The sequence below is a fragment of the Streptomyces sp. NPDC006294 genome (genome assembly GCF_042870895.1).
GTDB lineage: Bacteria > Actinomycetota > Actinomycetes > Streptomycetales > Streptomycetaceae > Streptomyces.
In genome coordinates this window covers 115344-173014 of sequence record NZ_JBIAHV010000011.1, presented here as the reverse complement: position 1 = coordinate 173014, position 57671 = coordinate 115344, and the positions used below count along the sequence as shown (strand labels likewise).

Genomic DNA, 57671 nt, shown 5'->3' with positions numbered 1-57671 from the left:
CCAGGGGGTCCAGCGCCGACGGCAACAGCGGGAACCGCAGGTCCTCCACCCACAGCACCACAGAGCCCGAGTCCGTCGCGTGCACCTCGATCTCGGCCCAGCCGGTGATCACCCTGCCGCGCTTCTCCAGGCGGCAGCGGCCCGGCCGGCCGGGCGACGGCGGCCGCCAGTCGACGACCTCCATCGGGTCGTCGAAACCGAAGCGGCCGAGCGCGCTGCGCACGACGAACACGGCGCCCACACCGGTGGCCGGCCCGCTCACCGCCTCGACGGCAGTCAACGGAACCTGCGCGGCGTGCGCCGGCCAGTCGGTGACCCGCAGCCAGCACTCGCGGGCGGTCAGCCGCGTCGTCCGGCCGAGACGGAACACGGTCACGGCCGGCTCAGCCTTTCCGACCGTCGTACCGCGGGGCGTCGTCCCCGTCCGGCTCGCCCGCCACCACGAGCCCGGGCAGATGCTCCGCGATCTCCTCCCGTGCCGCCGCCGGCAGACCGGCGTCGGTCACCAGGGTGTCCACCTCCGCGAGGCCGGCGAACGAACTCAGGCCCACCGTCCCCCACTTGGTGTGGTCCGCGACCACCACCACCCGGCGCGCCGCCCGCACCAGACGGCGGTTCGTCTCCGCCTCCGCCAGATTCGGTGTGGACAGGCCCGCCTCCACCGAGATGCCGTGCACCCCCAGGAAGAGCATGTCGAAGTGGAGCGAGCGGATCGCCTGGTCCGCCACCGGCCCCACCAGCGAGTCCGACGGCGTCCGCACACCGCCCGTGAGCACCACCGTCGCGGCCCCGGGACGCCGGCCGCCCGCCGTGCCGGACTGCTGCGCCGAGTGGAACACGTCGGCCACCCGCACCGAGTTGGTGACGACCGTCAGCTCCGGCACCTCCAGCAGATGGTGCGCCAGCGCGTACGTCGTGGTGCCGCCCGACAGGGCGATCGCGCTGCCCGGCGCCACCAGCCGCGCCGCGGCCCGCGCGATGTCCTCCTTCGCGCGCAGCTCGAGCGCCGACTTCGCCTCGAACCCCGGCTCGTGCGTGCTCGGCTCGGCCACCGGCACGGCACCGCCGTGCACCTTCTCGACGACGCCCTGCCGCGCCAGGGCGTCCAGGTCGCGGCGGACCGTCATGTCGGAGACGCTGAGCCTGCGGGTGAGTTCGTTGACCCGCACCCCGCCGCGCCTGCGCACCTCGTCGAGGATCAGAGCACGCCGCTGCTCCGCGAGGAGGTTCTGGTTGTCGCTCACCGCCGGGGCCGGTCCTTCCCGTTCGTCGGATGCCGGCCACGCCGTCTGCCGGGGGCGTGACCAAGGCTTCTCATCCTCGCACGCGTATTGCCCGCCGGGCTCGGGGAGATTCCGTGAGAGCGGTGCGGCGAGCTGCCTCGATCCGCGATTCTGTCGCCATCGTTGCCGAGAGAGGAAGTCACCGCAGTGTCCCCTGCGACCCGGGCGCCGCACAGCGGCGGACCCGCACTCGAGCTGCTCGTCCACGGCGTCGGCGGCGCCACCCCGCAGGACATGCTCGGCGATCCCCGTACGGTGCGGATGACCGGCGACGACAAGGCCGCCGTGTACCGCCGCACCGACGACGCGCAGGCGGAGGACGACCCCGCCGCCTACCGCGACCGGCCCATCCCCGAGGCGTACTGCTGGTCCAACCTCACCTCCGGCAACGGCGCCCGCGCGCTGTGGCTGCTGCTGCTCCCGTTCATGGTCGTCAACCTCGCGCACTGGATGAGGCCCCGGGCCGCCGGGATGCGGCGGACCACCCGGCTCTACGGGGTGCTGGTGCGCCTGGTCGCCCTCAGCCTGACCGTGCTGCTGACGGCCGCCGCCTGCGAGGTCGCGCTCGACCTGCTGGCCTGGCAGTGCGCCGGGTCGGCCGCGTGCAGCGGCGACCGGTCCTGGCTGGGCTTCATGTCCGCCGCGCAGGGCGGCTGGTGGTCGCAGCCGGGACGCCGGCTGGCGCTCGCCGCCGCGGTGCCCGCCGCGCTGGTGGGGCTGCTCTGGTACCTGTCCAACCGCACCTGGAGCGCGTACGAGTCGCAGCGCCCGCCGACCGGGGACGTATCGAGCGACCCCGAGACGGACGAGGACGACGCCGAGCATGAAGAGGCGGCGGCGCCGGCCGTACGGCCCGCGCTGGGCCGGCCCGGATTCTGGTACGGCCGGCGGCTCGTCGCCCGGCTGCGTGCCGCCCACACGGCCGCCGGGCTGCTCACCGTCGCCGCCGCGGTCGCCGGGGCCGCCGCCCGCTATGACCGCGCCGCGCAGCACACGCTGCTGAAGATCTGCGGCGTGCTGCTGGAGGGGGCGCTCGTCGCGGGCGCGCTCGCCGTGCTGTGGGTGGTCTGCCACCGGGGACGCAGCGAGCGGCGCGTCGACGCCCGCCTGGACCGGGCCGCGGTCCGCGGCCTGCCCGGCGCGGGCCTGGTGCTGCTCGCCCTGTCGCTGCTCTACGCCTCCTGGTCGCGCCCCGGCTGGGCGTCGAGCGCCACCCTGCCCGGCGAAGTCGCCTTCCGCGTCATCGTCCTGGCCCAGGGCGGGCTCGTCGTCGCCCTCGCCGTCGCCGCCTGGCTCCTGCACCGCCGGGCGCGCCATCCGCGGACCGTGCTGCACGGGCTCGGCGGGCCGGCCGTCGCCATGCTCGCCTGCGCACTCGGCGGGGTGATGACCGGCGGAGTGGCGCAGCGGGTCGCGGACTGGATCGACGGGCCGGGCACCCCGGGGATGGACGGCGAGGGCGCCATCCCCGGGCCGCCGGTGCTGCTGAGCTGGCAGGCGTCCGTCATCCCCGTGCTGCTGGCGGTGCTGCTGGTCCCCGCGCTGCTGCTCCTCGTCCGCACGTGGCTCGCCGCCCGCCGGCTCGCGCCGCTGGTCGAGGCGGAGTACTTCGACGGCACCCCCGGCGAGGGCCGCCGCGACGCGGTACGCACCCGCCGGATCGCGAGCACCCGCGCCCGCGCCGCACTCACCGACGTCGCACCCCTGATGGTCGGCGTGGTCTCCGGCGCGACCCTGCTGCTGGGCGCCGGGGCCCTCTGCGGCGCCTGGCTCACCGGTGAGGTGCCCGGCCGCTCCTTCGCGGACGGCGGCCCCGCCGAACCGGCGGCCCGGGCCGCGCAGGCGCTCGGGTCATGGCTGGTCGGCTTCGGCTTCATACTGTTCGTCACCATGGGCCGCCGCGCCTACCGCGACGCCTCCGCCCGGCGCACCATCGGCATCCTGTGGGACGTGGGCACCTTCTGGCCGCGCGCCGCACACCCCTTCGCGCCGCCCTGCTACGCCGAGCGGGCCGTACCCGATCTGACCTGGCGGATGTGCACCTGGACCGCGCGGACCGGCGGCCGGCTGGTGATCTCCGGCCACTCGCAGGGCAGTGTGCTGGCCGCCGCCGCCGTGTGGCAGCTTCCCGTGGCCACCCGACGGCGGGTGGCGCTCCTGACGTACGGATCGCCGCTGGAGCGGCTCTACGGGCGGTGGTTCCCCGCGTACTTCGGGCCGAAGGCGCTCCTCGGACTCAGCACGGAGCTCGACTGCTGGCGCAATCTGTGGCGGCACACCGATCCGATCGGCGGACCGATGCTGATCGCCGGCGAGCGGACCCGAACCGCTGCGGGCCGTGAGGGCCCGCACCCGGGCGCCGCCTGCGAGCAGGCGCACCCCGGCGCCGCCTGCGAGGACCCGACGGACGTCGACCGGGCGGCACTCAACGACCCTGTCGTCTACGGGCGTTCGGAGCGCCATCCGCTGCCCGAGCCGATCCTCGGCCACTCCGACTACCGGGCCGACCCGATGTTCGCCGAGGAGCGGGCGGCGCTGCTCGACCGGCTCGTGCCGGTCGTGCCCCGGCAGGCTCAGGGCAGTTCGGGCAGATCGTCGGCGTAGAGCAGGGTCAGGTCGTCGGTGCTCATCTCCGCGAGCGCGGCGACCCGCCCCGCGTGCCGCTCCACCATCGACTCGAACGTCTGGCGCGCGGTGCGGCCGTTGCCGAAGGCGGGCCCCTTGGGCAGGGCCGTGAAGTACTTCAGCAGCGCCTCGCCGGTGCCCGGGGCGAGCCGGTACTCATGGTCCTCCGCCTGCTGCTCGACGATCCGCAGCAGCTCCTCGGGGTCGTAGTCGCTGAAGGTGATGGTCCGTGAGAAGCGGGAGGCGACACCGGGATTGACGGCGAGGAAGCGCTCCATCTCCGCCGTGTAGCCGGCGACGATGACCACCACGGACTCGCGGTGGTCCTCCATCAGCTTCACCAGGGTGTCGATGGCCTCCTTGCCGAAGTCCCGGCCCGAGTCCTCGGGTGACAGGGCGTACGCCTCGTCGATGAAGAGCACACCGCCGCGCGCCCGGTCGAACGCCTCCTGGGTGCGGATCGCGGTGGAGCCGATGTGCTCGCCGACCAGGTCCACCCGGGAGACCTCGACCAGGTGCCCGCGCTCCAGCACGCCGAGGGAGGCGAGGATCTCGCCGTACAGCCTGGCGACCGTCGTCTTGCCGGTGCCGGGGGAGCCGGTGAAGACCAGGTGGCGGCGGACGGAGGCTGCCTTCAGCCCGGCCTCCTGGCGGCGCCGGCCGACCTCGATCATGTTGGTGAGGGTGCGGACCTCGCGCTTGACGCTGTCCAGGCCCACCAGGGCGTCGAGTTCACCGAGGACCGCCGCGGAGTCGCGGGCCGGCTCGCTCCCGGGGACGGGGTCCGCGGCCGGGGTCTGCACGGGGATGGCGGTCAGCAGCCCGGGGGTGGTGGTCCTGGTCGCCGTCAAGGTGGCCGTGGCCGGCTCCGTCCCCGGGCGCGGGACCCCGCTCTCGTCGCTGGTGCAGTCCTCCACGACCGGGCCGTCCTCCTCGCCCAGCTCGTAACCGCCGCGGGCGCACCGCTCGGTGCGGCAGTGGCTCAGCGCCGTGCGGCAGCCGTCCATCACATGGAAGCCGTAGCCGCCGCTGCCCGTGACCCGGCAGCCGCGGAAGGTGCCACGGCCCTCGGCCGACACGTAGAAACCGGCCTCGGCGGGCGAGGTGACCGTGCAGCGCTCGATCAGCGGGTCGGCGCCCTTGGTGACGATCACACCGGTCTGCGCACCGTCCACGGTGCAGCCGCCCAGGGTGCCGCCGCTGCCGTGGTCGCGGAACCAGGCGCCGGTGGAGACCTCGCGGATACGGCAGTCGTCGAGCTGCGCCGTGGCGCCGTCGCTCACCGAGACGGCGGTGTTGCGGACCTGCGAGAGGTCGCTGTCGACGACGTCGACGCGCGAACCGCGGTCCAGGACGAAGAGCGCGTCGGGCACGTCGTGGACCCGGCAGGAGTCGAGAACGGCCGTCGCGCCGTCGCTGACCCACACCGCCGGGTAGTCGCCCGTACTGTCGTGGATCTCGCACTGGTTGGCGTCCACCCGGGTACCCGGGTCCCACACCGACAGGCCGTTGCGGCCGAAGCGGCGCACGGTGGACCGGGTGAGGGTCAGGACGGAGCGGGACCGCAGATCGATCGCGTTCTCCGGGATGTCGTGGATGTCGCAGTCGGAGAGCGTGAGGACCGCGTCGGTGTCGAGCGTGACACCGTCGGCCGTGGTGCGGTGCACGGAGGAGTCGGTCAGATGGGCGCCGGCGCGGGACGCGATCTGGACGCCCGTGCCCTTGATCTCGTACACCTCGCAGCCGATCGCCTCCAGGCCGCTGCCCTCGCCGGTCACGCTCAGGCCCGCGCCGGAGGCGTGGTGCACCCGGCAGCGCTCGAGCCGTGGATGCGCCCCCGAGTGCACCGACACACCGGACTGACCGGCGCACACCACCTCGCACTCCTCGAACACACCGCCCGCGCCGTCCAGTACGCCGATGCCGACGCCCGCCGGATTGTCGATCGTGCAGCGGCGGACCGTGGGCCGCGCGGCGCCGCGCACCTCGAGGCCGACCGCGGAGCGGGTGACGATCCGCAGGTCCATCAGCTCAGGGGTGCCGTCCTCGACGAGCAGGGCCGGGGCGGCCGTGTCCTGGCCCTCCACATGGAGGTCCCGCACGGTGGCGGAGGCGCGCACGGTCAGGGGCACTCCGTCGGCGGGCGCGATGCGCACCGAGCCGGCCGAGCCCTCGGGGCCGCGCAGCGTGACGGCGCGCCGGACGACGAGATTCTCGCGGTAGGTGCCGGGGGCCACGGTGAGGACGTCGCCGTCACCGGCGGCCTCCAGAGCAGCGGCGAGAGAGGGGTACTCGCCTGTGCGGCGCCGCCACCGCGAGGTACCGGTGTGCGTCACCTGGACCGTGCCCTGTGCCATCGTGCTGCTCTGCCCCCACCTCGTGATCCGTACAACGCCGCGCCTCTGCGGGGGACGCGTCCCGAACCCCGAACGGGGTCGCACCACCGTAGCGCGCGAGGCGTGCGCGAGTTGACGGGACGTGGCAGGTCAGTTTCCGGCCCCGGCCCGCCCCCAGTCCGGACCCACGGCGGCCCAGGCCCGGTCCAGGTCCGCGTGTCTGCGGCGCACGAGCCGCCACAGGGCCAGCCTCCTGGCGCATTCGAGAAGCAGACCCCAGACCAGTGCGGCCCCGACGCCGGCGAGCGCGGCATGCACCTTGGCGGTGGCGGGGTCCATCGGGCGGGGCACACTTCGGCCGGAACCGTCCGTCCACACGCGGAAGGTGTCGCCGGGGCGCGGCGCGGGCAGGGGGGCCGGGAGGTGGCCGGTGTGCCGACTGCCGTCGGGGGCGGTCCACTTCGCCCTGACCACGGTGCGCCGCTCGTCCGCCGCGACGGTCTCGGGGTCGAAGGCGGCGGGCCGCGGCCGTGTCACCGGGCCGAGGACCGTGGCGGTCGTGACATGGCGCTGCATCCGCTGGACCCGGATCGCCTGGCGCAGCGACTCCTCGGCCAGCGCGCCGGCGACCCAGCCGGCGACCGGGGCGGTCAGGACGATGAGCAGGGCGGCCGCGAGCGCGAGCCATGCCTCGTAGAGATCCGTCGCACGCCGCAGGGGGTTGCGGCGCCAGCGCCAGATGCCGACCGCTGCCCGCACGTGACCGGACCCCCTTCCCGTTCTGCGGCTGCCCGGTTCGGGACGCACAGCCGCGAATGCCGCGAAGAGGGAGGAGTGTCGCCCCTGCGAGCCCTCTTCGCGCACTGACCAACGAGCCTGCCACCACGGTGGGTTCCCCGGTCGGGGAAACATTCTCCGACAAGTGGGCAGGCCGCCGGGCGCGTACGGGACGGTCGGAAGCGTTCAGTCGCGGGCGCTCAAGCAGGCGCGCGGCCGGAAAGGTGTACGGGTGGGGCGGCGGCCGGTCCGTACCTCCGCGCCGGAGCACTCTCCGGACGGGCCGCCGTCATCGGTGGTCGTCGCGACTCAGTACCCCCGCCCCTGGTACGGGCGGTTGTACGGGTCCTCGTAGGGAGCCGGAGCCGGGGCGGGGCGCGCCGCCGCCGGCCGCATGGCCTCGTACCCGGCGGGCGCGGGGCGCGGCGGCTGGGACTGGTACTGCTGCGGTCCGGGGTAGCCCCGGGGAGGGGCCGGCTGCTGCGGGATGTACGGCGCGGGCGCCTGCTGCAGCGGTACCGGCTGATGCTGCATCGGCTGCGGATAGCCGTACGACTGGGCGGACGGAGCCGCCGGGAGGGCGGGGAGGGCCGCGGGGAGCGCCGGCAGATAGCTGCTGCCGGTGTCGTATGCGGCGGGCACTCGGATCGGGGCGATCTGAGGCGTGCCCCGCTCCGCGACCAGGGAGTCGTAGATCGGGGTGTCGGGAAACGCCGGCGCGGAGTAGTAACCGCCGCCGTAAGTGGCGCGGGGGGAGGTCATGGCACATAAGTTAAGCCCACGATGTGCTGGTTGGGGAGTCCGACAAGAGGGTTGTTTCAGCAGCTGTGAGTGGCCACGGTTCACTAATGTGAGCGAACTTGATGAAATCGGGCCTCGCGGCATCTCATGATCGTGTAAAGGGCAAGCTAGGAGGGGGTTACCCACGGGTCGGCCCCTCCGCGGGGATGAATGCGGAATAGGTTGACGATGAATGAACTTCCGGGCGCACCGAACCTCGATGGGGGCGAGCATGTCCATGCTTAAGGGAGCGAACACTCCGGTATCCGCGCGGAGCGTCCGTGTGGAGCTCGGCTGGCGCTCCGGACCGGGGGTGCCGGACGTCGACGCGTCGGCGCTCCTGCTGGCGGCGGGGAAGGTCCGCTCCGACAGCGACTTCGTTTTCTACAACCAGCCGTCGCACGCCTCCGGAGCGGTCCGGCACGAAGGCAAGCGGACGGCGGACGGCGCCGTGACCGACGTCGTCGCGGTCGACCTCGAGCGGGTCGAGAGCGCCATCGAGCGGATCGTGCTGGCGGCCTCCGTCGACGCGCGCACCTTCGGGCAGGTGCCCGGACTGCACATCAGGGTGCTCGATGCCGGCTCCGGGGTCGAGATCGCCCGGTACGACAGCCAGGACGCCACGGTCGAGACGGCCTTCGTGCTCGGCGAGCTCTACCGGCGGCAGGGTGCCTGGAAGTTCCGCGCCGTCGGCCAGGGCTACGGGACCGGACTCGAGGGCCTCGCCACCGACTTCGGCATCTCGGTGGACGAACCGCAGCAGGCGCCCGCGGCCCCCGCCCCGGCAGCGGCCCCGGTGGCTCCGGCCGCCGCCCCGCCCCCGCCGGCGGCACCGCCCGCCGCGCCGCCGACGCCGGTCCGCCTCACCAAGGTGACGCTGACCAAAGAGGCGCCCACCGTCTCCCTGGCCAAGCAGGGCGGCACGTCCGGCGCCCTGCGGGTCAACCTCAGCTGGCAGGTGCGCAAGCAGTTCCAGGGCTGGGGCGCCAAACTGGGCCGCGCGGTGGCCATGCACGGCGACCTCGACCTCGACCTGTGCGCGCTGTACGAACTCTCCGACGGGCGCAAGGGCGTGGTGCAGGCCCTCGGCAACGCCTTCGGCGCGCTGAACCAGCCCCCGTTCATCCACCTCGACGGGGACGACCGCACGGGCGGCACCCCGGGCGAGAACCTCACCGTCAACCTCGACCATCTGCAGCACATCCGCCGCGTCGTCATCTTCGTGACCATCTACGAAGGCGCCCGCAGCTTCGCCGACCTCGACGCGACCGTGACCCTGCAGCCTCAGCACGGCGCGGCGATCGACTTCTCCCTCGGCGAGTGCACCGTCCCCTCCACGGTCTGCGCCCTGGCGCTGATCACCAACACCGGCTCCGACCTCGTCGTGCAGCGCGAGGCCCGCTTCCTCGTCCCGCAGCGCGGTGTGAGCCCGCAGCGCACCGTCGACCAGGCCTACGGCTGGGGCATGAACTGGACCCCCGGGCGTAAATGACGCCCGGGCGGTCACGCTCGCGGTGGCCCGCGCCTTCAGCCGCGCCGGCGGCCCCGCCGCCCTCGCACGGCGCGGGCCGCCGGCGCGTCAGGCGTCGCCGGCGACCTCCGGCGCCCCATACGTCCGGCCCTTCCACGCCGCGCCCCGCCCCCGGTGGTGCCGCACCGCGGAGTCGACCGTCATCAGCAGATACAGCACCGCCGTGAAGGGCAGGGTGAGGGCCAGCAGCGGGGACTGCCGGTAGTACCGCAGCATCGGCAGGTACGTGCCCGCCATCACCGCCCACGCCACCGCCCCGGCCCAGGCGGCCGCCTGGTCGTGCGTGAACAGCCCGGCCACGAGTGCCGCCGGCGGCACGAGATACACCAGTGCCAGCCCCGCGACGGTGGCCACGAGCAGCGGCGGGCTGTGGCGCAGTTGGGCGTAGGCGCTGCGCGACACCATCTGCCACAGGTCCGCCAGCCTCGGATACGGACGCACGCTGTCGACCCGGTCGGCGAGCCCGAGCCAGATCCTGCCCCCGGTCCGGCGCACCGCGCGCGCCAGCGAGACGTCGTCGATCACCGCCTGGCGGATCGCGTCCGGGATCCGGGCCCGTGCCGCGGCCTCGGTGCGCAGCAGCACACAGCCGCCGGCCGCCGCGGCGGTCCTGGAACCGGCCTTGTTGATCCGGCGGAACGGATAGAGCTGGGAGAAGAAGTAGACGAAGGCCGGCACGACCAGCCGTTCCCAGCCGCTCGCCACCCGCAGCCGGGCCATCTGGGACACGAGATCGAGGCCGCCGGTCCGCGCGGCGGCCACGAGCTCCCGCAGGCTGTCGGGCGCGTGCGCGATGTCGGCGTCGGTCAGCAGCAGGTACTCGGGATCGCGTTCCCGTGCGGCGGCGATGCCGTGCCGCAGGGCCCACAGCTTCCCCGTCCAGCCCGGCTCCGGCTCCCCGGGGGCCACCAGCCGCAGCGGCAGACCCCCGTGGCGCGCGGCGAGCGACCGGGCGAGCTCCCCGGTCCCGTCGCCGCTGCCGTCGTCGACGAGGACGATCTCCGCCCGCCCCGGATAGTCCTGGGCGAGCAGGGTCGGCAGGCTCAGCGGCAGCACCTCCGCCTCGTCCCGCGCGGGGACGACGACGGACACATCCGGCCAGCGGTCCGGGCTCTCCCGATGCGGCAGCCGCTGGTCCGTCCGCCAGAAGAAGCCCTGGCCGAGCAGCAGCCATCCCCAGGCGGTCAGTGATCCCACGGCGATCCAGGCAAGGGCGCTCATCCGCCGCAGTCTGCCGCACGGAAGCCGGGTCGCGGCGGCGGTCGACTATGGTGACCGGGTGAAGATCGCGCTCATGGATTCCGGTATCGGCCTGCTTCCGGCGGCCGCCGCTGTGCGCACGCTGCGCCCCGACGCGGATCTGGTCCTGTCCTGCGACCCCGACGGAATGCCCTGGGGCCCGCGGACGCCGGACGACCTGGCCCAGCGCGCCCTCACAGTGGCACGCGCGGCCGCCGGCCACCGTCCCGACGCGCTGATCGTCGCCTGCAACACCGCCTCCGTGCACGCCCTGCCCGCGATCAGGGCGGCACTGGAACCGGCGCTCCCCGTGATCGGCACGGTGCCGGCGATCAAGCCCGCCGCGGCCGGCGGCGGCCGGGTGGCGATCTGGGCGACCCCGGCGACCACCGGCAGCCCGTACCAGCGCGGCCTCATCGAGGAGTTCGGCGGGGCGGCCGACGTGACCGAGGTGCCCTGCCCGGGCCTCGCCGACGCCGTGGAGCAGGCGGACGAGGGCGCCATCGACCGGGCCGTGACCGCGGCGGCCGCGCTCACCCCCCGCGACGTACGGGCCGTCGTCCTGGGCTGCACCCATTACGAACTGGTCTCCGAGCGCATCCGGGCCGCCGTCCAGCAGCCGGACCGGCCGCCCCTGGTGCTGCACGGCTCCGCCGGCGCGGTCGCCGCGCAGGCACTGCGTCGGATGGGAGCGCGGCCCGCGCCCGACGCGACGCCCAGCAGCCTGCTCACGGTGCTGCTCAGCGGGACGGAATCGACCCTGCCGGCCGAGGCGCTGAACTACGCGGAAGGCCGTCTGCTGCCGTCCGTCACCCCCGCGCGCTGACGTCGGACACGAGGGCTGCCGGCCGTTTCGCCCGCTTTCGCCGCTGCAGTACTCGTTGTCCGGTTGGTGGGTAGTGTCCTAGTCATGAGGCACCACTTCGGCCACGAGGAGCGCGGCTCGGAACCCCCTCCGGAGGTCTGGACCGGCCGGGCGACCAACCGCATGCAGTGGCTGCTCGCGGTCGCGGGCGCCGGTTGTCTGGCCCTCGGCGCCCAGCTGGCGGCCGACGCCGACTGGACCACGGGCATCGCCGCGCTGCTCATGGCCGTCATCGGCTGCTTCGCGGCCGGCATCATGATCCTTTACGGCACGCTCGCCTTCGTGCACGTGGCGGTCAGGATCGACAGGTACGCGCTGGACGTGCGCTGCGGCCACGTCGGCGTGCCGCGCCGGCACATCCCCCTCTCCCATGTGATGAGCGCCGACTTCACGTCCAAGGTGACACCGCGCCAGTGGGGCGGCTGGGGCTGCCGCTGGCGACCCGAGCGGGGCACCGCGGTGGTCGTGCGGCGCGGGGAGGGCCTGGTCGTCACCCTGAACGACGGCGGCACGTTCACGGTGACCGTCGACGACGCGGCGACCGCGGTGCGCGTCCTCCGCGCCCGGCTGGCCCAGACGGAGCGGAAGACGGGACAGGCGGACGGGGCCACCCAGCTCTGAGAACGGCCGGGCCCGGCTATGCGCCGCTCCTGCCCGTCCCCGGGCTCGCCGTGGCCAGACCCGCGAGCAGCCCCGCCCCGGCCGTCACCGGCGCGAAACTCAGCGCGTTGCCGACGCAGGCGAGCACCGCCAGTGCCGTCAGCGCGCCCGCCGCGCTCAGCACCACGGACGCCGGGCGGGGCGAGCGCCACATCCCGTAGAGGATCCAGGTGAAGGCCGCCGCGAGGAGCGCGACGCCGACCGCGCCCTGTTCCGACGCCTGCTGGAGCAGGGCCGAGTGCGGCTTGCCGTGCGAGTGCGCCGACCGGGCGGACGTGGGGCTCAGCCGGCCGAAGCGCGCCGGACCGACGCCCCGTACCGGGTCCTGTGCCGCCAGCGTGGCCGCGTCCCGCCACAGGGCCACCCTGTCGGGCGTGAGCGGCGCCTCCACAGAGGCGGCGAGCCCGGTGGGCAGGGCGTCCTCGGCCACGGCCCACGAGGCGCCCGCCACGACGCCCGTGGCGAGCGCCAGCGTCACGAGGCACGCGGTGCGCCGGTGCGTCCGGACCGTTGCGAGCGACCAGAGGAGCACCGCCAGGCACGCGACGAAGGCGGGCACGGAGCCGAGAGCGAGGGCCGCGCAGGTCACGGCGAGCGCGAGCAGCCGGGCCGCCGACCGCGCGGACGCGGAACGGGCGGCGGCCGCCGCGCAGCACGCGGCACCGGCGGCGAGCACCAGGAGCGCGGCCACGGCGCCCGCGTGACCCGGCGGTGTGCCCGCGCCGGCGAAGGTCCCCGGCACGCCGTCGCGGGACGCGACCGCCAGGGCGAGGGCGCCCAGCGCGGCGGCCGCGAACGCGCCCGCCGGGAGGACGGACCCGCACAGCCGCCCGCAGGCATACCCCGCCGTGACGGCGAACACGGCGAGCAGCACACCCTCCGGCCTGCCGTCCCGGCCGGCAGCGCTGACCAGTGACCAGACGGCACAGCCGGCCAGGACGACGACACCCATCGCGTCGGGACCGCTTCCGCGTTGCCCGCCCGTGGGCGGTCCGCCCGCTGGATCCATCCCGTGGCCCCCCGACCGTGACGGGCCCCGCGCGTGGACACGGCGGGCACAAGCCGACCGCCGACCGCTCCGCGGCAGCCGGAACCGACCTGAAACAGCTCCGGGCGCGCAGGACTGGCGCACACGTTAACGGTCGCTCCGCGGGTGTGCGGGGGAATCACGAAGAAACGTTGCTGCTCGGCGGGCCCGGCGCGGCCGTGCCCCTCGGCCGACGCGACTGCGCCCTCCACAGATCCCCGCCGTAGACTCCGCCAGGTGAGCGCCACCATGACCTCCGCCGACACCCCAGGGCCCGCGGCCGCCCCGGGCCGACCGCTGCTGCGCCGGCTCGTACGTCCCGGCGCGGCCGCGCTCAGCGGCCTGCTCCTCTTCGCGAGCTTCCCGCCGCGCCCGCTGTGGTGGCTGGCCTTCCCGGCGTTCGCCCTGCTCGGCTGGACGCTGCGCGGCGGCCGGCCGCGGTCCGCGTTCGGGCTCGGCTACCTCGCCGGACTCGGATTCCTGCTCCCGTTGCTGATCTGGACGGGCGAGGAGGTCGGCCCCGTGCCGTGGCTGGCCCTGGTCGCGGCCGAGGCCCTGTTCGTCGCGCTCGCCTGCACGGGCATCGCAGCCGTCTCCCGGCTGCCCGCCTGGCCGGTGTGGGGCGCCGCCGTCTGGATCGCCGGAGAGGCGGCCCGCGCCCGGGTGCCGTTCGGCGGGTTCCCCTGGGGCAAGATCGCGTTCGGACAGGCGGACGGGTTCTTCCTGCCGCTCGCGGCCCTGGGCGGCACCCCCGTGCTCAGCTTCGCGGTCGTGCTCTGCGGCTTCGGCCTCTACGAGACCGCACGCCAGGCGGTCGCCCACCGCGGCGCCGCCGTCCGCCGCACCGCCGCCACGGCCGCGCTGCTCTCCCTGCTCGTCCCCGTCGCCGCCGCCCTGGCCTCCCGGCCGCTGGTCGACGCCTCCGCGCAGGACGGCACGGCGACGGTCGCCGCCATCCAGGGCAACGTGCCCCGGCTCGGCCTCGACTTCAACGCCCAGCGCCGCGCCGTCCTCGACAACCACGCCGCGCGGACCGAGCAGCTTGCCGCGGACATCGAGGCGGGCAAGGAGCCCCGGCCCGACTTCGTGCTGTGGCCGGAGAACTCCTCCGACCTCGACCCGTACCGCAACACGGACGCCCGGCGGGTCATCGACGAGGCGGTGCAGGCCATCGGCGTGCCGACCGTCGTCGGCGCCGTGCTCACGCCCGAGACCGGCAAGCTCCGCAACACCCTGATCGAGTGGGACCCGCAGCGCGGGCCGGTCGACACCTACGACAAGCGGCACGTCCAGCCGTTCGGCGAGTACATCCCGATGCGTTCCGTCGTACGGATCTTCAACGACGACGTCGACCGGGTCCGCCGCGACTTCGGGCCCGGCCACGAGGTCGGCGTCTTCGACCTGGCCGGTACGAAGGTCGGACTCGTCACCTGCTTCGAGGCCGCCTTCGACGACGCCGCGCGCGACACCGTCACGCACGGCGCGCAGCTCATCTCGGTGCCGAGCAACAACGCCACGTTCGGGCGGAGCGAGATGACCTACCAGCAGCTGGCGATGTCCCGGGTGCGGGCCGTGGAACACAGCCGCTCCGTGGTCGTGCCGGTCACCAGCGGCGTCAGCGCCGTCATCCTGCCCGACGGCGAGATCGTCGAGCGGACGGGGATGTTCACGCCCGGCGCCCTGGTCGCCGAGGTGCCGCTGCGCTCCTCGCTGACCCCCGCGACCCGGCTCGGCGCCGCGCCCGAGCTGGCGCTCGTGCTGCTCGCCGCGGGCGGCCTGGGGGCGGTGGCGCTCGGCGCCGTACGGGAGCGGCGGCGGCGTACGGCGGACGCGGAGCCGGCGGGCGACGCGGCGTAGGCCCGGCCCCGGCGCACCCTGCGGTGGGCCCCACACCTCTTTCCGGGGTGCCGCTCTGGCTCCGATCCGGTTCCGGGCGGCCATCGCCGCCTGAGCCCACCCTCCCGCCGCACAGGAGACCGCTCCGGGCACCGAGCAGCCGAGGCGGCTTCTGCGTCCAGGGAGAGCGACGGAGACCCCACGACGGCCTACGCGGCCCTGGGCGGCTCCTGGTCGTCCGCCCGGGGCGGCTGCTCGGGGCTCTTGAAGCGCTGCCACGAGTCGCGGGCACGCCCGGCCGACTCGATCACGTCCGGGACCTGGTCCAGCAGGCCCTTCAGAGCGAAGAGCAGCACGGAAGCCACGCCAGCGATGGCGAGAATGACGATGATGGCGGTGCCGTCCACCGATCCTGACCTTCCCTGTCATGGGTCGGATCGGGTGCGCAGGCAGCCTCGATCCGAACCCTACGGTTCGGACCGAGACACCCGCGCGAGATGCGGCGCGCAAATGTTCTCGGGTGGGCCGATGTTCCTGGCCCGGGTCGTGCGGTCGTGCGGTCGTGCCCTACCCATCAGCCCGGGATCTTGACTGACATCGTCGGCGCGGCGGCTGCGAATAGCACCGTGCCCAGTCACTTAGGCTGACGCTGTCCTGCCCTCCCGTTTCACCGGGGCGCACAGGTGCGCGGGGCTGGTTCACCCTCTGCTGCGGATGCTACCTCAAGTCGGCAAACAACTGTGCCCCATCCCGGTCGAGTTGGGATGGGGCACAGCGGCTGGGTGAGGAGGCGTCACCCGGTGGGGGTGCAGCGGTGGTGGGGACAACTGCAACAGCGCACGAGCAGAATTCCCCCACCGTGCGGTAACGGCACGTCCTTGGTCCGGCGGCATTCGTCGTGCAGGTCCTTGTACTCCGGACGCTGGGCCAGGGCACATTCGGCAGACATGGTCGAGGTGTCCGGGCTCATCAGAAGATGCCGCCGCTGCTGGCCGAGTTCAGAGCGCGCGTTCGCTCCTGAGCGCCCACTCAGTCGCTCCTCATCTGTGGCACGACGGACGTGAGCGGGGTCGGCGTCCCACTCACGTCCGCCCGTCACCGGCCGAAGCTGCACCGCCGGACCGACGTGGCCCATGACGTAGCCGAGCTTGTTGCTCTCGGTGTCGACGACCAGCGCGCCCTCCGGCGGGTTCACTCCCTGCCTCCTCGCTGGAGGGCTTCGGCCAGGTGAGCGGCCACGTCGGGGCGCACCCGCCCCAGTTCAACCAGCCGCAGTTGCGGGGAAGCGGCGTCAACCGCGAGCGAGTGAAGGACGATCCCGACTCCGCTCAGCGCTTCCCTCACGGACTCCACCGCCGCGAACGGGTCGATGTCCTGCTGTTTCTTGGTCGCCATGAACCGGACGCTAGAAGTGGGCAGTTGCCCGGCGATATGCTGTTTTCTCGAATTTGCTCGACGTGCTACCGAGATTGCTCGGGCTTTCTCCTGGACCCTGCCTGATCCCGTAGAACCGAGCCGGAGGCCCGGCCATGCTGATGGATCAAGACCCCTGGAAGGAGAGCGTCCATGGCTCGTCAGTTGCGCTTCGCCGGCACAGACAGCAAGGTCGATGGTTGCCCCGCCCTGCACACAGACGAGGGCACCGGAGAGATCATCGTTCAGGGCACGCCCGTCACCGACCCCGAAGACCTCGCGCAGCTCCATCACTTCGGGCCGGGCGATGCAGCGGTGGTCGTGCCGCGCGAACTGCTCGTGAACTGGGGACCGAAGGAGATGACCCGCGTGCCGGAGCTTGTCGACCGGGCCACCTTCCGGCGTCTCTTCGAGACGTTCAAGCACAGCGCTTGGCGGCTGGAGACGCGACGCGGCTATGCGTCCGACCGACAGGACCCCGATTTTGAGGCGTTCTTGGTCACGGGCTCCTCGCCTTGTGACCCCAGTGAGCCCTGGTTCGTCAACATCAAGGCGCAGGCCGAGGCTGGCAAGACGGTCGGTCGGGTGCGCGTCGCTGACAACCCGATGACCACCGAACAGCGGTTCCTGCTCGACTACGCCCGGCATAACGCGGCGGTCGGCGAGGACATCCGCTACCTGTGGCGCGACGACGCGGCCGACCTGCCCGCCGAAGACTTCTGGATCTTCGACTCGCGATTGGTTGCGTTGCTGCACTTCGACGACGCCGACAATCTGCTGAGCATCGAGCTGATCACCGAACCGGCTGAGGTGGTGCGGTACGCCATGGTCCGTGACGCCGCGATGCACCACGCGGTGCCGTTCGACCTGTTCGCCACGACCGAATGACGCGTGACCGGTGAGCACTGACTATCAGCAAGCCAGGGTGGCCCTGGGGGTGCGGCTGCGCGAGCTCCGGTTCACCTGCCCTGGCGGTCGGCTCACCGGTCAGCAGCTCGCCCAGCGGCTCGGGTGGCAGAGCTCGAAAGTCAGCAAGCTCGAGAACGGCAAGCAGACGGCCACCCCCGAAGACCTCCAGGCGTGGGCCGAGGCCACCGAGCAGCCGGGCGTGCACGCCGAGCTCGCCGCCCGGCTGGCCGGGTTCGAGTCCCACATCAGGTCATGGCGCAGAGCCCTGGCGAACGGCTTCAAGCCGCTGCACGAGGGGCTGAGTGCGGAGATCGACCGCACTTCGGAAATTTGGGTCTGGGAGGAGTCTGTGATCGCCGGTCTCTTGCAGACCCCGGAGTACGCGCGCCACGTCGTCCAGCGGTACGCCGAACTGCTCGGGGGAGCCAGCGACATTGAGGCCGCCGTGCGCTCCAGGGCGCAGCGGCAGGAGTGGCTGTACCAGCCAGGCCGCAAGCTTCATGTCCTGATGTGGGAAGCGGCGTTGCGCTCGCTGATCTGCCCGCCCTCCGTGCTCGTCGCCCAGCTCGACCGCCTCACTGGAATGATCGGGATGGACACGGTGGAGCTGGGCATCGTCCCGTTCACGGCCTCGGTCAAGATCGTGCCCGCCAACGGCTTCTGGGTCCTTGATGACCGCCTGGTGGTCGCCGAGGACTGGCACGCCGAGATGTGGTTGGACGACGCCGAGAACGTCACCCTTTACGCGAAGGTCTGGAAGACCCTTAGCGAGTCGGCGGTGTACGGAGCCGACGCCCACAACGTCATCAACGCGGCCCGCCGTGCGCTGAACGCCCGTGGATGACGTTGTGGGTGCACGGCGGAGTCAGAGCACCCCCACCGAACTCATCACGAGCAGGCACAGGGCCAGCGAGTCCCCGAACGCACCTCCGCCGAAGAGAATGGCCGACGATGACTGAGATCAAGGTGCAGATCTTGACAATCAGCACTTGGCCCCAAGGGAGAGGTGCAACGGGCCGAGTGACTTTCCGGTGATCAGACGCTTCACATACAGCCTCATTTCGACCATCACGTGACAAAAGTGTGCTTTCACTGAGGCCACCGACGTTGCGGCTCGACTCAAGAGACCGAGGCCGCCGAGCGTTGTGCCAAGGACCTTGCTGCCCCGGCCACCGTCGCCCCGTGAACGGCTGGCCGGCATGGAACCCGCGCCGGGCTCGGGGCGCGGACGCGCTGGCGGGCGGTTCGGCCGCCGGGCCGGGGCCGGTTAAGGTCCGGGGCATGGCAACTCCCGAATTCATCCGCGCCATCCGGGCGAGCGCCGGCCATCAGCTGCTGTTCCTGCCCGGTGTCAGTGCCGTCGTCTTCGACGACCGGGGGCGCGTGCTGCTCGGCATGCGCGCCGACACCGGCAACTGGTCGGTCATCGGCGGCATCCCGGAACCGGGGGAGGAGCCCGCGGCGACCGCGGAACGCGAGGTGTACGAGGAGACCGCCGTGCGCTGCGTCGCCGAGCGGGTCGTCCTCGTCCAGGCGCTGCCGAGGCCCGTGACCTACCCCAACGGCGACGTCTGCCAGTACATGGACATCACCATGCGGTGCCGCGCCGTGAGCGGCGCCGCCGAGGCGCGGGTCAACGACGACGAGTCCCTCGAGGTGGGCTGGTTCCCCGTCGACGCGCTGCCCGAGCTCCAGGACTTCGCGATCTTCCGGATCAAACATGCGCTCTCCGAGGGACCAGCATGGTTCCAACCCACCATCAGGTAGCGAAGTATGGGTCGGGACCACATCGGTCGTCGGATGATCGCTGCCTAGGGTGCCCAGTATGACCGCGCCCACCACACCCCCCGGCATCGCAGCTCCCGCACTCGCGGCCTCGTCCGTGTCCGTCGACCTCTGCGGCCGCACCGCACTCGTCACCGGTGCCGCGGGCGGCATCGGCCGCGCCTGCGCGCTCCGGCTCGCGGCCGCCGGAGCCAAGGTCAGAGCTGTCGACCGGGACGCGGAAGGGCTGGCCGCACTCGCCGGTCTCTGCGACGGCCTCGCCGGAGCCCTGGAGCCGCGGCTGCTCGACCTCACCGACCTGGACGCCGCGGAGGCGGCCGCCGCCGGCACGGACATCCTCGTCAACAACGCCGGACTCCAGCTCGTACGCCCCATCGAGGACTTTCCGCCCGACGTCTTCCACACCGTCCTCACCGTGATGCTGGAGGCGCCGTTCCGGCTGATCAGGGGCGCGCTGCCGCACATGTACGCCCAGGGCTGGGGCCGGATCGTCAACATCTCGTCGGTGCACGGACTGCGCGCCTCCCCCTACAAGTCCGCCTATGTGGCCGCCAAACACGGCCTCGAAGGGCTCTCCAAGACGGCCGCGCTCGAAGGCGCGCCGCACGGGGTGACCTCCGTGTGCGTCAACCCCGGATACGTCCGCACCCCGCTCGTCGAGAAGCAGATCGCCGACCAGGCCGCCGCGCACGTGCTGCCCGAGGAGCGCGTCCTCACCGACGTACTGCTCAAGGACTCGGCGATCAAGCGGCTCGTCGAGCCGGAGGAGGTGGCCGACGCCGCCCTGTACCTGTGCTCGCCGCAGGCATCGTTCATCACCGGCACCTCGCTGGTCCTCGACGGCGGCTGGACCGCTCACTGACGCCCGCCGCCGGACCGGTTCGTCCACAGGGCTGGTGCGACCACCCGTACGGCAGGTAATCCTGTGTCCATGTCCCACGATCAAGCCCCCTACCTGGAGCTCCTCGCCAGAGGCGCCGCCGCGGAGGCGTACGACAGGCCGCTGCTCCTCGCCCGCGCGGACGGCGCGGGGCCCGAGGAGCTGGCCTCGCTCGAGCACGCCAAGCAGCTGGCGCTGCGGGTTCGCGCCGAACTGGAGGGCCGCCGGCGCCGGGAGGCGGAACTCTCCGCACTCTTCGAGACCGCGCACGACCTCGCCGGACTGCGCGACCTCGACGCGGTGCTCCGGGCGATCGTGCAGCGCGCCCGCTCGCTGCTCGGCACCGAGGTCGCCTACCTCAGCCTGAACGACCCGGCGGCCGGCGACACCTACATGCGGGTCACCGAAGGGTCCGTCTCGGCGCGCTTCCAGCAGGTCAGGCTCGGCATGGGGGAAGGGCTCGGCGGGCTCGTCGCCCAGACCGCCCGGCCGTACGTGACCGACAGCTACTTCGACGACGCCCGCTTCGAGCACACCGGGACCATCGACGCCGCCGTCAGGGACGAAGGGCTCGTCGCCATCCTCGGTGTACCGCTCATGCTCGGCAGCCAGGTCATCGGCGTGCTGTTCGCCGCCGACCGCCGCGCCAGGGTCTTCGGACGGGAGCAGGTCGCGCTGCTCGCCTCCTTCGCCGCGCACGCCGCCGTGGCCATCGACACCGCGAACCTCCTCGCGGAGACCCGCTCGGCGCTCGCCGACCTGGAGCGGGCCAACGCGATCATCCAGGACCACAGCGGCGTCCTGGAACGCGCCTCCGACGTCCACGACCGCCTGACCGAGCTGGTCCTGCGCGGCGGGGGCGTCGACGACGTGGCCGCGGCGCTCTCCGAAGTCCTCGACGGTACGGTCGAGTTCACCGGAAGCGGCCCGGACGCCACCGGCGCGGGCGGGCACGCCACACGGTACGGCGACGACTGGGTCGCCGCCGTCGCCGCCGGCGGCGAGGTCTTCGGCTCCCTGGTCCTGCACGGACACCCCGACCTCGACCCCGTCGACCGCCGCACCCTGGAGCGTGCCGCGATGGTCACCTCCCTGCTGCTGCTCGCCGAACGGTCCGCCCACGACGCGGAACAGCGGGTGCGCGGCGAACTGCTCGACGACCTGCTCGACGCCCCGGACCGCGACCCCCGGCTGCTGCGGGAGCGGGCCGCCCGCCTGCGGGCCGACCTCGACGCACCCCATGTGGTGCTCGCCGCCCGCATCGACGCTCCGGCAGGCGCCGCCGCCCACGCCGACGCGGCAGGAGGCGCCGACTCCGCGGCCCGGCGCAGAGCGCCGGTCCGCGCCGACGCCCCCTCGCGCCCAGGCGTTTCGGCACGCCACGAGCCGCCCGCGCGCCGTGACACCGCCCTGCGCCGGGACACTTCGATGCATCGTGACAGCGCCGGGAGCGGTGATGCGTCCGCCCGCGAGACCGCCGACCGGCGGCGGTTGTGGTCCGCCGCCTCCCACCTGGCCGCGACCCGCTCCGGCCTCGCCGCCGCCCGCGACGGCGGCGCCGTCCTGCTGCTGCCCCTCGGTCCCGGCGAGACCGCCGCCGACCTGGCCCGTCAGACCGCCCGTCAACTGGGCGGCGCGCTGCGCGAACCGGTGACCGTCGGCGCCTCCTCCCCGGTCGCCTCCCCGGCCGGGAACCCGGGCCCGGTGGGCGACGCGTACGCCCAGGCGTGCCGCTGTCTCGACGCGCTGCGGCTCCTCGGCCGCACCGGGGAGGGCGCAGCGGCACAGGACCTCGGCTTCCTCGGGATGCTGCTCGCCGACCCCGGCGACATCGACGGCTTCGTACACCGCACCATCGGCGAGATCGTCGAGTACGACCGGCGGCGCGGCACCGACCTCGTCGGCACCCTGAGCGCCTACTTCGCGAGCGGCATGAGCCCGGCCCGCACCAAGGACGACCTGCACGTCCATGTGAACACGGTGGCCCAACGGCTCGAGCGCATCAGCCGGTTGCTGGGGGCCGACTGGCAGTCCCCGGCCAGGTCGCTCGAGATCCAGCTCGCGCTGCGGCTCTACGCCATGGCGGATCCGGACGCCGCCTCCTGACCGACGGGGCCGCCGGTGGACACGCAGCCACGCGGACCCCTCCTCGGAGTCCGCGCGGCTGCGTGTCGTGGGACGCTCTCCCGGCGGTGCCGGCTCAGGCGGGACGCGCGCCGGCCCTGCTGTCGGCCGGTGCGTCGTCCACGGCCCCGTCCGTCTTCGGGTCCAGCGCCGTCAGGTCGCTGTCCCGGGTCTCGCGTGCACAGAGGATGGCGACCACGGTGAGCAGTGCCGCGGCGATGACGTACAGGGAGATCGGCGTCGACGTGCCGAAGTCCGCCAGCAGCGCCGTGGCGATCAGCGGTGCGGGCGCCCCGGCCGCCACGGAGGAGAACTGCGCGCCGATGGAGGCGCCCGAGTAGCGCATCCGCGTCGCGAACATCTCGGAGAAGAACGCCGCCTGCGGCGCGTACATCGCACCGTGCAGCACCAGGCCGACGGTGACGGCCAGCAGCAGGGAGCCGAAGCTCGCCGTGTCGATGAGCGCGAAGAACGGGAACATCCAGGCCCCGACGCCGATCGCACCGATCAGATACACCGGCCGCCGCCCGATCCGGTCGGACAGCGCACCCCATGCCGGGATCACGGCGAAGTGCACGGCGGAGGCGATGAGGACCGCGTTGAGCGCCGTCTGCTTGCTCAGCTCCACCGTGGTCGTCGCGTAGACGAGGATGAAGGCGGTGATCACGTAGTAGCTGATGTTCTCCGCCATCCGCGCGCCCATGGCGATCAGCACATCGCGCCAGTGGTGACGCAGCACGGCGACGACGGGCATCTTCTCCACCTGCCCGGCCTGCGCCTTGCGCTCCTCGGCCTTCGCCAGCGCGGCCTTGAAGACCGGCGATTCGTCGACAGAGAGACGAATCCACAAGCCGACGATCACGAGCACACCGGAGAGCAGGAACGGTATGCGCCAGCCCCACGAGAGGAAGGCGGCGTCCGAGAGCAGTGCGGTGAGCGCCGCCAGCACACCGGTGGCCAGCAACTGCCCGGCCGGCGCGCCGGTCTGCGGCCAGGAGGCCCAGAAACCGCGCCGCTTGGCGTCCCCGTGCTCCGAGACCAGCAGCACCGCGCCGCCCCACTCGCCGCCGAGCGCGAAGCCCTGCACGAGCCGCAGCACGGTCAGCAGGACCGGAGCGGCGGAGCCGATGGTCGCGTGCGTCGGCATCAGGCCGATAGCGAAGGTCGCGCCGCCCATCAGCAGCAGACTGAGCACCAGCAGCTTCTTGCGCCCGAGCCGGTCCCCGTAGTGCCCGAACACGAGCGCACCGATCGGCCGCGCCGCGAATCCGACGGCATAGGTCAGGAACGACAGCAGGGTGCCGACGAGCGGGTCGGAGTCGGGGAAGAACAACTTGTTGAAGACGAGCGCGGCGGCCGAGCCGTAGAGGAAGAAGTCGTACCACTCGATGGTCGTGCCGATGAGACTCGCGGCGACGATGCGCTTCAACGAGCTGGGAGCTGGGGGAGCGCTTGCGGGGGCGGCCATGGACACCACTTCCGGACAGTTGACGGGGACGTTTGCGTGTCGCCACACCGTAGGAAGGGGCAGGTCAGGGGCGTATGTGGTGGGACACCATAGTTCTGGGGTCGAGTGTGCGCGAGGCCACCATGCGAGACATGTCGGCGCTGGTTCGAGGGCCATTTCGAAGGGCGGGGAGGGTGTCTGGGGTGCACTGTTCAGTATGTTTTGGAGGCCCGGTGCTGACTCCCGTGCTGGTTTGGTGCTGACCTGAAACCGCATGTCAGCACCCCTGATCACCTGTCCCGCGATGACTTGGTGCTGACTATGCAGCGTAGAACTCCGGCATTCGGCATGGATCAGGCATGGCAGTGAATCAAGGCGGACGAAGGGCTGGAGCAACGCGGCCAAGCACTGCGGGTACGGCAGGTGATGGGCAACCAAGTTCTCTATACGTGATTGCCGTAGTCGGTGAAACTGCTTCAGAATGCCCCGTCCTCCTGACAAAGCCGCAGGTCACGAAGCGTGCTCCCCGCACCTGCGGGGATGGTCCCGCCGCACCGGCGCAGGCCATGGCGGAGCTGTCGTGCTCCCCGCACCTGCGGGGATGGTCCCCCGAAGTGCGCGCGGGCGCCGCCCCGGCCCTCGTGCTCCCCGCACCTGCGGGGATGGTCCCCTTCGCGGGCATCATGACCATCTCAGATCGCCTCGCGCAGGCGTCCGGAGGCTTTGGCGAGCAGGCTCAGGCAGCCGAAGGCGTGCCCTTCCAGGGCCGGATCACCGGCGATCCGGACAGCGGCAAGGTCTTCGTTGTCGCTGCAGCGTGGAGGCTCGAATACAGAGATGATCACGCAGGTCCACGGGCATCCTGCATCCGGGGCCGTGCCCGAATGCGTGACGACAATCGACCGGGTGTGGTTCGCTGTTGGGGTGACTCAGGACTTGGAGACCGTTGCATTCGAATCCGCCGAGGCATTCCAGGCATGGCTCGGCGAGAACCACGCCGTCTCGTCCGGAATCTGGCTCAAGCTGCGCAAGAAGGGCCCCGGAATCGTCGCGCTGGACTACGCCCAGGCACTCGACGTGGCACTCTGCTACGGCTGGATCGACGGCCAGAAGGCCAAGTTCGACGACCAGTGGTGGCTCCAGCGGTTCACCCCGCGCAAGCCGCGCAGCAAGTGGTCCAAGGTCAACCGGGACAAGGTCGCCACCCTGATCGAGCAGGGCCGGATGCATCCCCAGGGGCAGGCCGAGGTCGACCGTGCCAAGGCAGACGGACGCTGGGAGGCGGCCTACGACGGCGCGAAGACCGCCACGGTGCCGGACGACCTCGCGGCGGCCCTGACCGCCGACCCGGCCGCGGCCACGTTCTTCGAGACACTGGACCGGCAGAACCGCTACGCGATCCTGTACCGGGTCCAAGATGCCAAGAAGCCCGAGACCCGGGCGCGCAGGATAGAGAAGTACGTAGCGATGCTGGCGAAGGGCGAGAAGCTGTACCCGTAGTCCCGGAGAGGGACCGCAGTCGTGTAATGCCCCGGGGGGCCCGGCGCGCCTACGGCCCCCGCAGCAGACACCAAGTTCCCTCACTGAGCGTAACGAAACCTCAGAGGCCCTGAGCAGGCGCACCGCTCAAGATGGAAGACCCGGATTGTCTCCTTGAACTGCACCTGCTCCGGCCGAGTTGATTGTCCTGGCACACGCGAACCACGCGGACAGGTGGCGGAATTGAAGCGGTCGTCAGGGAGACGTACGTACCAGCACGGGCGGAGCGTATGCACCACGCCCACCGGCTGGGGCGTGGCCAAGGCCCCGCCGTCGGTGAGGTCACCTTCAACTGCCTGCGCCTGCACGACAACGCGCAGGACATCCGCAACACCACCAGTACCTTCAAGATAAGCGTCAACCCCTGCTGATTCGGGGCCATGCCCCTGGCTGAACGAGATCGGCGCCCACTGCTCTACGCAGCGGGCGCCGATTGTCCCGTTCCCTCTTCTCGACGGCTCTGGAGGGCCGGACCTGCCCGCCATCCACCGTCTCGCCGCCTTCAACGCCTGGGCGCGCGACGGCTCCTTCCCGCCGCGGGCGCAGTGGGAAGGAGCCGTCGGGCCGGCCTCCGGGGCCGCTCGTGTCAGCGGGAGCCGAGCAGCGTGCGCCAGGTGTTCGGGCCGATCACGCCGTCGACCTGCAAGCGGTGCTTGCGCTGGAAGGCGACCGTCGCCGACTTCGTCTTCGCGCCGAACCCGCCGTCGACCGCGAGGCCGTAGCCGTAGACGTTCAGCTGCGTCTGCGCCGCCTTCACCGCGTTGCCGGACGAGCCGGACTTCACCGTCTTGATCAGCTTGGACCAGGTGTTCGGGCCGATGACGCCGTCGGCGGCCAGGGACCGGGACCTCTGGAACTTGATCACCGCGGAGCGGGTGTTCGGGCCGAAGATGCCGTCGGCCCCGATCGTGTAACCGTGCGAGGCCAGCAGCTGCTGGGCGGACCGCACGTCCGAACCCTTGGAACCGCTCTTGAGGATCGGCCAGGAGACACTCGGGGCGGGGACCTGCCCGCCGCCACCACCACCACCGCCACCCAGCTTGACCGGGCGGAACGGGTCGTAGTTGTCCCGGCCGATTCCGTACTTGAGCTGCCGGTGGGTCGTGCCGTACGTACCGCGCTGCTCGTACGCCCAGTAGGCGCTGTGCGACGCGTTGGCCCACTTCTCGAAGATCACGACGTGACGGAAGTCGCCGTCAGTGGTGCTGTAGTCGATCAGCAGGTCGCCCTTCTGGAGCTGGCTCACGCTGCTGAGCCGCTTGGTGACGCCGTTTCGCGAGTCGGCGAGCCCGACGGTGTTCAGGCCGGGCTTCCCCAGTCCGAGTGCCATGGAGACGAAGCCGGAGCAGTCCTGGCGGTAGCCGTCCTTCCAGTTGCGCTCCATGCTGTACGGGACGGGGCGGCCGTTGTTGGCCGTGAGCCAGGTGCGGGCCCGGTTGATCATCGTGTCGCGGGACAGGCTGCCGGTGGCCATGGTCGTCAGCTCGCTCGCCTGGGTGACGAGCTTGCTGTTGGCCTCGGGCTCGGGCCCGTAGTCGGTCCCGCTCTGCGCGGCGACCGTCGCCGACTCCGAGGAGTCGCCGTCGGTGAGCGACGGTACGACGACGATTGCGGCCGCGATGCCTCCGGCGGCGACGCCTATCAGAGTGACCTGTGCGCGGCGTGTGAGCCGGCTGCGAAGAGACATGATTCCCCCGTGATTTCTCTTGTGTGGCATGCGCCTGTTGTGGCACGCGCCGGCCCGAGTGGGTCGAACGGTGCTTGGAGTGCCGGTCGTTCACCAGGTGTTGGGTGTGGCCCCTGACGAGTCATCACGATGGCAAAGATTGCGGCCCGGGCCCAGCGCTGTACGGAAGCCGCATCACTCAGTGACGTGACCCCGACAATGTCCGCGTTGTGCGACCGGCGTCGTGACAGTTGATCGTTCTTCCTCCGGAGTGCGGCATGGGTGACGACTCGTCACGCAGCCAGGAGACCTCACCGGCGGACGACTCGCCGGCGCCGCCACGGTCGCCGCCTGAGGCGCGGAACTGCCGGGAGGAGCAACGGGGTCCCTTGCTATGGTGCGCCGATGTCATCTGTCAGGCAGTTCCAAGTCACCTTCGACTGCGCCGAACCGGCGCTCCTCGCCGACTTCTGGTGCGAGGTGTTGGGTTACGTCACACCTCCGGTTCCGGAGGAGTTTGCCACGTGGGAGGACTACCATCGCTCGCTGCCGCCCGAGGATCAGGCCACGTACTTCGCGTGCAGCGATCCCTCGGGTGTGGGCCCGCGCCTGCTCTTCCAGCGCGTCCCCGAAGGGAAGATCGTCAAGAATCGGGTGCATCTCTGTGTACGGGCCGGCACCGGACTCGTGGGTGAAGAGCGCCTCGCCACACTGGAGGCCGAACGCGCACGACTGGTCGCGCTCGGCGCGGTGCACGTGCGAACGATGCTTGCCGATGACGACAACGAGTCGTGCATCGTGATGCAGGACATCGAGGGCAACGAGTTCTGCCTCGACTGAGCGCCCTCCTTGGCCCGGCTGCGGCTGCGGCCCACTGGTTCACGGGCGGGGCCGTGCGGCGGCGCATCGGCCTTCCACGGCCCGCGCCGGCCGTGATCACGTAGCCGGGCCGGGCACGCCTTGGCCCTGTTCATGCGGCGTGCCACGGTGCCGCATCAGCCGAGCATCGGAGCGCGGGAGGGGAGCCCGCGCAGGGCCTTCAGCTCTCCTGCGCGAGGTAGTCGGCGAGCAGGGACGCCGCGCTCAGCATGGCGAGGCCGCGGGCGGTGACGCGTTGCCGCCAGTCGTCGAGGGCCGCGGCCAGCGCCTGCGTGTCCCCGGCGGTCCGGATCTGGTGGACCACGGTGGCGATCAGCTCGAGCGGATAGCCGCCGCGCCGCAGGAAGTGCGCGAGTTCCGCGTCGCGGATGTCCTCGGCGTCGTACGTGCGGTGCGCCGTATCCGGCCGGCGGTCGGGGGACAGTACGCCCACGGCCTCCCACTTGCGGATGGTCGCCACGCTGACGCCGAGGCGGTGGGCGAGCTCCCCGATACTGAAGGGCCGGACGTGCTTCTGGGTGCGCCACGCGCCGTCCGAACGCCTCGTCAGGTGGGCCAGGACCTCGCCGACGGCGTCCAAGGCGCCCCGGTCCCGCTGGAGTTCGGCATGGCTGCGGTCGATGGCCGCCAGAGCGTCCTCCAGCCGCCCATCGGTGACCGCCCGCATGATCGTGCCGCCCGTCGTGTATCCGTGTGCCGGGACGAGCGCCCGGTACGCCCGCAGGGCCGCGGCGTGCCGCTCCGTGTACCGCCGGTAGCCCGTGTCCGTGCGCTCGGCCGGCGGAAGGAATCCGTCGCGCTCGTAGTTGCGCACGGTCTGTGGCGAGATGCCGTGCTCCTGCGCGAGATCGGCCGGTCGGAAATATGCCATGTTTGAAACTGTACGACTCACAGCCCGGCAGACGGCGGGCAAAGGTTCAATACGGTGTTCAGGTGTAGCTTTCATGGCCAAGGCGACGGGTGAAGTCGTCGGATCCTTGGAAGGAAAGGAACGCTGAACATGCCGACAGCGATCGAAGTGGCCGGACTGTGCAAGAGATCCGGCCGGGTGACCGTCCTCGGCAGCCGTGACCTCAGCGCCCCGGAGGGCGCAGCGGACAGGCTGAGCGTATGAACGCCGCCATGGAAGACGCCGCTCATGTCGTCGACGCCGCCGGCCTCATGGGATTGCTCCCCGCCCGGCCGCGGCTGCTCGCCCTGGGGGAGCCCACCCACGGCGAGGACATTCTCCTCGAGGTGCGCAACGACCTCTTCCGGCAGCTTGTCGAAGAAGAGGGCTACCGCATCATCGCGCTCGAGAGCGACTGCCTGGCCGGCCTTGTCGTGGACGACTACGTCACGTCCGGGACGGGCGGCCTCGACGACGTCATGGAACGCGGATTCAGCCACGGTTTCGGCAAGTCCGCGGCCAATCGCGAACTGGTCCGCTGGATGCGCGCGTACAACGACGGCCGGCCCGCGTCGCGGCAGCTGCGTTTCGCCGGGTTCGACGGCCCGCTGGAAATGACCGGCGAGAGCCCGAGGCAGGCCCTCGCCGCGCTCCACGCCCAGCTCGCCGACCGGTGCGACGCCGCGATGCTTCCCTGCACCGCCGAAGAGCTCGACCGGCTGCTCGGCGACGACGACCGCTGGAGCGACCCCGCGACGGTGATGGACCCGTCCCGGTCCGTGGGCCGGACGCCCGAGGCCGAGCGGTTGCGGCTGATCGCGGACGACCTGGCGGCCCTCCTCGACGCGCAGGAGCCGGGCCTGCGGGCGGAGTTGCCGCGGGACGACTGGGACCGGGCACGCCTGTACGCGCGGACCGCCACCGGTCTGCTGCGCTATCACTCCTGGATGGCCGACACCTCACCCGGCCGCCTGGGGTGGCTGCTGGCTCTGCGGGCTTCCCTGATGGCCGCCAACCTGCTCGTCCTCGCCGAACGCGGCCCGGTCCTGGCGCACGCCCACAACGCGCACCTCCAGCGCGGCAGGAGCAGCACGCGGATGGGCGGGCGGCGGCTGGAATGGTGGAGCACCGGGGCACTCGTCGACGCCCGGTTGGGCGAGGAGTACGCCTTCGTGGCCACGGCCCTCGGCACGATCCGCCACCGCGGGGTGCCGACCCCGCCGCCGGACACCGTCGAAGGGCTCCTGTACGCGCTCCCCGGGGACCGGTACGTCATCGACGTCCGCCGGCTGGCCGCCGCGCTCGGTGACGTGCCGCCCGTACCCCGCGAGTCCCCCTGGCACGGCTACGCCCCGCTGGACCCGGCCCGCTTGGCGGGCAACGACGCCCTCGTGTTCGTCAAGGACGCCCCCCAGGGCCCGATGTGGTGGCCGGCCGGCTGACCGCCGGGCAGGCCGTGACGTCCCGCGAAAAGGCCGCTGGAGCCGGCGGGTGTACGCCGCGTCCGGGCGGCTCGACGCCGGCAAGCCGATCAACGAGTACACGGATAGGGAACGCGAGGACTTCCTCCACCACGAGCCGGTCCGGATGAAGGTCGCCGGCCTCAACACGACGTACGAGGGCTCGTCTCCCGCGTCGGGAAGTCGCTGCTCGCCAGGACGTCGAAACGCTCCAGCCGCACGTGCGGGCCTTCGTGGAGCGGGCGGCCGCCTTCCAGCCGTGCCCCGACTGCGACGGCACCCGGCTCGACGAGGGCGCCCGTTCGTCGGAGATCAAGAAGATCAGCGTCGCCGACGCGTCCCGCATGCAGATCGGCGACCTCGCCGAGTGGGTCCGCTGCCTCGCCGAGCCGTCCGTCGCACCGCTGCGGGTTTGCTCAGCTCGAACTCCGAAGGCGCGTGTCCCTCCTGCACCGGTGCGGGCGTCGGCTACACCGACCTGGCGATCACGGCGGGCGTCGCGACGACCCGCGAGTCTGCGAGGGCAGGCGTTTCCGGGCGTCGGTGCCGGAGTACCGGCTCGGCGGCCCGTGACATCAGCGACGTGCTCGCCATGCCGGTGACCGAGGCACGGGAGTTCTTCGCCGCCGGCGAGGCGCGCACGCCGGCCGCCGTCACGGTCCATGGCAGGCTCGCCGACGTCGGGCTCGGCTACCTCTCGCTGGGCCGGCCGCCGCCCACCCTCTCCGGCGGGGAGCGGCAGCGGCTGGAGCCGGCCACCGACACGGCGGGGCAGGGCGGGATCTACGTGCTCGACGAGCCGACCACCGGCCTCCACCTCGCCGATGTCCAGCGGCTGCTCGGCCTGCTCGACCGGCTCGTCGACTCCGGCCGGTCGGTGATCGTCATCGAGCACCACCAGGCGGTCATGGCGCACGCCGACTGGATCATCGACCTGGGCCCCGGCGCAGGCCACGACGGCGGCCGCGTCGTCTTCGAAGGCACCCCCGCCGACCTGGTCGCCGCCCGGTCGACCCTCACGGGCGAGTACCTCGCGGCATACGTCGGCGCCTGACAACGGCCCCGGCCGGCAGCACCCGACAACGGCCCCGGCCGGCAACACATCAAGCGGCCCCGGCCGGCCCTGCTCGACGCGGTGCCGGCCGGGGGGCCGGGCGTCGGCGGCACCGGCGAGGGTGCCGCCTCCGCCCCGTTTCACCCGAATGGCCCGCACCCCGGTGAGAGGTGTGCAACGGGGTTGCAGGGTGGTCCCATGTGGTCCCGCCGGATCGTCCTGGGCGCCGGAGCCGTGGTGCTGGCTCTGCTGGTGATCCGGGACGCCCCGCTGCGCCCCGCCCGGCCCGAGCCCGTCGCCGTCGGCCCCGGGGTGCCCCGCCCCCCGATCGTCAGCCGGAAGACGTGGCGGGCGAACGAGGGCCTGGTCCGGGAGCGGGCGGCCTACACGGGTGCGGTGAACGCGGTCTTCCTCCACCACACCGGTCACCTGAACAGTTACGACTGCGCCGACGTCCCCCGCATGCTGCGGGCGATGCAGCAGGACCACATCGAGAGCGAGGGGTGGGACGACATCGGCTACAACTTCGTGGTCGACCGCTGCGGCACCATCTACGAAGGAAGGGCCGGCGGCGTCGGACGTCCCGTCCGAGGGGCGCACACCAAGGGCTTCAACTCCGACACCATCGGCATCGCCGCACTCGGCACCTTCGGCCCCGGTACGAAGGTCCCGCCGGCGCTCGAGGCGGGAATCGTCAAGGTCGCCGCCTGGAAGCTGTGGCCGGGCGCCGACCCCCGTGGCACGGTCCGGCTCGTGTCGACGAACGACGAGAGCAAGTACAAGAAGGGCGAGGCAGCCGTGCTCGCCGTCATCTCGGGACACCGCGACAGCTTTCGTACCAACTGCCCCGGCGACGTGCTGTACGAGCGGCTGCCCGCCATCAGGGAGTCCGTGGCGCGGCTGCGCAAGCCCTGAGCGGGGCACTCCTGGGCTACGCCCGCGCCGGCCCCGTGCTCTCCCGGACCACCAGCCGGTAGCCGGCGGCCACTTCGCGCACCTCGGCGGCCCGCCGGCTCGGCCGGGTGCCGTTGATCTGCGCCTCGAGCATGCCGACGGCCACGTGCGCGATCTGCTCCTTGTCGGGGGAGACCGTGGTGAGGGTCGGCGTGCTGTAGCGGCCGTCCTCGATGTCGTCCCACCCGGCGACCGCGACGTCCTGCGGCACGCGCAGGCCCGACGAGAGCGCGGTGCGCAGCGCGCCGAGCGCCAGCAGGTCGTTGAAGCAGAAGACGGCCTGCGGCGGCTGCGGCAGGTCCAGCAGCTGCCGCATCAGCCGGGCGCCGTCCGCGCGGCGGTACGCGGGGGTGGGCGGCGCGAGGGCTTCGTCGTAGGCGAGACCCGCCGCCTCCAGGCCCTGGCGGTAGCCGGACAGCCGGAGGTGGGCGGTGTTGGCGCTCGGGTTGTCCTGCCGGCCGATCGCGGCGATCCGCGTGTGGCCGAGGGAGAGCAGGTGCTCGGTCAACTCCCGGGCGGCGCGCTGGTTGTCGATGGCCACATGATGGGTGGGGCCGTCGAGGACGCGTTCCCCGAGGAGCACCAGCGCGGTGGTGTCCGTGCGGGCCGCCAGTTCCTCCGGTCCGACGGTGATGGGGCTGAAGACGAGGCCGTCGATCCGCTGTTCCCGCACCCCGTCCAGTACTTCACGCTCGCGGTCCGGGTCTCCGTCCGTCTGCTCGATCATGACGGTCCAGCCGCGTTCGGCGGCGGCGGCGATCACGAACCGGGTGAGCTCGGCGAAGTACGGCGCGTCCAGCTCCGGCAGCGCCAGGGCGATCACCCCGGTCCTGCCCTTGCGGAGATTGCGGGCCGACAGATTGGGGCGGTAGTCCAGCACGGCCAGCGCCCGTTCGACCTTCTCGCGGGTCGGCGGGGAGACGTACGTATGGCCCGTGACGACGTTGGACACGGTCTTGACCGACACTCCGGCCAGGGCCGCGACGTCCTTGAGACTCGCCCCCACCTGCACCCACCTCCATCGGCACCGGTGCGGTGCCCTCCCCGCCCGTGACCTGCCCCACCGGCGTCCAACGGTACGCGGCTCCGGGTGCGGATCCCGACCGGGACCCCCGCCCGGAAGCTTCTTGGAAGAACTCCGGCGCTAAGTATTTACGACGCTGTTTCAACGATGTAATCGTAGCAGTCGACGGCGGACGGCCGCGGCCCTCCCCGGCCTGCGGCCGACCACCGGCCCCGCCCTTCCCCGCGGCGCACCCGTGCGTGACGTGCGCCGTGCAAGCCAACCCGCAGGAGTCTTCGCCTCATGCCCACGGCCCGCCTCACCCTGGACCCCGCCTTCCGGACCGGAACCGTCGACCGCCGGCTGTTCGGCTCCTTCGTCGAGCACATGGGCAGGTCCGTCTACACCGGTGTCTACGAACCCGACCACCCGACGGCCGACGAGGACGGACTGCGCACCGATGTGCTGGACCTGGTGCGCGAACTGGGGGTGACCGTCGTGCGCTACCCCGGCGGCAACTTCGTCTCCAACTACCGCTGGGAGGACGGTGTCGGCCCCCGCGAGACCCGCCCCCGCCGGCTCGACCTCGCCTGGCGCAGCGAGGAGAGCAACGCCTTCGGGCTCAACGAGTTCATGACGTGGGCCCGCAAGGCGGGCGTGGAGCCCATGCTCGCCGTGAACCTCGGCACGCGCGGCACCGCGGCGGCCCTCGACCTGCTGGAGTACACCAACTACCCCTCCGGGACGGCTTTTTCGGATCTGCGCCGTTCCCACGGCGCCGCGGATCCGCACGACGTGCGGATGTGGTGCCTGGGCAACGAACTCGACGGCCCCTGGCAGATGGGGCACAAGACCGCCCACGAGTACGGCCGGATCGCCGCCGAGACCGCCCGCGCCTTCAAGCGCTTCGACCCCGGCCTCGAACTCGTCGCCTGCGGCAGCTCCAACGCGTACATCGACACCTTCGCCTCCTGGGAGGCCACGGTGCTGGAGCACACCTACGAGTTCGTGGACCACGTCTCGCTGCACGCCTATTACGAGCCGGTCGGCGGCGACGTCGACTCCTTCCTGGCCAGCGCCGCCGAGATGGACCGGATGATCTCGGCGGTCACGGCCACCGCCGACCACGTGGGCGCCAAACTGGGCAGCAGGAAGAAGATCAAGCTGTCCTTCGACGAGTGGAACGTCTGGTACCAGAGCCGGTTCGGCGGCGAGACGTCGCTGGATTGGCGCCCCGCGCCCGAGCTCATCGAGGACGTGTACGACGTCACGGACGCGGTGGTCGTCGGCAGCCTGCTCGTCACACTGCTGCGCCACGCCGACCGCGTCGGCGCCGCCTGCCAAGCTCAACTGGCCAACGTGATCGCGCCGGTGATGACCCGTCCGCAGGGTCCTGCCTGGCGTCAGACGATCTTCCACCCGTTCGCACAGACGGCACGGCACGCCCGCGGCACGGTCCTGAGGGTCGAACCCACTTCACCGGTGGTGGAGACGGAGCGTTACGGCGAGGTCCCCACCCTGTGGGCCACGGCCACGCACGACGAGGAGTCGGGCGACGTGGTGCTCTTCGCCGTGCACACGGAACGTGAGGAACCGCTCGTCCTCACCGCCGACGTCCGGGCCCTGGCCGGCGCCAGGGTCGTGGAACACCTCGTCCTGCACGACGAGGACACCACCGCCGTCAACTCCGCCGAGCAGCCCGACCGGGTCCGGCCGCGCCCGCTCGACGGCACCAAGGCCGAGGACGGTCTCCTCACGATCGAACTTCCCCCCGTTTCCTGGTCCATGGTCCGCCTGGCCACCCGCTGAACCGACACCGTCCGTCCACGGGCCCCGCCAGGGCCCACATCCGAGGAGCACAACGATGAGCACCATCTCTCCCCTCGACACGGGGGCCTCCCGCAGAACCTTCCTGGCCGGCACCGCGGTCGCCGCCGCCGGGCTGCTGACGGCGTGCAGCGGCGGCACCCGTATCGGCTCCGACAACGGGGCCACGGACGCGGGACCCAGCTTCAGCGGCGCCGAGTACGAGGGTCCCAAGGTGACCCTGGAGTACTGGAACGGCTTCACCGGCGGTGACGGACCGCACATGCAGAGCATGCTCCGCGCCTTCAACAAGCGTCATGCCGGGCGCATCGAGGTCAAGAACATCACCCGCCAGTGGGCGGACCTCTACCCGGCCATGCCGACCGCGATAACGGCCGGCAAGGGACCGGACGTCGCGGTGATCCACAACGACCAGATCGCCACCTTCGCCGCCCGCCGCACCCTCGTCCCCGTGGACGACGTCGTCTCCGCCCTCGGCCTCACCGAATCGGACTTCATCCCCGCGGTCTGGCAGGCCGGCGTGTACGAGGGCAAGCGCTACGGCGTGCCGCTCGACGTGCACTGCCTCGCGGACTACTGGAACGTGAGGCACCTGACGAAGGCGGGACTCGACGAGGCGCCGAAGGACCGGGCCGGCCTCGAGGACACCCTGCGGGAACTGAAGAGCGCCGGCGTCGCCCACCCGTTCTGGATGCCCAACAAGTGGCCCGCCCACCTGATGTTCATGACCCTGCTGTGGCAGTTCGGCGGCGAGCTGTACGACACCGAGGGCACCAGGGCGCTGTGGGGCTCCGGCGCCGGCGAGGAGGCGCTGAGCTGGATGGTGCGGCAGATCCGGGAGGGCCACAGCCCCCGGCAGGTCGCCCAGGACGCCCAGTACAACGCCTTCAAGAACAACAGGGTGAGCTCCACCTGGGACGGCATCTGGCAGATCAACGACCTGAAGGAGACGGCGAAGAGCATCAGTTGGGAGATGTCCCCGGTGCCCGTCATCGGCGGCACGGCGGCCGTGTGGACGGCCGGACACAACTTCGTGCTCACCTCCCAGGCTGCCAAGGACAAGAACAAGGTCCAGGCGGCCAAGTTCTTCATCGACTACATGAGCGAGCGGTCGACGGAGTGGGCGCAGGCAGGCATGATCCCGGCCCGCAACACCGTACGCGCCGCCCCCGAGGTGGCCCGGCTGCCGCAGACCGCCCTGGCCCGGGACGTGGAGGCGTTCCGGTTCCTGCCCACGCTGCCCGGGCTCGGCGACGTACAGACCGCCGCCCTCGAACTGGCCGTGCAGAAGGCCGTGCTGGGGCAGAAGTCGCCGGCCGACGCCCTGGCCGAAGGGGTGCGGACCGCCGACAAGATGCTGGCCGAGAACAAGCGGAAGTACGCGAAGTGAGGCGGGTGCCGTGCAACGGCTGACAGCGCGGCCGTCCGCCACCGCCGCCAGGGAGCGAAGCCGGGGCCGCGGGCCTGCCCCGGCCCGCTCCAGGTCGTACCGGTGGTGGACTCCGTACGTGTTCACGGCGCCGTACCTGGCGCTCTTTCTGACCTTCGTCGTGGTGCCCATCGGGTACGGGCTGTGGATCAGCCTGTTCAACTGGGACATCAACATGCCGGCCCAGCCCTTCGTCGGCCTGGACAACTACCGGGAGCTGTTCGACACCGACAGCGTCGAAGGCCCCCGCTTCTGGCGGGCGATGCGCGCGACCGGCCTCTTCACGGCCCTGTCGCTGCCGTTCCTGCTCGTCGTGCCGCTGCTGGTGGCCCTGCTGATGAACGGCAGGTTCCGCGGCCGCAACCTGTACCGGGCCGTGTACTTCGCGCCGTACGTCCTCGGTGTGGCCGTCGTCGGCCTGCTGTGGCGCTTCCTGCTCGACGGGAACATCGGCATGGTCAACCACTACCTCGGCGCCCTCGGCCTGCCCGACGACATCCAGTGGACCACCGACACACCGCCCGCCTGGTGGGCACTGGTCGGCGTCACCGTGTGGTGGACGCTCGGCTTCAACGCCGTCATCTACCTGGCGGGGCTCCAGGACATCCCCGCCGAGTTGTACGAGGCGGCCAAGGTCGACGGCGCCGGCCCCTGGCAGCGGTTCCGCCACGTCACCCTGCCCGGACTGCGGCCGGTGGCGCTGTTCGTCGTCAACGCCACCCTGCTCGCGTCGGCCAACATGTTCGGCCAGTCCTATCTCATCACCGGCGGGGCCCCGGCCGACCAGACGAAGACCGCCATCTTCCTTATCGCGGAGACCGGACTGCGGCGCTTCGAGATGGGATCCGCGTCGGCGATGAGCTTCGTCCTCTCGGCCGCGCTGATGGCGGCCAGCGCGCTGGTCTTCCGGCTCTTCCGCGAACGGCAGGAGGAACGATGACCCAGACCGACGTCCGCAGGCCCGCGCCCCCTGCCCGTACCACCGAACCCGCCGCCGCCCGGGCCGCCCGGCGCCGGCTGCGGCGCTCCCTGCTCCACCTGATCCTCGCGGTGGTGGCGGCCCTGTACCTCAGCCCGCTGCTGTACATGCTGGTCACGTCCTTCAAGACGGGACCCGACGCGGGCGCCACCGACCCGCAGTGGATTCCCTCGCCCGCCACGCTCCAGGCGTACCGGCAGGTGCTGGAGGCCGGCGACAGCCCGGTGCTGCAGTGGCTCCTCAACAGCGTCCTCGCGGCGACCGCGCACGCCCTCCTCGTCCTCGCGACCGCGACCCCGGCGGCCTACGCGCTCGCCCGTCTCCGCTTCCCGGGCCGCCGGCTGATGTTCACGGCGATCGTGGCCACCCTGTTCGTGCCGCCCATGGTCCTGCTGATCCCCAACTTCCTGATCGTCAACGAACTCGCCTGGGTGGACAGTCTGCCCGCCGTGATCGTGCCGGGGGCGGCGAGCGCGTTCGGCGTGTTCTTCATGCGCCAGTTCTTCCTCACGCTCCCGCAGGATCTGGAGGAGGCCGCCGAGATCGACGGCTGCAACCGCTGGCAGATCTTCGTACGCGTGGTCCTCCCACTGGCCAAGCCGGCCCTGGCCACCCTGGGGCTGCTCGCCTTCCTGGCCAACTGGAACGACTTCCTCTGGCCGCTGTACGTGCTGCTCAGCCCCGAGTCGCTCACCCTCCCCGCGGGCCTGGCGAACTTCCAGAGCGCCAACAACATCCACTACGACCTGCTGATGGCGGGGGCCGTCATCGCCAGTGTCCCGGTGCTGCTGCTGTACGTGGTGGCTCAGCGGTGGGTGATCGAGGGGGTGTCCCGGTCCGGTCTGAAGGGCTGAGCCCGGCCGCGGAACGTCCGCGTCCGCAGGGTCACACCAGGCCGATGTGCTGGGCGACGTCCTCGCCCCGGCGGAGATGGTCGTGAGCGGCCTCGCCCAGCGTCTCGATGACTCCGGCGACCACCGTCTCGATCACGGCGAGCGTCGGTACGAGGCTGTCGTAGGGCGAAGGAGCCGTCACCCGGCAGGGCAGCACGACGTCGGCCCTGCTGGTGACGGGCGACAGCCACGTGTCCGTGAAGAGCAGCACCTTGCCTCCCCGTTCCCGGGCGAGAGCGGCCATCGCCACCTTGTCCTGCTCGTACCGTCGGTAGTCGAACAGCACGAGGACGTCGCGCCGGCGGAGTGTGCCGAGCGTCGCCGTGCGCTCCACGTCCCGGTCGGGGAGGAACCGGACGTCCTCGCGAAGCTGCATCAGGTGCAGCCCCAGATACTGCGCGAGCAGGTGCGTGAAGCGGCCGCCCGCCAGGGTGATGCGGAGTTTGGGGTCGGCGAGGAGCCGGACGGCGTGGTCCAGATCGTGGGGCGGCAGTTCGGCCAGCATCGCGGCAACCTCCGCGGGGAAGACCTTGCGGACCCGGTCGAGCAGGCTCGCCCCGTCCGCACCCTCCTCGACGGGACGCCCGTACGCGGGAGCCTCGTAGAGCGACAGGGGCGAGGCGTTGCGCTCCTCCAGTTCCGCGCGCAGCGCCGCCTGGAAGTCCGGGAAGCCGCGGAAGCCGAACCGGGAGACGAACCGGAGCACGGTGGGCGCGCTGACGCCGGCCCGTTCGGCGATGGCGGCCACCGTCTCGAACCCGGCGGACGGGTAGGCGGCCAGCAGCACGCGCCCGACCTTGCGCTCGGCAGGACTGAGTTCGCCCAGCTTGTGGCGGATCTCGTCCGCGAGTGCGCCTGTGGACATCTGCCAGTTTCCTTCCCGCGCCCCGGCGAAGTGGTTGAAGAGCGTCCGCCGATGTCGAGCGTAACGGTGCGGCACAGTCTGTCGGTCGGCGAGGTCGACCCACCGGCCGGGGTGCTCGCCGCCGTCAGGCCCGACCGTCGCCCAGCGCCGCGATCAACGCGGTGAGCAGCGCGATCCGCGAGTGCACGGTGGCGAGGTCGAGCCATTCCTCGGGCGTGTGGTCCGCGCCGCCGACCGGTCCCAGCCCGTCCAGGACCGGTGTGCCGACGCCGGCGACGATGTTGGCGTCGCCGACGCCGCCCGTGGCGGTGGCTCCCACGTCGATGCCGAGCTCGGCGCCGAGCCCGCGGGCCGTGGCCAGCAACTCGCGTGCCGCCGGGGTGCACTCCATGGGAGGACAGAAGTCCAGTTGCTCGACACGCGCGCTCGTTCCCGGTACGCCCGGCCGGGAGGCCGCCGCCTCGATGGCGGTGCGCGCGGCCTCGATGCCCGAGGCCGTCGTCGAGCGCACCTCGATGTGCAGTTCCGCCTCCGGGCACACGATGTTGGCCCGGGTCCCGGCGCGTATCACGCCCACGTTGACCGTGACCCCGTCCCAGCGGCCGTTGAACCCCTGCAGCGCGACGACCAGATGGGCCGCGGCCAGTGCGGCGTTGGCGCCGCGCTCGGGTTCGATCCCGGCGTGCGCGGCCGTGCCCGTGACGGTGATACGGAAGTCGGCCACGCCCTTGCGGGCCACCACCAGGTCCCCGTTCTCCCGTGCGCATTCCAGGGCGAGGGCCACGTCGCTCTCCCGGGCGACTCGCTCGGTGACGGGGCGGCTCGCGGGGGAGCCGATCTCCTCGTCCGGCGTGGCGAGGAAGATCAGCTCCCGATAGGCGTCCACGCCGGCCTCCGCGAGGATGCCGAGCGCGGTCAGGCCGGCGGCCAGCCCGCCCTTGTCGTCGCACACACCGGGGCCGTGGGCGAGTCCGCCGCGGATCGTGAAGGGACGTTCTCGCGCCGTGCCGTCGTCGAAGACCGTGTCCATGTGGGCGGCGATCAGGACGCGGCGGCCGCCCTGCGCGGTGGTCAGGCTGCCGGACCTGCGGGCGACGAGCACGTCGCCGAACCGCTGTCCGCCGGCGCCCGGCGGCAGCGGGATCCGCTCCACCGTGAAACCCAGTCCGCTCAGCCGGTGCTGCACCCGGTCCGCGACCCGGTTCACCCCGTCCGGGCTGTAGGAGCCGGAGTCGATGTCCACCAGCTCGGCCAGGTCGTCGAGAAAGCGCGGGATCAGGTCGTGGGCCGGCGCCGGCCGTGTGGACGCGCAGGGCTGCCGGCCTGCCGCGGCCGTCACAGGACCTTGGACAGGAAGGCGCGGGTGCGCTCCTGCTCGGGGTCGACCAGTACCTTCGAGGGCTTTCCGGCTTCGACGACGGTTCCGCCGTCCATGAAGACCGCGGTGTCCGCGACCTCCCGTGCGAAGCCGATCTCGTGGGTCACCACTATCATGGTCATCCCGTCGTCCGCGAGTTGTCGCAGCACCTCCAGCACGTCGCCGACCAGTTCGGGGTCGAGCGCGGAGGTGGGCTCGTCGAAGAGCATCAGCTTCGGCCTCATCGCCAGGGCGCGGGCGATCGCGACCCGCTGCTGCTGGCCTCCGGACAGCTGTTCCGGGTAGTGCCCGGCGCGGTCGCCGAGTCCGACCCGGTCGAGCAGCCGAACGCCCTCCTCCCGTGCCGCGGCGCGGCTGACGCCCGCCACCCGGACCGGCGCTTCGACGATGTTCTCCAGGGCGGTCATGTGGGGGAAGAGGTCGAAGCGCTGGAACACCATGCCGATGTCCCGGCGGCGCTCGGCGACCTCGCGTTCGCGCAGTTCGTGGAGCCGGTTGCCCTCCTGGCGGTAGCCGACCAACTGCCCGTCGACGGAAAGCCGTCCGCCGTCCACCTTCTCCAGGTGGTTGATGCAGCGCAGGAACGTCGACTTGCCCGACCCGGACGGGCCGAGCAGGCAGCAGACCTGTCCCCGTTCCACGGTCAGGTCCATGTCTCTGAGTACTTCGAGCCTGCCGAACCGCTTGCGTACGCTCTCGGCGTGGACCATGGCGGCGCTCATCGGTCCGCCTCCTTCCGGCGCAGGGCCGCGGTCGCACCGAGGAACATGCGCCGCAGCGGGGAGACGCGGCTGCCCGTGGCGGATCCCCGGCCGTAGCGGCGCTCCAGCCACGCCTGGGGGAGGCTGAGCACGCTGACGAGGGCCAGGTACCAGATGGCGGCCACCACGAGCAGCGGGATGACCTGGTAGTTCTGGGCGTACACGGCCTGGATGTTCGACATCAGGTCGTGTGCGGCGATCACCGAGACCAGCGCGGTCATCTTGAGCATGTTGATGGTCTCGTTGCCCATCGGGGGGACGATGACCCGCATGGCCTGGGGGAGCACGATCCGCCGCATGGTGAGCATCGGGCGCATGCCCAGGGAGTGGGCGGCCTCGGTCTGCCCGGTGTCGACGGACTGGATGCCGGCTCGCACGACCTCGCTCGAGTAGGCCGCCTCGTTGAGCCCCAGGGCGAGCAGGGCCGCGATCGAGGGGGTGAGCAGTGAGTTGGTCTCGGCGCGGAAGAACGTGATGTCGGTGAAGGGGACGCCGATCTGCACGTACTTGTAGAGCGCGGCGGCGTACCCCCAGAAGATGATCTGGACCAGCAGCGGGGTGCCGCGGAAGAACCACACGAACAGCGAGGACAGTGCGTACAGCACCGGGTTGGCGGACAGCCGCATGACGGCGATCACGGTGCCGAGGGAGAGGCCCAGCGTCATGGCGGCGACCGTCAGCCACAGGGTGGTGGCCATGCCGTCGAAGACGAGGCCGGCGAACAGATACCGCCCGACCACGTCCCAGTGCACGTTGTCGTTGCGCGCGAGGGAGCCGATCAGGCCCACGAGGGCCGCCGCCGAGGCCGCGGCGGCGGCCCAGCGGCCGTAGTGCCGCACGGGCAGGACATCGAGGTCGGGTGGGGCCTTGTGGGTCGGCACGGTGTCGGACACGGGGCGGGTGCCGGTCTGCATCAGTCCACCGCCGCGTTCCGGGTCGCCTTGTGCAGCGCGATCGAGCCGACCCCGTACTTGTCGCAGATCCTGGTGAGCGTGCCGTCGTCCATGAGTGCCTGGAGGGCCTTCTGGATCGCGGTGGTGAGCTCGGGAAGCTTCTTGCTGACGGCGATGCCGTTCGGGGAGGAGTCGTAGCCGCCGGGCGCCTTCGGGTCCTCGACGAGGTCGAAGGCCTTGCCGTCGGCGGCGGTCTTGGCGGTCCAGCCGGCGGCCGGCTTGGTCAGCACGTCGGCGACGACCTTGCCGGAACGCAGCGCCAGTTGGGCGTCGGAGTCCTTGGGGAAGGTCTGGATGTCCATCTTCCCGCGGCCGGAGCCGGTGCAGGTCGCCTGATGGGCGGTGAGGAGCTTGAGCTGGTTGGTCGCGGCCTGCACGCCGACCTTGCGGCCGCACAGGTCGTCCAGGTCGCCGATTTTCTCCGGGTTGCCCTCGGCGACCATGATCCCGGACCCGGACCGGGTGTAGTCGACGAAGTCGACGACCTGCTGCCGGTCCCTGTTGTCCGTTATGGCGGACATCGCGATGTCGAACTTGCCCGCCTGCAGGGCCGGCACGATGCCGTCGAACTTCTGCGCCGAGAAGGCGAAACGCACCCCGAGCTTCGTACTGAGGGCCTGCCCCAGGTCGTAGTCCAGGCCCGTCATCTCGCTGCTGCCCGCGGAGACGAACATCTCGAACGGTGGATAGGGAACGTCGGTCGCCACCCGGACGGTGCCCGACTGCTTGACGGCGTCCGGAAGAAGGACGTGCAGCGCGGCGTCCCGCTGTACGACCGTGCCGGCGACGGTGGCCTTGTCGCTCACGGCGGTGTCGGATCCCGCGGCGTCGCCGGAGCAGGCGGAGAGAGTGAACAGTGCGGTGACACAGGTCAGGGCCGCTGCGGCGGGGCGGTTCCAGGAGGTTGGAGTCACGATCAGATCCTTCTCGGCGAGCGGGGCGACGGCCGGGGCGTCCGCCGCTTGACGGTGAACGACGTTACATCTGACGCTGTCACGTGCCTAGATGTATCAAGCGTTACGTTCAGGCAATCTGCTCCGCTGTCGCCTGTCTCTTTACGCGGCATTGCAACGATGCAATCGTGTCCGTGCGCCGTTGCAACGGTGGTGGCGGCTGCTCCGCAGGGGACCGCGGAGAGCGCTGCCGCGGCCGGTCGGTGCACTCACCCGAGTGCGTCGACCGGCCTTTTCGCGTGCGCCGACGGCGGCGGCAGCGCGCGCACGCCTCCGCCCGGCGCGCCATGGCCCCGCCGCTCGGGGCCCTCCCCGTCGGCCCCGGTGCCCGCACCGTCCGTACCGCTCGATGCGCGCCGTCGCCGGGCCCGATCGGGTACCTCGGTCGGCGCTGCCGCCGCAGGCGGGATGACGGAAGGCTCGGACCGGCTCCCGTGCCCGGGACCGACCGACACCCGAAGGGGGCCCCGTGCCCGACCGCTCAGAACTGACCACCCGTCTGAACCCGGGTTCGGCCACGCGGCCCGGACCGGACCCGGACATGGCGAGCGGCCGGCTGCCGGGGCCGGCCGCCGCGCGACACGGCCGGACGCGTGCCGGAACGGACGGACACGGATGAAGTCCACGGCCGCCGCCCGGCCCGACGGCGACTTTCTCGCCCGTGCGGACCGCCCGCTGACCTACGAGCACTACCTGTGCGTTCCCGAGCTGTTGCGGCTGCAGCAGCCGCTCAGTGACGAGCCGGACGAGATCCACTTCATCATCGTCCATCAGGCGATGGAGCTGTGGTTCAGGCTGCTCGCCGACGATCTGCGCGCCCTCGTACGGCTGCTGGACGAGGGGCGCTTGACCGAGTGCTGCACACGGCTGCGGCGGATCAACGACACGACGGGCGTTCTGCTGACCCAGCTGCGCAGCCTGCGCACCCTCCCGCCCGCCGGTTTCCACGCCTTCCGAGGTCGGCTGGCCGGCGCCAGCGGCCTGCAGTCGGTGCAGTTCCGTGAACTGGAGGTGATCTCCGGCCTGCGCGGCGAGCGCTATCTGCGGACGGTCCGTGCCACGCACGGCGGCACACTGCCCGCCCCGGTCGCCGACGCGCTGCGCAGGCGCAGCGTGGCCGACGCACACCGCGACGCGGCCCGCCGTGACGGCCTGAGTGACTGGACGGAGCTGTATCTCCCGTCGCGCGCCGGGAGCGCACTGTATCTGCTCAGCGAACTGCTTCTCGACTACGACGAGTTGTGGCTGCGCTGGCGTACCGAGCACGTCACCCTGGTGCGCCGCGTGATCGGCGGGTCCACCCGGGGCACCGGCGGGGCGGGCGTCTCCCACCTCGAACGGACGCTCGCCCACCGCTTCTTCCCCTACCTGTGGGAGGTGCGCGACCACCTGCCCGGGGCGGTGGACGGCGCCCACCCGGCGGGTCAGCCGTCGCGGACCCCCGCCGGCGGATGCCCGGCGCTCTACGAAGGAGGAAACAACGCATGATCGGCCATGTGGTGATCGTCGGTGGCGGCACGGCGGGCTGGATGACCGCCACCTATCTCAAGGAGACGTTCAAGGACCGACTGGACGTCACGCTCGTCGAGTCGGCGAACGTGGCCACGATCGGCGTCGGCGAGGCGACCTTCAGCACCGTGCGGCACTTCTTCGACTACCTCGGCCTGACCGAGGAGGAGTGGATGCCGGCGTGCAACGCCACCTACAAGCTGGCCATCCGCTTCGAGAACTGGCGAGGGCAGGGCGAGCACTTCTACCACCCCTTCGAGCGCCTCCGCACGGCCGACAGCTTCACACTGGCCGACTGGTGGCTCAAGCTCGGACCGCACGACAGGCGCCTCGACGAGGCGTGCTACGTGCTCCCGGCGCTGTGCGAGGCCAAGCGCGCACCGAAACGGCTGGACGGGAGGCTGTTCCACGACTCGCTGCACGACGGCGGTGACCGGCCGCGGCGCACCACGATGTTCGAGCAGGACACCCAGTTCCCCTACGCCTACCACTTCGACGCCGCGCTGCTCGCCGAGTTCCTCGCCGCCCACGGGACGCGCCAGGGCGTGCGACGCGTCCTGGACGACGTGGTGGACGTGCGTCGCGACGAGCGCGGCGGGATTCTCGAGATCCTGACCGGGGGGCACGGCCCGCTGGCCGGCGACCTGTTCGTCGACTGCACCGGGTTCCGCGGGCTGCTGATCAACCAGACGCTGGAGGAACCCTTCGAGTCGTACGAGAACGTGCTGCCCAACGACCGCGCGGTGGCACTGCGCGTGCCCGTCGACACCGAGCGGGACGGCCTCGCGCCGTACACCACCGCCAGCGCCAGGGACTCCGGGTGGATCTGGACCATTCCGCTCTTCGGGCGCATCGGCACGGGCTACGTCTACTCGTCGCAGTTCTGCACGCCGGAGGACGCGGAGGCGGAACTGCGGTCGTTCGTCGGCCCGCGCGCCGCGGACGCCGAGGCCAGTCACATCCGCATGCGCATCGGCCGCAACCGGCGTTCCTGGGCGCACAACTGTGTGGCGATCGGCCTGGCCGGCGGATTCGTCGAGCCTCTGGAGTCGACGGGCATCTTCTTCATCCAGCACGGCATCGAGCAGTTGGTGCGGCATTGGCCCGACCAGGGGCACGATCCGGTGCGTGCGCAGGGTTACAACGAGAGCGTCGCCCGCTGCCTCGACGGCGTACGGGAGTTCCTGGTGCTCCACTACAAGGCGGCCACGCGCAGCGACACGCCGTACTGGAAGGCCACCGAGGACCGGGAGCTGCCCGAGGGCATGGCCGAGCGGCTCCGGCTGTGGGACGCCAGGCTGCCGTCGGAGAGCAGCGTGTACCCGTACTACCACGGCTTCGAGTCGTACTCGTACAACGTGATGCTCACGGGTCTGGGACGCGCGCCGCGGAGTCCGCATCCGGCGCTCGATCTGCTGGATCCGGGGGCGGCCCATGACCGGTTCGCGCAGGTGCGCCGGCAGGCGGCACAGCTGAGCGCCGAACTGCCCAGCCAGTACGAGTACTTGGCGCGACTGCACGGCTGACCGGCCGCCTCTCCACGCCGTCGGCGCCGGACCTCGAAGGTCCGGCGCCGACGGTTTTCTCTTCGGCGCGCAGCGGCGCCCGTGCTGTTCTACGCCGAGGGCCAGGTCGCGTAGCGCCGTCGGCCGTAGAGCAGCGGGCGGGGGCCGTCCGCGGTGACGACGTGCTCGACGGCTCCCAGGACGACGGTGTGATCACCTCCCGGCACCGTGCGCAGGACCCGGCACACGGCCGTCGAGTGGGCGTCGGACACGAGCCGGGGCAGTCCGTGCGGGTCGACGGGCTCCCAGTCGAAATCGCTGAACCGGCCCGGCCCCGGAGTGCTGAACCCGGCCGCCGCCCGGCGTCCCGCGGTGTGCAGCAGGTTCACCGCGAAGGCGCCACGTGACACGGCCGCCCGCAGCGTACCGCTCCGGTTGTCCAGGCACACCAGCAGGCTGGGCGGTCGCAACCCCACGCTGCACAGGGAGGTGCAGGTCATGCCACGGGGCGCTCCCTCGTCATCGACCGTCGTGACCACGGCGACGCCACTGGGAAAGCCGCTCATGAGCTCCCGGAACGTACGGGCATCGACGTCCCGCGTTCGGGAACCGGGTTCTGCCGCCCTCTCGGCGGGTCCCGGTCGGGTGCTCCACGACATCAGACGGCCCGTCCTTCACTCGACGACGGGGGAGGCCGGTGGCCGCCGCCCACGCCGAAAGGGCAGGGGCCGGGGCCACGATCCCCGGCCGGGCGTGAGTCCGGGGGGCCCGTCCGGGGCGGCCGGTCGGGGCCCGCGGTCGCGCCCCTCACAGGACGGCCGAGGGCGCGGGGGTGGGGACCAGCCCTTCCTTCACGGCGATCACAGCGGCCACCGTCCGGTTGGGGCAGTTGAGCTTCGCCAGGACGTTGGACACGTGCCGCTTGGCGCCGTTCTCGGAGATGCCGAGCCGGTGCGCGATCTGCTTGTTGCTCATGCCGTGCACCAGCAGGATCAGGACCGCTTCCTCGCGGGGCGTGAGCTGAGGTCCGCGGTCCCGGCGTCCACCGGACTTGACCTCCGACATCAGTTCCCGCACCAGGCTCGGGGGTATGGGCATCTCGCCGCACGCCACGGCCCGTACGGCGTGGGTGAGCGACTCCTCGGTGAGGCCGCTCTCCAGCAGGAAGCCGTCGACGTTCAGCCGACTGGCGCGCTGCACGCACTCGCGGACGGCGTTCGGAAGCATCAGCAGGACCTTGGCACCGACGAGCCGGACGGTGTCCAGTACCTCCTGCAGGGGACCGGCCTCGAGGGAGGCCGGCAGAACGACGATGTCGGGCCGACGTCGCGTCAGCACATCACGGACGGAGCAGGGGTCGTCGAGCACCTGGACCGAGCCGACGGCCGGCAGGGAGCACAGCAACGTCTGGAGGCCGCAACGGATGATGGCGTCCTCGTGGAACACCGCCACGTCCAGGGGCTGGGGGGCAGTGTGGTGGTCCCTCAGGTTGATGACGTCGTGATGGTGGATTGCCTGTTCGCTCACCGACCATCCTCCTCGTGGTTGTTTGCTCAATGGGGGGTAGGCGCGCAGGGGGGACCGTGCTGCACCCATCGGCACGAGTGACCGGTGGACGATCGTCACCGCGGATGGTGTGAGCGTCCCGCGCAACCATGACTCGGACGTTACAACCAAGCTGGTTTCACGGGAAGATGAAACGCACGGTCCGTGAGGGGTGCCCTGGGAAACGCGCGCCAATGGGTAAACATCGGGGAGTGAGCGCGTTACAAGCAGTTCTGTGTGAGGGCGTCTTGTTCTACTTGGTTGGTTTCGGCCCTGGGGGGATGGTCGCCGGAATCGGCCAGAACCGCCACGAGCGTCTCGATCAGTGCCAGTGTCGGCACCAGGCTCGTGCGCGGGACCGGAGAGCGCACCGACGCCGCGAGCACGACATCGGCGATCTCCGTCACGGGTGAGAACCAAGGATCGGTGAAGAGGACGATCCGGGCGCCCGAGTCCTTGGCCTGCCGGGCGATGCGCGCGGTGCGCTCCTCGTAGGGGCGGTGATCGAACAGGACCAGGACGTCCGTACGCCGCAGATCCCGGGTGAGCGAGGCCAGGGGAACCGGGTGATCGGGCACCATGTGCACCCCGTCGCGCAGCCGCATGAGACGCAACCCCAGACAGCGCGCCGCGATCCCGGTGAAGCGGCCGCCGTCGAGGAAGACCCGGTGCCCGGGCCGGCCGAGCAGCCGCACCGCCGCGTCCAGTTCCGTGGCCGGCAACGACGCCAGAGTCTCGCGGGTGCTCTCCGTCAGCAGCGCCGCCGCGCGGTCCATGCCGGTACATGGGCCGAGGGAGGTAGGCACCGCGCGGGGCGGGAAGGACGCCGTTTGCCCCGCGGCGCTCTGCCCCGCGGCGCTCTGCCCCGCGGCGCTCTGCCGGGCGTGCGCCGACACCTCCGCCCGGAGCGCGTCGCGCAGTGCGGGGTACCCGGCGAAACCGCACCGGCGGGCGAAACGGACCACGGTGGGCGCGCTCACCCCGGCCCGCCGCGCGAGCAGCGAGACGGTGTCCGTGGCGATCGCGGGGTCGTTCAGCAGCAAGCGCGCGACACGCCGCTCGCCGGGGCTGAAACGGCTCATGTCCCTGCGCAGCCGCGTGCTCACGTCCTGGCACCCTGTGTACACCCCGGCCACCCCCTCGCAGAGGTGACCGTATCCCACGGCCCGCGCGGTCAGTGTGCTTCAACTGGCCATCCTGCCGACGAAGTCAGGCCCGGTGCTCCCCTCGGAACGGCGGCAGGGCCCGATCCGGTACCTCGTCCGGCACGCCCGTCGGGCAGGGTCCCCACCGCCCCGGTCGGGCGGATCGGACGAGCCTGGGGCAGGCCGACGCGTGGTGCGACTGTGAACCACCGGTACCGCGCGCCGACGGCGAACCTCGGCGCGCACCGCTGTGAGGGGAGTTGCCATGACCCAGACCGTGCGAGGCCGTTCGGCCAGGAACGCGCCGTTGCCGGCCGACGTGCTGCGCTCCCTGTGCGAGCGGGCCGCCGACCGCGAGGTGCTGCGCGTGGTGCGGCCGGCGCAGGAGCCGGGCGCCCCGGACCGGACGGCCGGCATGACCCGCGGGGCGCTCATGGCACGGTCGTACGCCGTGGCCGCCGCGCTCGCCGATCGCGTCGAGTCCGGCGACCGGGTACTGGTGCTGCTCGACGGGGGCCCGGACCTGTTCGCCGCCTGCCTCGCGGCCTGGCATCTCGGCGCCGCGGCCGTCCCCGTCCCGCCGCCCGCCGGCGCCGACCCGGAGCGCGCGTTGCGGCTCGCGGAGATCGCCCTCGACGCGGAGGTCTCCGCCGTCGTCACCACCCGGCCGATGATGGAGAGGTGCCGCCCCCTGTGGCAGCGCCGGGCCGTGGCGCCCCTGGCCTGGCGCTGCGTCGACGGCCTGCCGGACTCGGCGGCGCCGCCGGCCCGGTCCGCCCTGCGCCCCTCCCATCCGGCGCTGCTGCTCTACACGTCCGGATCCACATCGAGCCCCAAGGGCGTGGTGGTCCCGCACGAGCGGCTGAGGGCCACGCTGGAACTGCAGCGGGAGCGCACCCGACTGCCCGACGGCGGGCACGTGGTGAACTGGCTCCCCGCACACCACGCACTCGGCTTCGGCAGCGCGCTGCTCGCCGCCTACGCCGGCGGATGCGCCACGCTGATCCAGCCCGGCGACTTCGTCGACGACCCGATGCGCTGGCTGCGCGCGATCACGGCCTCCGACGCCCCCGTCCTCAGCGGTGGCGCCCCCTTCGGCTACGAACGCTGCGTCGCCGCGGCCGACGAGGAGCGCTGCGCGGGGCTGGACCTGTCCCACTGGCAGGCCGCGCTGATCGGCGCCGAACGGATCCGGCCGCGCACCCTCACCGACTTCACCGAAGCCTTCGCCCCGTACGGATTCCGCACCGAGGCATGGTTCCCCGCCTACGGCCTGACCGAGACGATGCTGATCGTCACCGGCCACCGGAGCAGCCTGCCCCCGGTCGCCGTCGACGTCGACGCGGCCGCCCTGGAGCGGGGCAGCGCCGAACCGGCCCGCGAGGACACCGCCCGCGCCCAGACACTGGTGGGCTGCGGCTCCCCGGGCCCCGGGGCCGAACTGCTCATCGTCGACCCGGACACCCGCCGGCCGTGCCCTGACCGGAAGGTGGGCGAGCTGTGGATCACCGGTCCGGTCGTCATGGACGGCTACTGGCGCAGGACGGAGGAGACCGCCGCCACATTCCACGGCATGCTCGCCGGCGGCGGACGGCGCTATCTGCGCACCGGCGATCTCGGCTTCCTCCACGAGGGCGAGCTCGTGGTGTGCGGGCGCCTCAAGGAACTCGTCATCGTCCGAGGCCGCAACCTCCACCCCCAGGACATCGAACAGTCCTGCCGGCAGGCGGAACCCGGTCTGACCGGACTGCCCACGGCTGCCTTCTCCGTCGAGACGGAGGAACAGGAACGCCTCGTCGTGGTGCAGGGCATCGACGACCGCGCGGCCGGGGTCGCCGGCGACCTCGGCGCACTGGCCCGTGAACTGGCCCGCGCCGTCACCGCCGCACACGACGTGGAGGTGCACGACCTGGTCCTGGTGCCCGCCCACCGCATTCCGAAGACAGCCAGCGGCAAGGTGCGCCGGGCCGCCTGCCGGACGGCCCACCGGAACGGCGAACTGACCGTGCTGGCACGGGCCGGCGCCACCACGGCACCGGACAACGGCCGGGCCGGCGCGTCCGGTCACGGCCCTCGGCCGCCCCTCGCCGACGCGCTGGCCTCGGCCCCCGGCGACGCACGCCACGACGTACTCGTACGGCAACTCGGTCTGCTCCTGGGCGACACCCTGAACCGCGTCCTGGACGACGCCGACACGGACCGGACCCTGCTGCACCTCGGCATGGACTCACTGCGGACCATGGAGCTGCGGGCCCTGCTCCACCGCGAACTGGGCGTCCTTCTGCCCATGTCCCTGCTGGGCGGCAGCACCCCGCGGGACCTCGCGGACGCCCTTCTGGAGCGGCTTCCCGACCCCACCGCCGAACAGCCCGCGCCGGCCGCATCGCCGGTCACATCCGCACCCGGCGACCGCTACCGGCCCTTCCCGCTGACCGACCTTCAGCAGGCGTACCTGGCCGGCCGCGACCCCGAGTTCCCGCTCGGCGGCGTCTCCACCCACTTCTACGCCGAGTTCGACGCCGAGGGGCTCGACACCCCCCGGCTGGGGGACGCTCTGGACCGTCTGGTGGCCCGGCACGACATGCTGCGTGCCGTGTTCGGCGACGACGGCACCCAGCGCGTCCTGCCGCCCGAAATGGTGCCCGGCGGCCACCTCACCGAGTACGACCTGCGAGGCAGGCCCGGCGACGCGGTCCGACGGCACCTGGACGCAGTACGGGAGGAGATGTCCCACGACCTCCTGCCGACCGACAGGGCACCCCTGCTGGACATCAGGGTCAGCGTCCAGGACGCGGACCGCTGCCGCGTGCATGTGGGACTCGACCTGCTCGTCTTCGACGTGTGGAGCCTGCGGCTGTTCTTCCGCGAGTGGCAGACCCTGTACGAGGGCCGAGACGAGGGCCGTGACGACGCCCTGCCGCCCCTGGAGCTGACCTTCCGCGACTACGTCCTCGCCTCCCGGCAGGACGACGGCACGGCGCTGGAGGCGGCGCGGGCCTACTGGCACGAGCGTCTCGACTCCTTGCCCCCGGGCCCCGAGCTGCCCCTGGCCGCGGCCGTCGAACCGCGCGCCGGCCACCGGTTCCGGCGCCTGGAACACCGGCTCGACCGGGACACCTGGGCCGAACTGCGCCGCCGCGCCGCCACCCGCGGCCTGACCCCCGCCGCGGTGTTGCTCGCCGGCTACGCGACCGTGCTGGGCCGCTGGTCCCGCAACCGGCGGTTCACCCTCAACCTCCCCACCTTCAACCGCCACCGAGTGCACCCCGAAGTCGACACGATCATCGGTGACTTCACGTCGGTCACCCTCCTGGAGATCGACCTCGGCGACGCGGACCAGGGCCTCGGCCGACTGGCGGACCAGATCCAGTCCCGCCTGTGGTCCGACCTCGAACACCGCGCCTACAGCGGGGTGCGCGTCCTGCGCGACCTGGCCCGACGCCGGCCGCCGGCGGCGGGCGGCCTGTTCTCACCGATCGTGTTCGCCGGCGCCCGCGGACAGGCACCGAACGGCGACCCCGACCTGCCCGTCGACTGGCTCGGCGAACGGGCCTTCGGCATCACCCAGACGCCGCAGGTGCTGCTCGACCATCAGGTCTGGGAGGACGCCGACGGCCTGTCGTTCAACTGGGACCACGTCGAGGAACTGTTCCCGCCGGGCCTGGTGGACGAGATGTTCGGGGCGTACTGCCGGGTGCTGGAAGGGCTTGCCATCGACGACCGGCTGTGGGAGTCGGGCCCCGCCGATCTACGGCCGGTGAAACAGCGGGCGCTGGTGGCTGGGGTGAACGGCACCGGTGGTCCGGTGCCGGAGGGGTTGCTGCACGCGGGGTTGTTGGAGCGTGCGGTGGAGTGTCCGGAGAAGGTTGCGGTGGTGGCGGCCGATGGGGTGCTGACGTATGGGGAGTTGCGGCTGCGGGCGGCGGCGGTGGCGCGGCGGCTGTTGGCGGAAGGGCTGTCGCCGGGTGAGTTGGTGGCGGTGTCGATCGGTAAGAGCCGTGAGCAGGTCGTCGCGGCTCTGGGGGTGCTGATGGCGGGTGGTGCGTATCTGCCGGTCGATCCCGGGCTGCCCGTGGAGCGGCGGCATTTCCTGATGGAGCGCTCGGGTGCCCGCGTGGTGCTCACCTCCGGCCGTGAGGCTCCCCTGGGGTGGCCGGGTGATGTCACTGAGGAGTTGGTGGACCTCGGCGGACCGGTCGTTGAGGGGCCTGTTCCGGATGTGGTGGGCGCTGCGGGTGACTTGGCGTATGTGATCTATACGTCGGGTTCGACGGGGGTGCCGAAGGGTGTGGCGGTGTCGCATCGGGCGGCGTTGAACACGTGTGTGGATGTGTGTGAGCGGTTCGGGGTGGGTGCCTCGGATGTGGTGCTGGGGTTGTCGTCGCTGAGTTTCGATCTGTCGGTGTTCGATGTGTTCGGTGTGCTGGGTGTGGGTGGCACGTTGGTGTTGCCGCGTGCGGGGTCGGGGCGGGATCCGGGGCATTGGCTGGAGTTGGTGGTGGAGCATGGGGTGACGGTGTGGAACTCGGTGCCCGCGCTGATGGGGATGCTTGTCGAGCAGGCGGGTGATGCGGTCCAACTGCCTCTGGAACTTGTGTTGTTGTCGGGTGACTGGATTCCGGTGGAGTTGCCGGGCCGGGTGCGGGCGGTGGCGCCGGGGGCGCGGGTGGTGAGTCTGGGCGGGGCGACCGAGGCGGGGATCTGGTCCATCGCCTGTCCCGTCGGTGAGGTGGACCCGGTGTGGGAGTCGATCCCGTACGGGCGGCCGTTGCGCAATCAGCGTTTTCATGTGCTGGACGCGCAGTGGCGGGAGTGTCCGGTGTGGGTGGCGGGGGAGTTGTTCATCGCCGGTGCGGGTCTGGCCGAGGGGTACTGGCGTGATCCGGAGCGGACGGCGGTCTCGTTTGTGACCCACCCCGTCACGGGGGAGCGGTTGTATCGGACGGGGGATGTGGGGCGGTGGCTGCCGTCGGGGGACATCGAGTTCCTGGGCCGGGAGGACTTCCAGGTCAAGGTCGGCGGCTTCCGTATCGAACTCGGTGAGATCGAGGCGGCGCTGGCCGGATGCGAGGGAGTACGGGCCGCTGTCGTGGCGGCGCCGGGTGCGCGTCATCACCGTCGTCTGGTGGGGTATGTCGTGGCCGAAGGGCCGCTGGACGAGGGGGAGTTGCTGGAGCGGGTACGGGCGCATGCCGAGCGGCGCCTGCCTGGCTACATGGTGCCCCCGGTCCTGACAGTCATCGACGAGATGCCGCTGTCCGCCAACGGCAAGGTCGACCGCACCGCCCTCCCCGACCCCACGACCAGTCAGCAGGAAGCGACCCGCGCGGCCACCGACCTGGAGGAGAAGATCCTGCGCGTCGTGTCGGCGCACACGCCCGCCGGCGGCGTCGGAGTGCTCGACAACTTCTTCGACCTCGGCCTCGACTCCCTCGTCCTCACCCGGATCCACCGGCGGCTGCGCGACGAGCTGGGCCTCACCTTCCCGATCACCGCGCTCTTCGGCGAGCCCAACGTGCGTCGCCTGGCGGGCCATTTGACCGGAGCGACCACGTCTTCCGGTACGACGCGCGCCGCGCGCGACCGCGCCTCGCTGCGCCGCGCGGCCCTCGCCCGCCGCGCCAAGTGAACGCCGCGGACCTCCCCCCACGCAAGAAAGGACCCACGGCCATGGCTGAAGCCCAGGCGACCCCCGATATAGCTGTGATCGGCATGGCGGGGCGGCTGCCCGGTGCCGACAACCTGACCGAGTTCTGGCAGAACCTGCGGGACGGGGTCGAGTCGGTCACCGTGTTCCCGGACGACGAACTCGCCGGCCGGGTCGAGCCCGGCCTCCTGGAGGACCCGGCCTACGTCCGAGCCGGTGCCGTACTCGACGGCATCGACCGCTTCGACGCGCGCTTCTTCGGATACAGCGCACGGGAGGCGGCACTGCTGGACCCGCAGCACCGGATCCTGCTGGAGTGCGCCTGGCACGCGCTGGAGGACGCAGGGCATCCCGAGGGCGGCCAGGGCGTCGGCGTGTACGCCGGATGCAGCCTGTCCGGCTACCTGCTCAACAACCTGCTCCCCGGCCGGCGCGTGGACGCCTCCGCCGCCGGGTTCGAACTGCTCATCGCCAACGACAAGGACTACCTGGCCAGCCGCATCGGCTACAAGCTCGGCCTGGAGGGACCCGCGGTCTCCGTCCAGACGGCCTGTTCGTCCTCACTGGTCGCCGTGCACCTCGCGGCCCAGGCCCTGCTGGCCTACGAGTGCGATCTGGCTCTCGCCGGTGGTGCCACCGTCCGTGTCCCGCACCGCGTCGGCTACCGCTTCGAAGAGGGCATGATCCTCTCCCCGGACGGGCACTGCCGTCCCTTCGACGCAGGGGCCAACGGAACCATCGGCGGCAGCGGGGCCGGTGTGGTGGTCCTCAAGCGGCTCGCCGACGCCCTCGCCGACGGCGACCGCGTCGACGCCGTGATCAAGGGATCGGCCCTCACCAACGACGGCTCCGACAAGGTCGGTTACACCGCACCCAGCGTGCACGGCCAGGCCGCCGCCGTCGCCGCAGCACTGGCCGTCGGGAACGTCGACGCGGACACTGTGACCGCCATCGAGGCGCACGGCACGGGCACCCCGCTGGGCGACCCCGTGGAGATCGCCGCCCTCACCGAGGCGTTCCGTGCGAGCACCGACCGCAGCGGGTACTGCGCCCTCGGCTCGGTCAAGGCGAACATCGGGCACCTCGACAGCGCGGCCGGCATATCGGGGCTGATCAAGGCAGTGCTTCAGCTCAAGCACCGCCGGCTCGCCCCCACCGTCAACTTCCACGTACCCAACCCCCGCATCGACTTCGCCACCTCGCCGTTCTTCGTCAACGACCGGCTGCGGGACTGGAAATCGGAGGGTGGCACCCCGCTGCGGATCGGCGTCAGCTCCTTCGGCTTCGGCGGCACCAACGCGCACGTCGTACTGGAGGAGGGCCCAGAGCCCGCGCATCCGGCGCCACCCCGGCGCCCGGTCCAGCTGCTGACACTGTCGGCACGCACCCCCGATGCCCTCGACACGTCGGGCGCCGCGCTCACCGCGGCCCTTCGGTCCCCGGACGCGGCCGATCTCGCCGACATCGCCCACACCCTGCACCGCGGGCGCAGGTCCTTCGAGTACCGGCGCGCGGTCGTCGGCAGTGACCACGACCGGACCGCCGAACGCCTCGGCGGCCAGGACGCCGCGTACACGGCGAACGGACGCGCCCGGGGCGGTGCCGGGATCGCCCTGCTGCTGCCGGGCCAGGGCAGCCAGTACCCCGGCATGGGACGCGAACTGTACGACGGCGAGCCCGGCTTCAGGGAGCGCGTCGACACCTGTGCGGACCTGTTGCGGCCGCACCTCGACCGCGACCTGCGCGACCTGCTGTACCCCGCGGACACCACCCCCGCCGCCCTGCGGGAAGCAGCCGATGCCCTGCAGCGCACGGCGTTCGCCCAACCCGCCCTGTTCACCGTGGAGTACGCCCTGGCCGGTCTGCTCGCCGACTGGGGGCTGCGCCCCGACGCCCTGCTGGGGCACAGCGTCGGTGAGATCACCGCGGCCTGCCTGGCAGGTGCCCTGCCGCTGCCCGACGCCGTACGGCTCGTCGCACGACGCGGCGCCCTCATGCAGGAGCTGGAGCCGGGCAGCATGCTCTCCGTCGCCCTCGACGAAGAGGCCCTGCGCGCGATGCTGCCCGAAGCGCTGACCGTGGCGGCGGTGAACGCGCCAAGCCTGTGCGTCGTCGCCGGTCCCGTCGACGCCGTCGACGGGTTCGCACGCGAACTGGAGCGGCAGGAGATCGGCCACCGGCGCCTGCACACCTCGCACGCCTTCCACTCGCCCATGGTCGACCCCGCCCTGCCCGGCCTGACCGAGGAGGGCGCGGGACTTGCCCTCCAAGAGCCCGACGTGCCCTGGCTGTCCAACCGGACCGGCGACTGGATCACGGCCGCCGACCTCGCCGACCCCGGCTACTGGGCCGGCCACGCGCGTGACACCGTCCGCTTCGGCGACGGCGTACGCCGCCTGCTGGAACGCGACGACCTGCTGCTCGTCGAGGTGGGCCCCGGCCGGACACTGTCGACCCTCGCACGCGGCGCCGACGGCGCCCTGAACCGCACCATCGTGCCGACCCTGCCCGGGCCCGGCAGCGACGCGTGTGCGCAGGAGTTCCTGCTCGCCGCCGTGGGACGGCTGTGGACAGCGGGGGCAGAGACCGACTGGGAGGCCCTCGACGGCACCGGTCGCCGCCGGGTCGCCCTGCCGGGATACCCGTTCCAGCGCCGGCGCCACTGGATCGAGGCACCGGCATCCACCGGCGCCGAGCCGGCCTCCCTCGACGCCGTCGTGGAGGACGACGCCGAGGCGGAGCCCGTCGTCCACGATTCCCGGCCCGCCCTGTCCACCGCCTACCAGGAGCCGCGCGGCCCGCGGGAGGCGGCCGTCGCCGCCATCTGGGAGGACCTGCTGGGCATCGCCCCGGTCGGCGTGCACGACGGCTTCATCGAACTCGGCGGCCACTCTCTGCTCGCCACCCAGGTCGTGGCCCGCATCCGCAGCGACCTCGGTGTCACCGTGCCCATGCGCGAGCTGGTCCGGGCCTCCACCGTCGCCGCGGTCGCCGACCTCGTGGCCCGGCACGGCGGAGCCGGCGACGAACGGCCGGCGGAGGCGTTGCCGGTCGCCGTCGCGGACCCGGACCACCTGTACGAGCCGTTCCCGCTCACGGAGATCCAGCAGGCCCAGTGGATCGGCCGGATGGGCAACTTCACGCTCGGCAACGTCGCCGCCCACATCTACTGGGAGGTCGAGAACACCGGCATCGACCTGGACGCGCTCGAAAGCGCCTGGAACCAGTTGATGCGCCGGCACCCCATGCTCAACGCCGTCCTGACCGACGACGGCCGCCAGCGCATCCTGCCCGACCCCGTCCGCTATGCCTTCGACCGCG

45 protein-coding genes, 2 pseudogenes and 1 CRISPR repeat array (2 of these 48 cut by a window edge) are annotated in these 57671 nt (G+C 72.0%); of the genes and pseudogenes, 24 read left to right on the top strand and 23 right to left on the bottom strand.

Annotated elements, in window-relative coordinates; genetic code table 11:
- Nucleotides 1-376, bottom strand: partial view of an SRPBCC family protein gene (locus ACFYOP_RS21115; protein WP_356898207.1) — the 5' portion only. It extends 98 nt beyond the left edge of the window; only the first 376 of its 474 coding nucleotides appear in the window; the start codon lies at nucleotides 374-376; the stop codon falls past the left edge of the window.
- Nucleotides 377-383: 7 nt separating this feature from the next.
- Nucleotides 384-1244 (bottom strand): DeoR/GlpR family DNA-binding transcription regulator, encoded by an 861-nt coding sequence (locus tag ACFYOP_RS21110; protein ID WP_356898208.1) that lies wholly within the window; start codon nucleotides 1242-1244, stop codon nucleotides 384-386.
- A gap of 186 nt (nucleotides 1245-1430) precedes the next feature.
- On the opposite strand from ACFYOP_RS21110, the gene ACFYOP_RS21105 reads away from it, so the two are divergent.
- Nucleotides 1431-3887, top strand: coding sequence for a hypothetical protein (locus tag ACFYOP_RS21105; protein WP_356898209.1), 2457 nt, complete (start codon nucleotides 1431-1433; stop codon nucleotides 3885-3887).
- On the opposite strand, the gene ACFYOP_RS21100 is transcribed toward ACFYOP_RS21105, so the two are convergent.
- From ACFYOP_RS21100 to ACFYOP_RS21090, 3 genes are all read right to left on the bottom strand, one after another.
- Nucleotides 3857-6265, bottom strand: a complete 2409-nt coding sequence (locus ACFYOP_RS21100; RefSeq protein ID WP_356898210.1) for a right-handed parallel beta-helix repeat-containing protein — start codon at nucleotides 6263-6265, stop codon at nucleotides 3857-3859. The two genes, ACFYOP_RS21105 and ACFYOP_RS21100, sit on opposite strands and share 31 nt — an antisense overlap.
- A gap of 129 nt (nucleotides 6266-6394) precedes the next feature.
- Nucleotides 6395-7003 (bottom strand): hypothetical protein, encoded by a 609-nt coding sequence (locus ACFYOP_RS21095; protein WP_356898211.1) that lies wholly within the window; start codon nucleotides 7001-7003, stop codon nucleotides 6395-6397.
- 327 nt (nucleotides 7004-7330) lie between these two features.
- On the bottom strand, nucleotides 7331-7783 hold the full coding sequence (locus tag ACFYOP_RS21090) for a DUF6643 family protein (protein WP_356898212.1): 453 nt from the start codon (nucleotides 7781-7783) through the stop codon (nucleotides 7331-7333).
- 250 nt (nucleotides 7784-8033) lie between these two features.
- On the opposite strand from ACFYOP_RS21090, the gene ACFYOP_RS21085 reads away from it, so the two are divergent.
- Nucleotides 8034-9293, top strand: a complete 1260-nt coding sequence (locus ACFYOP_RS21085) for a TerD family protein (protein WP_356898213.1) — start codon at nucleotides 8034-8036, stop codon at nucleotides 9291-9293.
- An 87-nt stretch (nucleotides 9294-9380) separates the two neighbouring features.
- Here ACFYOP_RS21085 and ACFYOP_RS21080 read toward each other — a convergent pair whose 3' ends face one another.
- Complete coding sequence (locus tag ACFYOP_RS21080) at nucleotides 9381-10553, bottom strand: glycosyltransferase (protein WP_356898214.1); 1173 nt, start codon at nucleotides 10551-10553, stop codon at nucleotides 9381-9383.
- A gap of 58 nt (nucleotides 10554-10611) precedes the next feature.
- Between ACFYOP_RS21080 and ACFYOP_RS21075 the strand changes: the two genes are divergently transcribed.
- Complete coding sequence (locus ACFYOP_RS21075; protein WP_356898215.1) at nucleotides 10612-11397, top strand: aspartate/glutamate racemase family protein; 786 nt, start codon at nucleotides 10612-10614, stop codon at nucleotides 11395-11397.
- A gap of 84 nt (nucleotides 11398-11481) precedes the next feature.
- Complete coding sequence (locus tag ACFYOP_RS21070) at nucleotides 11482-12057, top strand: hypothetical protein (protein ID WP_356898216.1); 576 nt, start codon at nucleotides 11482-11484, stop codon at nucleotides 12055-12057.
- Nucleotides 12058-12073: 16 nt separating this feature from the next.
- Here the strand turns inward: ACFYOP_RS21070 and ACFYOP_RS21065 are convergent, their stop codons facing one another.
- Entirely contained in the window at nucleotides 12074-13048 is a 975-nt protein-coding gene (locus tag ACFYOP_RS21065; RefSeq protein ID WP_356898217.1) for an O-antigen ligase family protein, read from the bottom strand.
- 312 nt (nucleotides 13049-13360) lie between these two features.
- Between ACFYOP_RS21065 and lnt the strand changes: the two genes are divergently transcribed.
- Nucleotides 13361-14980: an apolipoprotein N-acyltransferase gene (lnt, locus tag ACFYOP_RS21060; protein ID WP_356898218.1), complete on the top strand. Its 1620-nt coding sequence runs from the start codon at nucleotides 13361-13363 to the stop codon at nucleotides 14978-14980.
- A gap of 188 nt (nucleotides 14981-15168) precedes the next feature.
- Here lnt and ACFYOP_RS21055 read toward each other — a convergent pair whose 3' ends face one another.
- The 3 genes and pseudogenes from ACFYOP_RS21055 to ACFYOP_RS21045 all read right to left on the bottom strand — a co-directional run bounded on the left by ACFYOP_RS21055 (nucleotide 15169) and on the right by ACFYOP_RS21045 (nucleotide 16354).
- Entirely contained in the window at nucleotides 15169-15366 is a 198-nt protein-coding gene (locus ACFYOP_RS21055; protein WP_356898219.1) for a hypothetical protein, read from the bottom strand.
- A gap of 593 nt (nucleotides 15367-15959) precedes the next feature.
- Nucleotides 15960-16154, bottom strand: a pseudogene (locus ACFYOP_RS21050) (hypothetical protein); the annotation flags it as partial.
- The gene (locus ACFYOP_RS21045) at nucleotides 16151-16354 is read right to left on the bottom strand and encodes a hypothetical protein (RefSeq protein ID WP_356898220.1); all 204 of its coding nucleotides are present in this window, start codon (nucleotides 16352-16354) and stop codon (nucleotides 16151-16153) included. The pseudogene ACFYOP_RS21050 and the gene ACFYOP_RS21045, both read right to left, overlap by 4 nt.
- Before the next feature lie 171 nt (nucleotides 16355-16525).
- Between ACFYOP_RS21045 and ACFYOP_RS21040 the strand changes: the two genes are divergently transcribed.
- The 5 genes from ACFYOP_RS21040 to ACFYOP_RS21020 all read left to right on the top strand — a co-directional run bounded on the left by ACFYOP_RS21040 (nucleotide 16526) and on the right by ACFYOP_RS21020 (nucleotide 22052).
- Nucleotides 16526-17260: a DUF6879 family protein gene (locus ACFYOP_RS21040; RefSeq protein WP_356898221.1), complete on the top strand. Its 735-nt coding sequence runs from the start codon at nucleotides 16526-16528 to the stop codon at nucleotides 17258-17260.
- Nucleotides 17261-17270: 10 nt separating this feature from the next.
- Nucleotides 17271-18125 (top strand): helix-turn-helix transcriptional regulator, encoded by an 855-nt coding sequence (locus ACFYOP_RS21035; RefSeq protein ID WP_356898222.1) that lies wholly within the window; start codon nucleotides 17271-17273, stop codon nucleotides 18123-18125.
- Nucleotides 18126-18562: 437 nt separating this feature from the next.
- The gene (locus tag ACFYOP_RS21030) at nucleotides 18563-19048 is read left to right on the top strand and encodes an NUDIX domain-containing protein (protein WP_356898223.1); all 486 of its coding nucleotides are present in this window, start codon (nucleotides 18563-18565) and stop codon (nucleotides 19046-19048) included.
- Between the two features lie 58 nt (nucleotides 19049-19106).
- Complete coding sequence (locus ACFYOP_RS21025) at nucleotides 19107-19928, top strand: 3-hydroxybutyrate dehydrogenase (RefSeq protein WP_356898224.1); 822 nt, start codon at nucleotides 19107-19109, stop codon at nucleotides 19926-19928.
- 69 nt (nucleotides 19929-19997) lie between these two features.
- Nucleotides 19998-22052, top strand: a complete 2055-nt coding sequence (locus ACFYOP_RS21020; protein ID WP_356898225.1) for a GAF domain-containing protein — start codon at nucleotides 19998-20000, stop codon at nucleotides 22050-22052.
- 94 nt (nucleotides 22053-22146) lie between these two features.
- On the opposite strand, the gene ACFYOP_RS21015 is transcribed toward ACFYOP_RS21020, so the two are convergent.
- Nucleotides 22147-23538 carry an MFS transporter gene (locus ACFYOP_RS21015; protein WP_356898226.1) on the bottom strand — a complete coding sequence of 464 codons (1392 nt, stop codon included), beginning with the start codon at nucleotides 23536-23538 and terminating at the stop codon, nucleotides 22147-22149.
- 496 nt (nucleotides 23539-24034) lie between these two features.
- A CRISPR array of direct repeats spans nucleotides 24035-24188; the repeat unit is 30 nt; unit sequence CGTGCTCCCCGCACCTGCGGGGATGGTCCC.
- A gap of 21 nt (nucleotides 24189-24209) precedes the next feature.
- Entirely contained in the window at nucleotides 24210-24362 is a 153-nt protein-coding gene (locus ACFYOP_RS21010) for a hypothetical protein (protein WP_356898227.1), read from the bottom strand.
- A 61-nt stretch (nucleotides 24363-24423) separates the two neighbouring features.
- Here ACFYOP_RS21010 and ACFYOP_RS21005 point away from each other — a divergent pair, with 61 nt between their 5' ends.
- Nucleotides 24424-25017 (top strand): YdeI/OmpD-associated family protein, encoded by a 594-nt coding sequence (locus ACFYOP_RS21005; RefSeq protein WP_356898228.1) that lies wholly within the window; start codon nucleotides 24424-24426, stop codon nucleotides 25015-25017.
- A gap of 269 nt (nucleotides 25018-25286) precedes the next feature.
- Entirely contained in the window at nucleotides 25287-25427 is a 141-nt protein-coding gene (locus tag ACFYOP_RS21000; protein ID WP_356898229.1) for a hypothetical protein, read from the top strand.
- 215 nt (nucleotides 25428-25642) lie between these two features.
- Here the strand turns inward: ACFYOP_RS21000 and ACFYOP_RS20995 are convergent, their stop codons facing one another.
- Complete coding sequence (locus ACFYOP_RS20995) at nucleotides 25643-26743, bottom strand: peptidoglycan-binding protein (RefSeq protein WP_356898230.1); 1101 nt, start codon at nucleotides 26741-26743, stop codon at nucleotides 25643-25645.
- A gap of 384 nt (nucleotides 26744-27127) precedes the next feature.
- Between ACFYOP_RS20995 and ACFYOP_RS20990 the strand changes: the two genes are divergently transcribed.
- Complete coding sequence (locus ACFYOP_RS20990) at nucleotides 27128-27562, top strand: VOC family protein (protein WP_356898231.1); 435 nt, start codon at nucleotides 27128-27130, stop codon at nucleotides 27560-27562.
- A gap of 199 nt (nucleotides 27563-27761) precedes the next feature.
- On the opposite strand, the gene ACFYOP_RS20985 is transcribed toward ACFYOP_RS20990, so the two are convergent.
- Nucleotides 27762-28472, bottom strand: coding sequence for a TioE family transcriptional regulator (locus ACFYOP_RS20985; RefSeq protein WP_356898232.1), 711 nt, complete (start codon nucleotides 28470-28472; stop codon nucleotides 27762-27764).
- A 251-nt stretch (nucleotides 28473-28723) separates the two neighbouring features.
- Between ACFYOP_RS20985 and ACFYOP_RS20980 the strand changes: the two genes are divergently transcribed.
- The 3 genes and pseudogenes from ACFYOP_RS20980 (at nucleotide 28724) to ACFYOP_RS20970 (ending at nucleotide 31919) form a co-directional block, all read left to right on the top strand.
- Complete coding sequence (locus tag ACFYOP_RS20980; RefSeq protein WP_388452326.1) at nucleotides 28724-29932, top strand: erythromycin esterase family protein; 1209 nt, start codon at nucleotides 28724-28726, stop codon at nucleotides 29930-29932.
- 37 nt (nucleotides 29933-29969) lie between these two features.
- Nucleotides 29970-31004, top strand: a pseudogene (locus ACFYOP_RS20975) (hypothetical protein); the annotation flags it as partial.
- A 198-nt stretch (nucleotides 31005-31202) separates the two neighbouring features.
- Complete coding sequence (locus tag ACFYOP_RS20970; protein WP_356898234.1) at nucleotides 31203-31919, top strand: peptidoglycan recognition protein; 717 nt, start codon at nucleotides 31203-31205, stop codon at nucleotides 31917-31919.
- 16 nt (nucleotides 31920-31935) lie between these two features.
- Here ACFYOP_RS20970 and ACFYOP_RS20965 read toward each other — a convergent pair whose 3' ends face one another.
- On the bottom strand, nucleotides 31936-32964 hold the full coding sequence (locus ACFYOP_RS20965; RefSeq protein WP_356898235.1) for a LacI family DNA-binding transcriptional regulator: 1029 nt from the start codon (nucleotides 32962-32964) through the stop codon (nucleotides 31936-31938).
- A 300-nt stretch (nucleotides 32965-33264) separates the two neighbouring features.
- Between ACFYOP_RS20965 and ACFYOP_RS20960 the strand changes: the two genes are divergently transcribed.
- The 4 genes from ACFYOP_RS20960 (at nucleotide 33265) to ACFYOP_RS20945 (ending at nucleotide 38050) form a co-directional block, all read left to right on the top strand.
- Nucleotides 33265-34770 (top strand): alpha-N-arabinofuranosidase, encoded by a 1506-nt coding sequence (locus ACFYOP_RS20960; RefSeq protein WP_356898236.1) that lies wholly within the window; start codon nucleotides 33265-33267, stop codon nucleotides 34768-34770.
- Nucleotides 34771-34825: 55 nt separating this feature from the next.
- Nucleotides 34826-36178 carry an extracellular solute-binding protein gene (locus tag ACFYOP_RS20955; RefSeq protein ID WP_356898237.1) on the top strand — a complete coding sequence of 451 codons (1353 nt, stop codon included), beginning with the start codon at nucleotides 34826-34828 and terminating at the stop codon, nucleotides 36176-36178.
- A gap of 118 nt (nucleotides 36179-36296) precedes the next feature.
- Nucleotides 36297-37157 (top strand): sugar ABC transporter permease, encoded by an 861-nt coding sequence (locus ACFYOP_RS20950; RefSeq protein WP_356898238.1) that lies wholly within the window; start codon nucleotides 36297-36299, stop codon nucleotides 37155-37157.
- Nucleotides 37154-38050 carry a carbohydrate ABC transporter permease gene (locus ACFYOP_RS20945; RefSeq protein ID WP_356898239.1) on the top strand — a complete coding sequence of 299 codons (897 nt, stop codon included), beginning with the start codon at nucleotides 37154-37156 and terminating at the stop codon, nucleotides 38048-38050. Before ACFYOP_RS20950 ends, ACFYOP_RS20945 begins: the two co-directional genes overlap by 4 nt.
- Nucleotides 38051-38081: 31 nt before the next feature.
- Here ACFYOP_RS20945 and ACFYOP_RS20940 read toward each other — a convergent pair whose 3' ends face one another.
- From ACFYOP_RS20940 to ACFYOP_RS20920, 5 genes are all read right to left on the bottom strand, one after another.
- On the bottom strand, nucleotides 38082-38954 hold the full coding sequence (locus ACFYOP_RS20940) for a MurR/RpiR family transcriptional regulator (RefSeq protein WP_356898240.1): 873 nt from the start codon (nucleotides 38952-38954) through the stop codon (nucleotides 38082-38084).
- Nucleotides 38955-39078: 124 nt separating this feature from the next.
- Nucleotides 39079-40293, bottom strand: a complete 1215-nt coding sequence (locus ACFYOP_RS20935) for a M20 family metallopeptidase (RefSeq protein ID WP_356898241.1) — start codon at nucleotides 40291-40293, stop codon at nucleotides 39079-39081.
- Nucleotides 40290-41042, bottom strand: a complete 753-nt coding sequence (locus tag ACFYOP_RS20930) for an amino acid ABC transporter ATP-binding protein (protein ID WP_356898256.1) — start codon at nucleotides 41040-41042, stop codon at nucleotides 40290-40292. Before ACFYOP_RS20930 ends, ACFYOP_RS20935 begins: the two co-directional genes overlap by 4 nt.
- A gap of 8 nt (nucleotides 41043-41050) precedes the next feature.
- Complete coding sequence (locus ACFYOP_RS20925) at nucleotides 41051-42007, bottom strand: amino acid ABC transporter permease (protein ID WP_356898242.1); 957 nt, start codon at nucleotides 42005-42007, stop codon at nucleotides 41051-41053.
- A complete protein-coding gene (locus ACFYOP_RS20920; protein ID WP_356898243.1) occupies nucleotides 42007-42960 on the bottom strand; it encodes an ABC transporter substrate-binding protein in 954 nt (317 codons plus the stop codon). Before ACFYOP_RS20920 ends, ACFYOP_RS20925 begins: the two co-directional genes overlap by 1 nt.
- Before the next feature lie 654 nt (nucleotides 42961-43614).
- On the opposite strand from ACFYOP_RS20920, the gene ACFYOP_RS20915 reads away from it, so the two are divergent.
- Together ACFYOP_RS20915 and ACFYOP_RS20910 are read left to right on the top strand one after the other, a co-directional pair.
- Nucleotides 43615-44487 carry a tryptophan 2,3-dioxygenase family protein gene (locus ACFYOP_RS20915; RefSeq protein WP_356898244.1) on the top strand — a complete coding sequence of 291 codons (873 nt, stop codon included), beginning with the start codon at nucleotides 43615-43617 and terminating at the stop codon, nucleotides 44485-44487.
- Nucleotides 44484-46034: a tryptophan halogenase family protein gene (locus ACFYOP_RS20910; protein WP_356898245.1), complete on the top strand. Its 1551-nt coding sequence runs from the start codon at nucleotides 44484-44486 to the stop codon at nucleotides 46032-46034. Before ACFYOP_RS20915 ends, ACFYOP_RS20910 begins: the two co-directional genes overlap by 4 nt.
- 89 nt (nucleotides 46035-46123) lie before the next feature.
- On the opposite strand, the gene ACFYOP_RS20905 is transcribed toward ACFYOP_RS20910, so the two are convergent.
- The 3 genes from ACFYOP_RS20905 to ACFYOP_RS20895 form a co-directional block, all read right to left on the bottom strand.
- On the bottom strand, nucleotides 46124-46579 hold the full coding sequence (locus tag ACFYOP_RS20905; RefSeq protein ID WP_356898246.1) for a flavin reductase family protein: 456 nt from the start codon (nucleotides 46577-46579) through the stop codon (nucleotides 46124-46126).
- Between the two features lie 241 nt (nucleotides 46580-46820).
- Complete coding sequence (locus ACFYOP_RS20900; RefSeq protein WP_356898247.1) at nucleotides 46821-47540, bottom strand: response regulator transcription factor; 720 nt, start codon at nucleotides 47538-47540, stop codon at nucleotides 46821-46823.
- A gap of 239 nt (nucleotides 47541-47779) precedes the next feature.
- The gene (locus ACFYOP_RS20895) at nucleotides 47780-48664 is read right to left on the bottom strand and encodes a MurR/RpiR family transcriptional regulator (RefSeq protein ID WP_356898248.1); all 885 of its coding nucleotides are present in this window, start codon (nucleotides 48662-48664) and stop codon (nucleotides 47780-47782) included.
- A gap of 304 nt (nucleotides 48665-48968) precedes the next feature.
- Here ACFYOP_RS20895 and ACFYOP_RS20890 point away from each other — a divergent pair, with 304 nt between their 5' ends.
- The gene (locus tag ACFYOP_RS20890; protein ID WP_388452314.1) at nucleotides 48969-54332 is read left to right on the top strand and encodes an amino acid adenylation domain-containing protein; all 5364 of its coding nucleotides are present in this window, start codon (nucleotides 48969-48971) and stop codon (nucleotides 54330-54332) included.
- Nucleotides 54333-54373: 41 nt separating this feature from the next.
- Nucleotides 54374-57671, top strand: the start of a protein-coding gene (locus tag ACFYOP_RS20885; protein ID WP_388452312.1) for an amino acid adenylation domain-containing protein. It continues 4298 nt past the right edge of the window; only the first 3298 of its 7596 coding nucleotides appear in the window; it begins with the start codon at nucleotides 54374-54376; its stop codon lies off the right edge, out of view.

What these genes read in the sequence shown, in the direction of transcription:
- ACFYOP_RS20890 (WP_388452314.1), top strand. Translation starts at nt 48,969, where the DNA reads ATGACCCAGACCGTGCGAGGCCGTTCGGCCAGGAACGCGCCGTTGCCG.
- ACFYOP_RS21025 (WP_356898224.1), top strand. Translation starts at nt 19,107, where the DNA reads ATGACCGCGCCCACCACACCCCCCGGCATCGCAGCTCCCGCACTCGCG.
- ACFYOP_RS21085 (WP_356898213.1), top strand. Translation starts at nt 8,034, where the DNA reads ATGTCCATGCTTAAGGGAGCGAACACTCCGGTATCCGCGCGGAGCGTC.
- ACFYOP_RS20955 (WP_356898237.1), top strand. Translation starts at nt 34,826, where the DNA reads ATGAGCACCATCTCTCCCCTCGACACGGGGGCCTCCCGCAGAACCTTC.
- ACFYOP_RS20945 (WP_356898239.1), top strand. Translation starts at nt 37,154, where the DNA reads ATGACCCAGACCGACGTCCGCAGGCCCGCGCCCCCTGCCCGTACCACC.
- ACFYOP_RS21020 (WP_356898225.1), top strand. Translation starts at nt 19,998, where the DNA reads ATGTCCCACGATCAAGCCCCCTACCTGGAGCTCCTCGCCAGAGGCGCC.
- ACFYOP_RS20995 (WP_356898230.1), bottom strand. Translation starts at nt 26,743, where the DNA reads ATGTCTCTTCGCAGCCGGCTCACACGCCGCGCACAGGTCACTCTGATA.
- ACFYOP_RS20990 (WP_356898231.1), top strand. Translation starts at nt 27,128, where the DNA reads ATGTCATCTGTCAGGCAGTTCCAAGTCACCTTCGACTGCGCCGAACCG.
- ACFYOP_RS20985 (WP_356898232.1), bottom strand. Translation starts at nt 28,472, where the DNA reads ATGGCATATTTCCGACCGGCCGATCTCGCGCAGGAGCACGGCATCTCG.
- ACFYOP_RS20925 (WP_356898242.1), bottom strand. Translation starts at nt 42,007, where the DNA reads ATGCAGACCGGCACCCGCCCCGTGTCCGACACCGTGCCGACCCACAAG.
- ACFYOP_RS21080 (WP_356898214.1), bottom strand. Translation starts at nt 10,553, where the DNA reads ATGAGCGCCCTTGCCTGGATCGCCGTGGGATCACTGACCGCCTGGGGA.
- ACFYOP_RS20905 (WP_356898246.1), bottom strand. Translation starts at nt 46,579, where the DNA reads ATGAGCGGCTTTCCCAGTGGCGTCGCCGTGGTCACGACGGTCGATGAC.
- ACFYOP_RS20940 (WP_356898240.1), bottom strand. Translation starts at nt 38,954, where the DNA reads ATGTCCACAGGCGCACTCGCGGACGAGATCCGCCACAAGCTGGGCGAA.
- ACFYOP_RS21070 (WP_356898216.1), top strand. Translation starts at nt 11,482, where the DNA reads ATGAGGCACCACTTCGGCCACGAGGAGCGCGGCTCGGAACCCCCTCCG.
- ACFYOP_RS21090 (WP_356898212.1), bottom strand. Translation starts at nt 7,783, where the DNA reads ATGACCTCCCCCCGCGCCACTTACGGCGGCGGTTACTACTCCGCGCCG.
- ACFYOP_RS20915 (WP_356898244.1), top strand. Translation starts at nt 43,615, where the DNA reads ATGAAGTCCACGGCCGCCGCCCGGCCCGACGGCGACTTTCTCGCCCGT.
- ACFYOP_RS21030 (WP_356898223.1), top strand. Translation starts at nt 18,563, where the DNA reads ATGGCAACTCCCGAATTCATCCGCGCCATCCGGGCGAGCGCCGGCCAT.
- ACFYOP_RS21045 (WP_356898220.1), bottom strand. Translation starts at nt 16,354, where the DNA reads ATGGCGACCAAGAAACAGCAGGACATCGACCCGTTCGCGGCGGTGGAG.
- ACFYOP_RS20930 (WP_356898256.1), bottom strand. Translation starts at nt 41,042, where the DNA reads ATGGTCCACGCCGAGAGCGTACGCAAGCGGTTCGGCAGGCTCGAAGTA.
- ACFYOP_RS20970 (WP_356898234.1), top strand. Translation starts at nt 31,203, where the DNA reads ATGTGGTCCCGCCGGATCGTCCTGGGCGCCGGAGCCGTGGTGCTGGCT.
- ACFYOP_RS21040 (WP_356898221.1), top strand. Translation starts at nt 16,526, where the DNA reads ATGGCTCGTCAGTTGCGCTTCGCCGGCACAGACAGCAAGGTCGATGGT.
- ACFYOP_RS21000 (WP_356898229.1), top strand. Translation starts at nt 25,287, where the DNA reads ATGCACCACGCCCACCGGCTGGGGCGTGGCCAAGGCCCCGCCGTCGGT.
- ACFYOP_RS20980 (WP_388452326.1), top strand. Translation starts at nt 28,724, where the DNA reads ATGGAAGACGCCGCTCATGTCGTCGACGCCGCCGGCCTCATGGGATTG.
- ACFYOP_RS20960 (WP_356898236.1), top strand. Translation starts at nt 33,265, where the DNA reads ATGCCCACGGCCCGCCTCACCCTGGACCCCGCCTTCCGGACCGGAACC.
- ACFYOP_RS20910 (WP_356898245.1), top strand. Translation starts at nt 44,484, where the DNA reads ATGATCGGCCATGTGGTGATCGTCGGTGGCGGCACGGCGGGCTGGATG.
- ACFYOP_RS21015 (WP_356898226.1), bottom strand. Translation starts at nt 23,538, where the DNA reads ATGGCCGCCCCCGCAAGCGCTCCCCCAGCTCCCAGCTCGTTGAAGCGC.
- ACFYOP_RS21100 (WP_356898210.1), bottom strand. Translation starts at nt 6,265, where the DNA reads ATGGCACAGGGCACGGTCCAGGTGACGCACACCGGTACCTCGCGGTGG.
- ACFYOP_RS21065 (WP_356898217.1), bottom strand. Translation starts at nt 13,048, where the DNA reads ATGGGTGTCGTCGTCCTGGCCGGCTGTGCCGTCTGGTCACTGGTCAGC.